Annotated in this window: 49 protein-coding genes and 1 pseudogene (1 of these 50 only partly in view); 23 read left to right on the top strand and 27 right to left on the bottom strand. The window is 41.7% G+C overall.

From position 1 onward, the window contains the following. The first annotated feature begins 272 nt into the window (after positions 1 to 272). From EHS15_RS17870 to EHS15_RS17850, 5 genes are all read left to right on the top strand, one after another. The gene (locus EHS15_RS17870) at positions 273 to 701 is read left to right on the top strand and encodes a VOC family protein (RefSeq protein ID WP_135761954.1); all 429 of its coding nucleotides are present in this window, start codon (positions 273 to 275) and stop codon (positions 699 to 701) included. Between the two features lie 39 nt (positions 702 to 740). Next, positions 741 to 1751: a zinc-dependent alcohol dehydrogenase family protein gene (locus tag EHS15_RS17865; RefSeq protein WP_135761953.1), complete on the top strand. Its 1011-nt coding sequence runs from the start codon at positions 741 to 743 to the stop codon at positions 1749 to 1751. Positions 1752 to 1905: 154 nt separating this feature from the next. Further along, the gene (locus tag EHS15_RS17860) at positions 1906 to 2871 is read left to right on the top strand and encodes a c-type cytochrome (RefSeq protein ID WP_246052288.1); all 966 of its coding nucleotides are present in this window, start codon (positions 1906 to 1908) and stop codon (positions 2869 to 2871) included. Positions 2872 to 2926: 55 nt separating this feature from the next. Beyond that, positions 2927 to 3688, top strand: a complete 762-nt coding sequence (locus EHS15_RS17855; protein WP_135761952.1) for a rhomboid family intramembrane serine protease — start codon at positions 2927 to 2929, stop codon at positions 3686 to 3688. Positions 3689 to 3823: 135 nt separating this feature from the next. Then, on the top strand, positions 3824 to 4684 hold the full coding sequence (locus EHS15_RS17850) for an ankyrin repeat domain-containing protein (RefSeq protein WP_135761951.1): 861 nt from the start codon (positions 3824 to 3826) through the stop codon (positions 4682 to 4684). 184 nt (positions 4685 to 4868) lie between these two features. Here EHS15_RS17850 and EHS15_RS17845 read toward each other — a convergent pair whose 3' ends face one another. Next, positions 4869 to 5090 (bottom strand): DUF1858 domain-containing protein, encoded by a 222-nt coding sequence (locus EHS15_RS17845; RefSeq protein WP_135761950.1) that lies wholly within the window; start codon positions 5088 to 5090, stop codon positions 4869 to 4871. A gap of 65 nt (positions 5091 to 5155) precedes the next feature. On the opposite strand from EHS15_RS17845, the gene EHS15_RS17840 reads away from it, so the two are divergent. The 3 genes from EHS15_RS17840 (at position 5156) to EHS15_RS17830 (ending at position 11336) form a co-directional block, all read left to right on the top strand. Continuing rightward, positions 5156 to 5578 (top strand): 6-carboxytetrahydropterin synthase, encoded by a 423-nt coding sequence (locus EHS15_RS17840; RefSeq protein ID WP_135761949.1) that lies wholly within the window; start codon positions 5156 to 5158, stop codon positions 5576 to 5578. 569 nt (positions 5579 to 6147) lie between these two features. Further along, positions 6148 to 7935: a PAS domain S-box protein gene (locus EHS15_RS17835; protein ID WP_135761948.1), complete on the top strand. Its 1788-nt coding sequence runs from the start codon at positions 6148 to 6150 to the stop codon at positions 7933 to 7935. A 194-nt stretch (positions 7936 to 8129) separates the two neighbouring features. Further along, entirely contained in the window at positions 8130 to 11336 is a 3207-nt protein-coding gene (locus tag EHS15_RS17830) for a bifunctional cytochrome P450/NADPH--P450 reductase (RefSeq protein ID WP_135761947.1), read from the top strand. Between the two features lie 35 nt (positions 11337 to 11371). Here EHS15_RS17830 and EHS15_RS17825 read toward each other — a convergent pair whose 3' ends face one another. From EHS15_RS17825 to fabR, 3 genes are all read right to left on the bottom strand, one after another. Continuing rightward, positions 11372 to 11839 carry a carboxymuconolactone decarboxylase family protein gene (locus EHS15_RS17825; RefSeq protein WP_135761946.1) on the bottom strand — a complete coding sequence of 156 codons (468 nt, stop codon included), beginning with the start codon at positions 11837 to 11839 and terminating at the stop codon, positions 11372 to 11374. Positions 11840 to 11874: 35 nt separating this feature from the next. Beyond that, a complete protein-coding gene (locus tag EHS15_RS17820; protein WP_342775532.1) occupies positions 11875 to 13041 on the bottom strand; it encodes a chloride channel protein in 1167 nt (388 codons plus the stop codon). A 101-nt stretch (positions 13042 to 13142) separates the two neighbouring features. After that, entirely contained in the window at positions 13143 to 13778 is a 636-nt protein-coding gene (fabR, locus tag EHS15_RS17815) for an HTH-type transcriptional repressor FabR (protein WP_135761944.1), read from the bottom strand. Positions 13779 to 13908: 130 nt separating this feature from the next. On the opposite strand from fabR, the gene EHS15_RS17810 reads away from it, so the two are divergent. From EHS15_RS17810 to EHS15_RS17795, 4 genes and pseudogenes are all read left to right on the top strand, one after another. Beyond that, positions 13909 to 14994: a ferredoxin reductase gene (locus EHS15_RS17810; RefSeq protein WP_135761943.1), complete on the top strand. Its 1086-nt coding sequence runs from the start codon at positions 13909 to 13911 to the stop codon at positions 14992 to 14994. 35 nt (positions 14995 to 15029) lie between these two features. Continuing rightward, positions 15030 to 16196 carry a fatty acid desaturase family protein gene (locus EHS15_RS17805; RefSeq protein ID WP_135761942.1) on the top strand — a complete coding sequence of 389 codons (1167 nt, stop codon included), beginning with the start codon at positions 15030 to 15032 and terminating at the stop codon, positions 16194 to 16196. Positions 16197 to 16369: 173 nt separating this feature from the next. Next, positions 16370 to 16543: pseudogene (locus EHS15_RS17800) on the top strand (ChpI protein); the annotation flags it as partial. Then, positions 16516 to 16809: a type II toxin-antitoxin system PemK/MazF family toxin gene (locus tag EHS15_RS17795; protein WP_135761940.1), complete on the top strand. Its 294-nt coding sequence runs from the start codon at positions 16516 to 16518 to the stop codon at positions 16807 to 16809. The pseudogene EHS15_RS17800 and the gene EHS15_RS17795, both read left to right, overlap by 28 nt. Before the next feature lie 59 nt (positions 16810 to 16868). On the opposite strand, the gene EHS15_RS17790 is transcribed toward EHS15_RS17795, so the two are convergent. The 4 genes from EHS15_RS17790 to EHS15_RS17775 all read right to left on the bottom strand — a co-directional run bounded on the left by EHS15_RS17790 (position 16869) and on the right by EHS15_RS17775 (position 21397). Beyond that, positions 16869 to 17366 (bottom strand): MepB family protein, encoded by a 498-nt coding sequence (locus tag EHS15_RS17790; protein WP_135761939.1) that lies wholly within the window; start codon positions 17364 to 17366, stop codon positions 16869 to 16871. Next, complete coding sequence (locus tag EHS15_RS17785; protein ID WP_135761938.1) at positions 17356 to 19080, bottom strand: acyl-CoA dehydrogenase family protein; 1725 nt, start codon at positions 19078 to 19080, stop codon at positions 17356 to 17358. Before EHS15_RS17785 ends, EHS15_RS17790 begins: the two co-directional genes overlap by 11 nt. Before the next feature lie 86 nt (positions 19081 to 19166). Continuing rightward, positions 19167 to 21116, bottom strand: coding sequence for a SpoIIE family protein phosphatase (locus EHS15_RS17780; protein ID WP_135761937.1), 1950 nt, complete (start codon positions 21114 to 21116; stop codon positions 19167 to 19169). A 62-nt stretch (positions 21117 to 21178) separates the two neighbouring features. Continuing rightward, on the bottom strand, positions 21179 to 21397 hold the full coding sequence (locus tag EHS15_RS17775; protein ID WP_135761936.1) for a hypothetical protein: 219 nt from the start codon (positions 21395 to 21397) through the stop codon (positions 21179 to 21181). Between the two features lie 220 nt (positions 21398 to 21617). Here EHS15_RS17775 and EHS15_RS17770 point away from each other — a divergent pair, with 220 nt between their 5' ends. The 3 genes from EHS15_RS17770 to EHS15_RS17760 all read left to right on the top strand — a co-directional run bounded on the left by EHS15_RS17770 (position 21618) and on the right by EHS15_RS17760 (position 24242). Further along, the gene (locus tag EHS15_RS17770) at positions 21618 to 22607 is read left to right on the top strand and encodes a radical SAM protein (protein WP_167884282.1); all 990 of its coding nucleotides are present in this window, start codon (positions 21618 to 21620) and stop codon (positions 22605 to 22607) included. After that, entirely contained in the window at positions 22588 to 23343 is a 756-nt protein-coding gene (locus EHS15_RS17765; protein ID WP_135761934.1) for a hypothetical protein, read from the top strand. Before EHS15_RS17770 ends, EHS15_RS17765 begins: the two co-directional genes overlap by 20 nt. Positions 23344 to 23432: 89 nt before the next feature. Further along, positions 23433 to 24242, top strand: coding sequence for a dienelactone hydrolase family protein (locus EHS15_RS17760; RefSeq protein ID WP_135761933.1), 810 nt, complete (start codon positions 23433 to 23435; stop codon positions 24240 to 24242). Here EHS15_RS17760 and EHS15_RS17755 read toward each other — a convergent pair. Genes EHS15_RS17755 through EHS15_RS17730 form a run of 6 tightly spaced genes read right to left on the bottom strand, consistent with a single transcriptional unit; the run spans position 24191 to position 32744 of the window. Next, entirely contained in the window at positions 24191 to 27301 is a 3111-nt protein-coding gene (locus EHS15_RS17755) for an efflux RND transporter permease subunit (RefSeq protein WP_135761932.1), read from the bottom strand. The genes EHS15_RS17760 and EHS15_RS17755 overlap by 52 nt on opposite strands. 1 nt (position 27302) lies before the next feature. Continuing rightward, positions 27303 to 28448 (bottom strand): efflux RND transporter periplasmic adaptor subunit, encoded by a 1146-nt coding sequence (locus EHS15_RS17750; RefSeq protein ID WP_135761931.1) that lies wholly within the window; start codon positions 28446 to 28448, stop codon positions 27303 to 27305. Next, positions 28445 to 29761, bottom strand: a complete 1317-nt coding sequence (locus EHS15_RS17745; RefSeq protein ID WP_135761930.1) for a TolC family protein — start codon at positions 29759 to 29761, stop codon at positions 28445 to 28447. The genes EHS15_RS17750 and EHS15_RS17745 overlap by 4 nt, the downstream gene beginning before the upstream one ends. A gap of 39 nt (positions 29762 to 29800) precedes the next feature. Further along, complete coding sequence (locus EHS15_RS17740) at positions 29801 to 30163, bottom strand: hypothetical protein (RefSeq protein WP_135761929.1); 363 nt, start codon at positions 30161 to 30163, stop codon at positions 29801 to 29803. Between the two features lie 25 nt (positions 30164 to 30188). Further along, entirely contained in the window at positions 30189 to 31349 is a 1161-nt protein-coding gene (locus EHS15_RS17735; protein ID WP_135761928.1) for a DUF1574 family protein, read from the bottom strand. A gap of 12 nt (positions 31350 to 31361) precedes the next feature. Then, on the bottom strand, positions 31362 to 32744 hold the full coding sequence (locus EHS15_RS17730) for an MBOAT family O-acyltransferase (RefSeq protein WP_135761927.1): 1383 nt from the start codon (positions 32742 to 32744) through the stop codon (positions 31362 to 31364). A gap of 125 nt (positions 32745 to 32869) precedes the next feature. On the opposite strand from EHS15_RS17730, the gene EHS15_RS17725 reads away from it, so the two are divergent. Then, positions 32870 to 34834: an acetoacetate--CoA ligase gene (locus EHS15_RS17725; protein WP_135761926.1), complete on the top strand. Its 1965-nt coding sequence runs from the start codon at positions 32870 to 32872 to the stop codon at positions 34832 to 34834. Here EHS15_RS17725 and EHS15_RS17720 read toward each other — a convergent pair. Then, positions 34831 to 35544: an alpha/beta fold hydrolase gene (locus tag EHS15_RS17720; RefSeq protein WP_135761925.1), complete on the bottom strand. Its 714-nt coding sequence runs from the start codon at positions 35542 to 35544 to the stop codon at positions 34831 to 34833. The two genes, EHS15_RS17725 and EHS15_RS17720, sit on opposite strands and share 4 nt — an antisense overlap. Positions 35545 to 35596: 52 nt before the next feature. Between EHS15_RS17720 and EHS15_RS17715 the strand changes: the two genes are divergently transcribed. Further along, the gene (locus EHS15_RS17715) at positions 35597 to 35827 is read left to right on the top strand and encodes a TetR family transcriptional regulator C-terminal domain-containing protein (RefSeq protein ID WP_210416373.1); all 231 of its coding nucleotides are present in this window, start codon (positions 35597 to 35599) and stop codon (positions 35825 to 35827) included. A gap of 49 nt (positions 35828 to 35876) precedes the next feature. Here EHS15_RS17715 and EHS15_RS17710 read toward each other — a convergent pair whose 3' ends face one another. The 4 genes from EHS15_RS17710 to EHS15_RS17695 form a co-directional block, all read right to left on the bottom strand. After that, on the bottom strand, positions 35877 to 36764 hold the full coding sequence (locus tag EHS15_RS17710; protein WP_135761924.1) for an alpha/beta fold hydrolase: 888 nt from the start codon (positions 36762 to 36764) through the stop codon (positions 35877 to 35879). 69 nt (positions 36765 to 36833) lie between these two features. Then, a complete protein-coding gene (locus EHS15_RS17705; protein WP_135761923.1) occupies positions 36834 to 38744 on the bottom strand; it encodes a sensor histidine kinase in 1911 nt (636 codons plus the stop codon). 15 nt (positions 38745 to 38759) lie between these two features. Beyond that, on the bottom strand, positions 38760 to 39545 hold the full coding sequence (locus tag EHS15_RS17700; protein WP_135761922.1) for a sterol desaturase family protein: 786 nt from the start codon (positions 39543 to 39545) through the stop codon (positions 38760 to 38762). Further along, a complete protein-coding gene (locus EHS15_RS17695; RefSeq protein WP_135761921.1) occupies positions 39542 to 40516 on the bottom strand; it encodes a cysteine synthase A in 975 nt (324 codons plus the stop codon). Before EHS15_RS17695 ends, EHS15_RS17700 begins: the two co-directional genes overlap by 4 nt. A gap of 47 nt (positions 40517 to 40563) precedes the next feature. Between EHS15_RS17695 and EHS15_RS17690 the strand changes: the two genes are divergently transcribed. The 4 genes from EHS15_RS17690 to EHS15_RS17675 all read left to right on the top strand — a co-directional run bounded on the left by EHS15_RS17690 (position 40564) and on the right by EHS15_RS17675 (position 44867). Beyond that, entirely contained in the window at positions 40564 to 41901 is a 1338-nt protein-coding gene (locus EHS15_RS17690) for an MFS transporter (RefSeq protein WP_135761920.1), read from the top strand. Between the two features lie 320 nt (positions 41902 to 42221). Next, the gene (locus EHS15_RS17685) at positions 42222 to 42575 is read left to right on the top strand and encodes a hypothetical protein (RefSeq protein ID WP_135761919.1); all 354 of its coding nucleotides are present in this window, start codon (positions 42222 to 42224) and stop codon (positions 42573 to 42575) included. A 337-nt stretch (positions 42576 to 42912) separates the two neighbouring features. After that, on the top strand, positions 42913 to 44001 hold the full coding sequence (locus EHS15_RS17680; RefSeq protein ID WP_135761918.1) for a family 43 glycosylhydrolase: 1089 nt from the start codon (positions 42913 to 42915) through the stop codon (positions 43999 to 44001). Then, positions 43998 to 44867 carry a pirin family protein gene (locus EHS15_RS17675; RefSeq protein WP_135761917.1) on the top strand — a complete coding sequence of 290 codons (870 nt, stop codon included), beginning with the start codon at positions 43998 to 44000 and terminating at the stop codon, positions 44865 to 44867. Before EHS15_RS17680 ends, EHS15_RS17675 begins: the two co-directional genes overlap by 4 nt. On the opposite strand, the gene EHS15_RS17670 is transcribed toward EHS15_RS17675, so the two are convergent. From EHS15_RS17670 to EHS15_RS17655, 4 genes are all read right to left on the bottom strand, one after another. Further along, positions 44868 to 45836 carry an SDR family NAD(P)-dependent oxidoreductase gene (locus tag EHS15_RS17670; protein WP_135761916.1) on the bottom strand — a complete coding sequence of 323 codons (969 nt, stop codon included), beginning with the start codon at positions 45834 to 45836 and terminating at the stop codon, positions 44868 to 44870. Between the two features lie 78 nt (positions 45837 to 45914). Beyond that, complete coding sequence (locus EHS15_RS17665; protein ID WP_210416376.1) at positions 45915 to 46922, bottom strand: type I phosphomannose isomerase catalytic subunit; 1008 nt, start codon at positions 46920 to 46922, stop codon at positions 45915 to 45917. A gap of 33 nt (positions 46923 to 46955) precedes the next feature. Then, positions 46956 to 47651, bottom strand: a complete 696-nt coding sequence (locus EHS15_RS17660; protein ID WP_135761914.1) for a J domain-containing protein — start codon at positions 47649 to 47651, stop codon at positions 46956 to 46958. Positions 47652 to 47666: 15 nt separating this feature from the next. Further along, positions 47667 to 48392, bottom strand: coding sequence for an LIC_12936 family protein (locus EHS15_RS17655; RefSeq protein WP_135761913.1), 726 nt, complete (start codon positions 48390 to 48392; stop codon positions 47667 to 47669). Positions 48393 to 48514: 122 nt separating this feature from the next. On the opposite strand from EHS15_RS17655, the gene EHS15_RS17650 reads away from it, so the two are divergent. After that, the gene (locus tag EHS15_RS17650; RefSeq protein ID WP_135761912.1) at positions 48515 to 48859 is read left to right on the top strand and encodes an STAS domain-containing protein; all 345 of its coding nucleotides are present in this window, start codon (positions 48515 to 48517) and stop codon (positions 48857 to 48859) included. Here EHS15_RS17650 and EHS15_RS17645 read toward each other — a convergent pair whose 3' ends face one another. Then, complete coding sequence (locus EHS15_RS17645; protein ID WP_246052285.1) at positions 48860 to 49429, bottom strand: LIC10729 family protein; 570 nt, start codon at positions 49427 to 49429, stop codon at positions 48860 to 48862. A gap of 36 nt (positions 49430 to 49465) precedes the next feature. Between EHS15_RS17645 and EHS15_RS17640 the strand changes: the two genes are divergently transcribed. Continuing rightward, positions 49466 to 50392 (top strand): bifunctional riboflavin kinase/FAD synthetase, encoded by a 927-nt coding sequence (locus tag EHS15_RS17640; RefSeq protein WP_135761910.1) that lies wholly within the window; start codon positions 49466 to 49468, stop codon positions 50390 to 50392. Positions 50393 to 50396: 4 nt separating this feature from the next. On the opposite strand, the gene EHS15_RS17635 is transcribed toward EHS15_RS17640, so the two are convergent. The 3 genes in view from EHS15_RS17635 to mrdA are tightly spaced (at most 5 nt apart) and all read right to left on the bottom strand, a layout consistent with a single transcriptional unit that may run on beyond the window. Beyond that, complete coding sequence (locus EHS15_RS17635) at positions 50397 to 51182, bottom strand: hypothetical protein (protein ID WP_135761909.1); 786 nt, start codon at positions 51180 to 51182, stop codon at positions 50397 to 50399. 5 nt (positions 51183 to 51187) lie between these two features. Then, entirely contained in the window at positions 51188 to 52702 is a 1515-nt protein-coding gene (rodA, locus tag EHS15_RS17630) for a rod shape-determining protein RodA (protein WP_135761908.1), read from the bottom strand. A 1-nt stretch (position 52703) separates the two neighbouring features. Next, positions 52704 to 53000: the 3' end of a penicillin-binding protein 2 gene (gene mrdA / locus EHS15_RS17625; RefSeq protein ID WP_135761907.1), read on the bottom strand. The gene runs 1644 nt beyond the window's last position; only the last 297 of its 1941 coding nucleotides appear in the window; the start codon falls outside the window, past its right edge — the gene reads right to left on this strand; its stop codon occupies positions 52704 to 52706.

Below are 53000 nucleotides of genomic sequence, written 5' to 3'. Positions count from 1 at the left end.
ATAATATTTGATTTTCTTCGACATTTTTGTCTCCTAAAAAGGAGCTTTTTAATGTCCGTTTTTTGGTAGGAACTCCATAGACCCGCCACCCAATGCGTTCCATATATCTCATGTAAGTTGTTTTCGATATTCATTTTCCATTTTCGCAAATTTTTTTAAAAATGTTTTCACCTTTTTGCCCTTTCCTTTCGGGGAGCTGCGGTAGGTACCACAAATAGGCCGCCTCTTTTTACTTTACCTAATTTTATTTTCCTCAAGAATTAGATTTCATTATGAAACAAAAACTCAACCTAATCACTCTAGGAGTTTCCGATCTTTCCCGTTCTCTCCAATTTTACGAGAAAGGTTTAGGTTGGAAAAAATCAAGCGCCAGCCAAGAAACAGTCGCCTTTTTTCAGTTAAATGGCCTTGTCCTTTCTCTTTTTAACAGAAAGTCTTTGGCCGAGGATGCTGAGGTGGATGAAAAAGGAAGCGGATTTCCCGGAATCACACTCGCTTATAATGCGGAGAGCGAACAGGAAGTGGATGAGGTGATTGAAAAAGTTCGTTCTCTCGGCGCTAAGATTCTCAAGACGCCTCAAAAGGTTTTTTGGGGAGGATACAGCGCTTATTTCGAAGATCCGGATGGACATCTTTTTGAGGTTGCTCACAATCCTTTTTTTCCTTTGAATGCAAAAGGCGAAGTAGTTCTTCCCGACTGAAATCGGAAGCACTCTAAAAATATAAACATATAAAATCGAATGAAACAAATTCAACTCTCCTCTTTTGGAATTCAAAATCTTTCTTTAGCAGACGCCCCCGAACCGGGAAAACCGAAAGCCGGCCAAGTATTGGTTCGTATGCGAGCCGCATCTCTGAACTTCAGGGACAACCTAGTCATTGCGGGCAAATACAATCCTAAGTTTCCGACTCCTATGGTTCCTTGTAGCGACGGAGCGGGAGAAGTAGTTGAGATAGGAGAAGGTGTCACTGAATGGAAAGTAGGAGACAAGGTGCTTGCCACATTCGCTCCTAACTGGATCGCAGATCACGCTACTCATCAAGAAATGAGACACACATTAGGTGGTCCTTTGGACGGAACCTTACGGGAATACATTCTTTTTCCCGAAACCGGTTTGGTGGCCATGCCTAAACATTTGAGTTTTGAAGAGGGTGCGACTCTTCCTTGCGCAGCGCTCACAGCCTGGTCCAGTTTTCATGTATTCAGTAAATTACTTCCGGGTCATACTGTCGTTGTACAGGGAACAGGTGGTGTTTCTTTGTTTGCATTGCAGTTTGCCAAACAAGCAGGGGCGAAAGTATTTTTGACTTCTTCCAGCGAGGAAAAATTATCCAAAGGAAAATCTTTGGGAGCCGACTTTCTGATCAATTACAAAGAAGTTCCCGAATGGGGAAAACAGATCCGCAGCCTAACGGAAAAAATCGGAGCCGATCATATCGTGGAAGTAGGAGGAGCGGGAACTTTGGAGCAGTCGATTATCGCTTGCAAACCTTTCGGAGTGATTCATTTGATCGGAATTTTGGCAGGACGTTCCGGTGAACTGAACCTTCTTCCTGTTGTCATGAACAATATCAAGGTGCAGGGAATTGTCGTGGGAGGAAGAAAGGCGTTTCAGGCTATGAATGCCGCCATAGAAGCGAGTGGACTCAAACCTGTGATCGACCGAATTTTCCCTCTATCTGAAACGAAAGAAGCTCTCGATTATTTGAAATCTGGTTCTCATTTCGGAAAGATAGTGATTCAAATATAGATAGGTTCATTCGTTTCGTTAAACTTCGTTTATATTTGATTTTCATTCTCAAATAGAATTCATAAATTCTAATATAGTTTTGAGTTTCTAGTTGCGTTGTGCAAAGATTCTTGTTACTTCTATTTCACTTTTAGAACAAGAATTAGGTTGCTTCGTGAAAAAAATATTAATTTCCACCTTCTCCGTTTTGGCAGCGATCGCTGCCTGTTTCTTCTTATATATCATGTTTGCTTTTCCAAAACAGGAAAAGCCGGAATCGATTACAATCGAACGCACTTCTGCTCGATGGGAACGAGGTCGTTATCTTGCGAATGCGGTTGCCGCTTGTATGGATTGCCATTCGCAAAGGGATTGGAATTTATATGCAGGTCCAATTGTCCCGGGAAGTTTGGGTGCGGGTGGGGAAGAGTTCAATCAGAAGCTCGGTTTTCCAGGAAAGTATTTCGCTCCCAACATCACTCCAGATTCCTTAGGTGACTGGACGGACGGAGAAATCAAAAGAGCCATCACTACTGGAGTCAGTAAAAACGGTCGTCCTCTGTTTCCTGTGATGCCCTATCTGAATTATGGAAAGATGGATTCGGAAGATATCGATTCCATCATCGTTTATTTGCGAAGCCTGGAACCAATTAAAAAAGAAATCCCTCAATCCGAATCCGATTTTCCTATGAATCTAATCATTCGCACCATTCCTACGAAAGCTAATTTCACACAGATCCCGAAACCTTCCGATCGTTTGGAATATGGTAAGTATCTATTTACTGCTGCGAGTTGTGCGGACTGCCATACGAAACAAGAAAAAGGAAAACCGATAGAAGGAATGGAACTCGCTGGCGGTTTTGAATTTCCTATGGGAGACGGCAGTGTGGTTCGTTCTTCCAATATCACACCCGATCGGGAAACAGGAATCGGAAATTGGTCGGAAGATCGATTCGTAAATCTGTTTAAAAGTTTCGATTCCAAAACGTACAAACCTCATGTTGTCGAAAAAGAAGGTTATAACACGATTATGCCTTGGGGAATGTATGGGAATATGACCAAGGAAGATTTATCCGCAATATTCGCATACTTGCAAACTGTGAAACCCATTCGAAACGAAGTGATACGATTCAGTAAATAAATATTCCTTGCTGAAAATCAACTTTAGTTTAAGTTAGGTGCTATGGCGATGATTTATGTTTATTATTGAAAAAGCAAATCATCGTTCCATCACTCCCTTCGTTACCTTTTTCCTAATATTGATTTGGATTTTCGTATTTTTTACGAACGTGTTTCGGTTGGATTTGTTTCAAGCTTCTAAAGAAGTGGATTTACACTCCCTTGTAACGAACATCTTTTTCCATAAAAGCTTTTGGGAAATTCTAATCAATTGTATCTACTTTTACATGTATGGGGACAATATTGAGGATGTATTAGGCCATTTCCTTTTTATTATAGTATTGGTCTTTCTTTCTATTTTTGTAAATTTATCTTATGTTCTTTTGAATTGGAATTCTACCTTACCTATATTAGGTGCTTCCGGTGTAGTCTCCGGAATTTTGGGAATGTATATTGTGTTTTTTCCGAAAGTAAAAACGACTCTCATTACCAAAAAATTCATGTTTTCGGATCTTCCCGTAGTAACAAGCCTTATATTTTGGGTTCCCTATCAATTTATTGTTATGTTCTGGGAAATGCAGGCGAATGAAACCGCTTATGTATTTTATTCGCATGTCGTCGGTTTTATGTTAGGATTTTCGCTTGCTCATTGTTTTCTTTTTTTCGGATGGAGAGATCGTCATAAGGAATCGATTCGATTTTCTACAGGGAATTTAAAAACAGTGCTTTGTCCTAGCTGCAGTGCTCCTAAAGTCATTCCGAGTTACGGGCGTTATAAATGTTCCTCTTGTGAAAGCGAATATTACTTCGATAGAAAAGGATCTCGCATTTTATTTTAAATTACCAAGAGGGAGTGGATAGTTTTTCGGTCAAGGCGAGTTGTGCTTAGTTTAACAATTTGTATGGTAGAATATTTGAAAAATTTTATATACTTTGTGAATTTTCTTTCAAAGATGGGGAACGGAGTGATTTAAATGAACCAAAGAATTTTTACATTGCTGATCGTAGCTGCGCTTTTTACCTCAAATTGTAAAACGCCTCTACCTCGTATAATTGGAGAAGGTAAAACAGAGGAAGCCAAACAACGTTTATTGGATGGAGGAGATCCGAACGATATAGATTGCGAATCGTCACTTTATATGGCCGCAAGAATCGGAGACATTGATTTGGTAAAACTTTTACTCGAAAAGGGTGCCGATCCGAATTTAAGATCACGAGAATGCGTTTATGGCTCCGGTTTCTTAAGGTATCGTGCTGGGAATCGTTCTCCTTTAGAAAAGGCAAAAACATTAGAAATTGCGAAATTGTTAGTGAATAAAGGTGCGAATCCTAATTTCGGCGGATTTAGGGAAGCTTTTGGTGCTGCTCATGATGAAACACCTTTGCTCGTACAAATTGAACTGGAACAATACGATATCGCCGAATTTTTAGTGAAGTCCGGTGCGAGTGTGAACATTTATGTTACAAGTACAGGCAAGAATATATTCTTACAAAAGTTAGATAGGAAAGAGGTTGCAGGAAAAGCCGGCGCACAAAAGTTAAAGGCTTTGTTGGTATCGAAAGGTGCCAAGGATCTGGATCTTTCTAAATCAGCTTCCCTCTCCTTAACACCGGTAGCATCTTACACTCATTTGACGAACGGAGAAAGCACTCTTATGCCTTCCAATATTGCAAATGCATTGTTCCAAGACCCTAGCAAATTCGTTCCACTTACGATGGATGCAAAAGATCGAAGATACTATCACTATTCGGAATTTGTAATCAATGAAACACAGATGAACCTTCACGAATGGCTGATCCATCGAAAAAATCAATTGGGACAGATTAAGAAATAGCAAGAGGGATGCGGCGGGTTCTAAGTCCGACGAAAATGAAAATAAGGATCTCTAGAAAAGAAGAGAAACGAACTCAGTATAAAAAGGGAGTGGGAGGACCGAAGCGTAAGCGGAGCCCGAAGCAGCCCGACCCGGAGTTTGTGAAACAAAATCCGGGGCTTGCCCTTAGGACAGTGAAGGAAGATTAATCTTCTGCGAAAAGATTGTTGAGGGAGTCGATGAGAGTCTCTACTTCTACTCCGTATCCCATACAAACTTGTTCGATGGTCTCTACTTCGTTGATGGAGCAGTGAGAGCATCCACCTAAATGGTAGCTGGAGAAAACAAGTCCAGCTTCCGGGTGAATGGCAATGGCTTCTCCCACTGTCATTTCTTTATAAAAACGGGCTTTTGTTGACTCAGTCATGCCGGAATACCTCAAAAAGGAAATTAACTATACAAATAATAGACTGTCGTCTATTCGTCAATGGAATGTTTACCTCGGAATTTGGGAAATTTTATGTGCGCATTGAGGGTAGGTTTGAATCCGCTCACTTCCTTTACGATTATTTTCCGGATGGCTCGGATGAACCCATCCACGGCCATTCCTGGAAGGTAGAGGTGTTTTTGTCAGGAAATGAGAACATTCGCCCGGATGGAATCAGTTATGACTTCCTGACGGCCCGCAATCGCCTCCAAGAGCTTGTACACAGCATCGATCATATTTTGATCAACGACCATCCTGATTTTAAGGGTGTGAACCCTACTTCGGAAAATGTGGCTCGTTGGTTTTTTTCCGGATTAAAAGACGAAGTTGCGAAAACGAAAGGCCAAATCAAAAGGATCGTGATCCACGAAGGCCCCGAGAATTTGGCTTTTTTTGAACCTGATCCGTCCGGATCGGAATCTAAGTAAGAGCAAGGGGTGGGTGCTGTTACCTTCCTCTTCGAAAGAATGATCTGTTTTTGCTCACATAACTCGGGCTGCTTTTTCCCTTTTTACAAAAACCACCGAACAGGAGTTTGATTTTTTGACTCACAAAACGCTCCTATATGTCCAACGTCTAACTTTTGCAAAGTTAAACGTTGGACATGAAAGTTCTAATCACAAAACTAGTCCACGTATTTTGTATTTTGGCTTATTCGAATTTTTTAAAGTAAAACTGATTTTTTTGTTGATCGTAGTGCAATAAAAATCCCTTTTTAGGAAATTGAGAGGCGATTCTATGAAAGGTCGTTGATTTGACCTCTGTTATGTGTAGGAACTGGGAATTTTCCTTCTTACTGAACAGGTAGACATAATTGTCGCAAATGTAAAAATTTTTGTTAGCTTTTACCTTTATTTGTAAAAAAATCAGTGTCGCTTCGGCCGAATCTTTCTGGTTCAAATTTTAAAATTATATGTTAAAATGGATTTTTCCCTCTCAATTTACAATTTTTCCAATCTAATTTGTTCTTAAAATAGGGTGAGGGGAGGATGCAGCGATGAGTAATGAAAAAGATAAAAAAACTCTTCTGTTAGTTGAAGACGATGTTATCATCGGTATGGCAGAGTCACAATCTTTACGATTTGCTGGTTATAATGTAATATCCGCTACTTCAGGGGAAAAGGCGATCGAAACCGTCAAAAAACAGAAAGGAATCGATTTGATTCTGATGGATATCGATTTGGGCTCAGGGATCGACGGAACCCAAACCTCCAAAGTGATCTTGGAAATCCAAGAAGTCCCCATCGTATTTCTCACCTCTCATTCGGAAAAGGAGATGGTGGAAAGGGTAAAAGGAATCACTCGTTACGGATATGTGATCAAAAACTCCGGCGATTTTGTTTTACAGTCTTCCATTGAAATGGCTTTCGAACTCTTCGAAGCCAATCAGAGAACCAAGAAGAAAGAAGAAAAACTAAGAGTCACCTTAAATTCGATAGGTGATGCTGTGATCGCTACGGACAACCACGGTGCGATCACAAAAATGAATCCTATTGCGGAAAAACTGACCGGTTGGAGTTACCACGATGCGCTCGGTCATACGATCTCTGATGTTTTTAAGATCGTAAACGCAAAGTCCAGAAAACCGGTGGAAAATCCTGTGGATAAGGTTCTGCAGACGGGAAAAATCGTGGGTCTTGCCAATCATACCGCCTTACTTTCTAAAGATGGCAAAGAATATCAAATTTCAGACAGCGGCGCTCCCATTCTGAATGAAAACGGAGAGACGTTAGGCGTCGTTCTTGTCTTTCGGGATGTGACGGAGGAATATAAAATTCAAGAGAATTTAAAGGCGAGCGAAATTCGATTTTCCACCATTTTCAAAACCAGCCCTTTGGGGATGTCTTTGTCCCGTTACAAGGACGGTGTTTATGTGGATGTAAATGACGAGTTTTTGAAGATGTTTAGGTTGAGCCGTTCCGAAGTGATCGGTAGAACCTCCGCCGAACTGGAGTTTTGGGTCAATCCGAACAGTTTGGATTGGATGATGTCCATTCTGAAGGAGACTGGAAAGGTGGAGGGAATCGAACTCGAATTTCTTCGCAAAACAGGAGAAACCGGTGTGCTTCAGATTTTCGTCGAACAGATCGAAATCAACGGTGAACATTATCTACTCAGCATCAATAACGATATCACTCAAATCAAACAGACAGAAAAAGAACTACAAAAATCCATCGCAGAAAAAGAGATCCTTTTGAAAGAGCTGCAGCATCGTGTGAAAAACAGTTTGAATGTAGTTTCCAGCCTATTGAGTTTTGAATTTCACAATTTAAAGGATGAAGATTCGAAACGGATTTTTTTAAACGCTCAATCCAGAATTCATTCCATGTCTAAAATCTATGAAGGTTTATATCGTTCTTCCGATATCGATAAACTGGATCTTCATACCTACATTCAGGATTTGATTCATTCCTTTTCGGAAATGTATGTCATCGATCCGGAGAAGGTTCTGTTTTCCGTGAAGTTGGATCCTGTGAAGATCGATTTGAAACGAGCTTTACCGATGGGTTTGATTTTGAACGAACTCATCACCAACTCTTTGAAATATGCCTATCCTTCCGGTCAGAAAGGAGAGATTCGAATCCATCTGAACAAAATCAACAACCATGTGAATTTAGTGGTGTCTGATGATGGGGAAGGTCTTCCCGGAATGATCAATCCTAAGACAGGGAACCATTTGGGATTTATGTTGGTGCGGAATCTGACAGAACAGTTGGAAGGTGTGATCAGCACCATTTCCCAACCGGGAGAAGGTCTTACCGTCATCCTGAGTTTGAAGCTTTAAGGATTGTCCATTTTCGGTTCCTTGCGGTAGCTCTCTATTTTGGGATGAAAGGCAAAACAGTTCAGAACAAAGTGAAGGATAGTTCAGAAATTATTTGACAAAGAGGAAAATATTTTCTGTAAAAAAGAACTATGTTCTTTTTTGTGTGAGTCTATAGGATCAGTGATTCTTTCACTGAAATCGGTAGGTACCACATGCACATCGTAAAAGACTCTCCCATCCCCGGCCCAAAACCGGACCCCATCCTAGGCAATGTGAAGGACATTGATCCGAACGCTCCCGTTCAATCCTTAATGAAATTGGCCAAGGCCTATGGATCTATTTTCAAGTTGAGTCTTCCCGGTGCGGAAACTCTTTTCATCAGTTCGAGAGAACTCGCTGATGAACTTTGCGACGAATCCAGGTTCGATAAAAAGGTGAGCGCTCCTTTGGAGAAAATCCGTTCTTTTTCCAAAGACGGTCTTTTCACTGCTTACACCCATGAACCTAACTGGGAAAAGGCGCATCGTATTTTGGTTCCTGCCTTCGGCCCTGCATCGATCAAAAACATGTTCGATCCTATGTATGATATCGCCGAACAATTGGTTCTTAAATGGGAACGGTTAGGTGAGAATGTTCCCATTGAAGTTTCCGAAAATATGACTCAGCTTACTTTGGATACGATCGCACTTTGTGCGTTTGACTTTCGTTTTAACAGTTTTTATCAGAATGAAATGCATCCTTTCGTGCATGCTATGGTAAGAGCGCTGAAGGAATCTGGTGCTAGAACCAGAAGACTTTCCATTCAGACACAATTGATGCTTCTCACCAAAAGGCAGTATGATGCTGACATTCGTTATTTGCATAAGGTGTCCGACGATTTGATTGCGGAAAGAAAAGCGCATCCTACGGACAAAAAAGATCTTCTCAATTTAATGCTTCAAGGAAGAGATCCTGTTACGGGAGAAGGGCTTAGCGATGAAAATATTCGTTATCAGATGGTGACTTTTTTAATCGCTGGTCACGAAACCACCAGTGGACTTTTGTCTCTTGCTATTTACGAACTTTTGAAGAACCCAAAAGCACTTCAAAAAATCAGAGAAGAAGTGGATTCCGTTTTAGGCAATGACATTCCTAGATATGAACATTTGGCGAGACTGAAATATGTGGATCAAGTTTTGAAAGAAACCCTTCGAATTTGGCCTACGGCACCGGCCATTTCTTTCCGTCCTTACGAAGATACTGTGATCGGAGGAAAATATCCTGTCAAAACGACCGACACTGCTTTCATTTTAATTCCCAGCCTTCATCGTGATACTACTGTTTGGGGAGAAGATGTGGAATCGTTCCGTCCGGAAAGATTCGAACAAGAAGCTTATGACAAACTTCCTCCCAATTCTTGGAAACCTTTCGGAAACGGACAAAGAGCCTGTATCGGAAGACCTTTCGCTATGCAGGAAGCACAGCTTGTTTTAGCGATGATTTTGCAAAGATTTGATCTATTGGAAAACGATCCTTCGTATCAATTGAAAATCAAAGAGACTTTAACTTTGAAGCCGGATCAGTTTTTTATCCGAGTGAGAAAAAGAAAACCTTCTTTAAGAACAGCTTCTTCCGTTTCCGCAAAAAACACTTCCTACGAGGAAACTTCCTTTTCCTATTTATCTCAAAAAACTTCAAACCAGACTGCAGGATCTGACGCAGCCAAAACCCCTCTTCTAGTTTTATATGGATCTAATAGCGGTTCTGCGGAATCGTTTGCGGAAAAAATCGTTTCGAATGCATCTTATCAAGGTTATTCTGCAGTGATCGGAACTATGGATGAGTATGCGGGAAGACTTCCTAAAGAAGGCGCAGTAGTAGTAGTCACCGCTTCTTACGAAGGACAACCTACCGACAATGGAAAACAATTCGTACATTGGCTGGAAGGTTTGTCTCCGGGAGATTTAAACGGAGTTAGGTTCTGTGTATTCGGTTGTGGAAACAGGGATTGGGCTCGTACGTATCAGGCAATTCCTAAAAAAGTGGACGAAAAACTGGCGTTTGCCGGTGCGGAAAGGATTTTAGAAAGAGGAGAAGCCGATGCAAGAGGGGATTTCTTTGGAGATTTCGATTCTTGGTATGAAACTTTTTGGACAGGTATTTCCGGTCATTTCGGAAAACAGACAAAGGCGGCAGCTTCCGAACCTAGCTTAAAAGTGGAAGTGATCGGGGAAGTTCGTTCTTCTCTTTTGAAACAATCCGACTTGGGTTTGGCAACCATCTTGGAAAACAGGGAACTTGTGGATATGAGTTCTCCTATGGGTCGTTCCAAAAGACATATCCGCATGGCGCTTCCCCAAGGAATGAGATACAGAGCGGGAGATTACCTGACCGTTCTTCCTTCCAATCCGGTTGTGAATGTGGAACGCGCATTGAAACGATTCGGACTGCATTCAGAAACTCAAATCGTAATTAGAACTTCCGAAGAGGGACAAACGCATCTGCCTACAGGTTATCCCGTGAAAATCAGCGAAGTGTTGTTACATTATCCGGAATTGTCTCAACCTGCTACGAAGAAACAAGTAGAGATTCTGGGAAATTCAAGTCCTTGTCCTCCTGAGAAAAACCAGCTCCTTGCTCTTGCAAAAGAGGATTCTTACGGCAAAGAAATTTTGGAGAAAAGAGTCAGTGTTTTGGATCTTTTGGAAAGATACGCATCCTGTATGATTTCTTTCGGGGATTTTTTGGAGATGCTGCCTCCTTTGAAGGCAAGGCAATATTCCATCTCTTCTTCTCCTTTGGGAAAAGAGGATGAGCTCAGTTTGACCGTTGCCATTGTGGATGCTCCCGCTTGGTCTGGCCAGGGTAGGTTCCAAGGAGTTGCTTCACATCATCTAAGTCAGGCGGAAGTAGGTTCTCAAATTTCAGTTTCCGTTCGTCCTTCGCAAGCGGCATTCCATCTTCCTGAAGATTTGGAAACTCCCGTCATTATGGTTTGTGCGGGAACAGGCCTTGCTCCTTTCCGAGGATTCATCGAAGAAAGAGGGATTCAGGCAAAGAACGAAAGAAAATTAGGAGAGGCCGTTTTGTTTTTCGGATGCGATCATCCTGATGTGGACTTTCTCTACAAAGAAGAGATGAAGGTATGGGAATCTCTCGGAGCCGTGACCGTAAAACCTGCGTTTACTTTTGCGGAAGAGGACGGAGTGCAATTCGTTCAACATAGATTGTGGAAGGAAAGAGAGTCCGTGATGGATCTGATCGACAGAAACGCTAAGATCTATGTCTGCGGGGACGGAAGAAGAATGGCCCCCGCGGTGAGAGAAACATTTTTGAAGATCTATCGGGAAAACAAAAACGTTTCCGAAGAGGAAGCCGAAATATGGATGGAAACTTTGGAGAAAACAAGCAGTCGTTACGTGACAGACGTTTTCGGCTGATCCGTCGCATTCCCACCGGCCGTTTCACGGCCGGTTTATTCTTTCCTTAAATTCAATTCTTCCATCGTTGTCTTTCGATTCAATTGATAGTCTTCCGTTAGGTGAAAAATTCTTCCTATCTTTTGAGAAGCGGAAGTGAAAGAAATGAAGGCACAGAGTTCCGCAATTTCTTTATCGCTGAATTCCTCTTTTAAAATTTGAAAATGGGATTGAGAAATGGAAAGATGATCTTTGACGAACAAGTCCGCAAATGCTGCTGCCAGTCCCGTTCTTTTGTCTTCCGGTGAAATCTCCGCTCTTCCAGCTTTTACCATACAATATTCGCATTTGTTTTCAAATGCCATTGTTCTTCGAACTTGTTCCAAAAGATCGGCTCCTAGTTCGGTCTCTTGGAATAAGGATTCTTCCAATGCGTTCCATCTGTCCGTGACTTTGGGATTATGACCCAAGATTTTTTGAAAACCTGTATTTCCGTATTCTGATAGTTCGATTCTAATCGGCATAAGTTTCGGTTTATAAATATCCTAAATCGGGATATTTATAAACCCTCCTGAGTTTTTTGCGTTGAGATGAAAGGATCGTTCGGAGAGAAAAAATAACCGGTCAAACTGGCAAAGGTGATCGGTACGAAATAATGGAAACCTGTCATGGAAGAGAGTAAAATCGCAGTGCTTAAAGGAGTACGTGTGACGCATGCATTCAAAGCCGCCATACAACTGATTGTTGCTAAACTGAGATTGATCTCCGGAAATAGATGGTGCAGTAGAGAGCCTAAGACCGTTCCCACTAGAAACAAGGGAATGATAAATCCTCCTCTCCAGCCGGATGTCACAGTGATGAGAATGGAGAAGATTTTAAAAATAAGAAGAAGCACCAAAAAGGAAATCGTATATTCTCCCGTAAGGATCGTATTGATTTCCTCATGACCGAAGTACCGAGTGAGAGGAAGATAATAGGCGATGATTCCCAAGATGAGTCCCCCCAGAAACATCTTTGCATAGATAGGAAGTTTCGTTTTTTTCCAAAAGAATTGCAAAGACTTGGCAAGATAAATAAAACACCATCCCACTACGACGGCGACAAGAGCGAATAACACAGCATAAAGAAAATCGAACATCGATTCCAAATGGTAATAAGGAAAGTTCCAAACAGGTCCGAATCCCAAATGAACGATCAATGCGAACACAACGTAACTGGCACTACTTGCAACGAGTGCTGGCAGGATGGCTTCGTAGTATTCCACTACATGTTTGTGATGAAGTATCTCCAGAGAAAATAAACTCCCTCCCAAGGGAGCTCCGAATAGTGCGGTGAATCCGGAAGCCATACCCGCAATCGTAAGTGAACGAAAGTTTTCTCCTTTAAGGCGAAGTATTTTTCCCAGAAGAGAACCCGTTGAACCTGTGATTTGCACAAGAGGAGCTTCCGGCCCTAAACTCCCTCCCGAGGAAATACAAAGTAAGGAAGATAAAAACATGGAAGGATTGTTTTTAGGTTCGAGCCTTCCCCGATTGAAACGTATATTATTGACGATGAGTTTGAGTTCTCCCGGATCTCCTATGAAATGGATGATGAGTCCCGCAACAAGTCCGGAGATTGCCATCAGAGGAATCACAAACCAACCTTGGAATTGAGCCATAAAATGAGTTAGGTGTTCCAGTAGAATCCAATATCCTCCTGCGATGCTTCCTCCCAATAAACCCATAAAAATCCAGAGCAGTACAGGTTTACCGAATACAAACGGTTGATAGTTGGATCTTTTTTTGATTTTTTCTACATTGTGGATCAGTTTTCTTTTATGAATTGTCATGACAAAGTTCTGCTTCTTCTTGCTTTTCTGCCTTTGATCGCTCCCGTGAAGATCAATCTAAGCTGTTTTACTGTTTTGGTTTTGATTCTTTTTTCATTCAAGTTGTCTTTCGGATCCGAATCCAGATATTCTCCCGCCATGTGGAATGCGTTGGTGACGATCATCTCGGAGATGAATTCTATATCGGAAAAAGGGACGAACTTAGGAAGTCGCATATCAGATGCTAACTCAGAGGCGATGAAAGACATTTCATTTCGAATGGACTGCCGGATGCGTTTGCTTCCTCCCGTTCGTTCTCTTGAGATGGCGCGAAAGAGAAGCCGGTTCGACTTCACATATTCGAAAAACAATGCGATGGATTCTTGTAGAGCCGTTTTGTAAGCTCCCTTTTTGCGGGCCTCCCGCAGGATGGTGCGTAGTTTTCCTCCCAAATCATCCACAAGGGCCAAGCCCAGCTCTTCCATATTCTTAAAATGCCTGTAAAATGCGGCGGGAACAATCCCTGCTTCTCCTGCGACTTCTCTGAGACTGAGCTCTCCCAAACTCTTTTCTTCTCCCATCAGCTTCAGAGCGGCTTGGATGAGTGTGGATCTGGTGCGTAGTTTCTGTTGGTAACGTTGGTTGAGCTTCATAAATGAATCTTGGTAAACGATTGTTCACTTTTTTTTTCGAGCAAGGAGAAAAAATACAGATTCCGGATTGACATATCTAACAGTGTATGGTAACTCTGTGAACAGTTGTTTACCAAAAAAGAGGCGAAAAATGAAAGCGTTCCCGTTTGTTTACCATAATCCCAAAGAGTATTGGGAGTATTTTCAGCCAAAAAACTGGCTAGAGTTCCTTTTAGAGGAAATTAACCCTACTTTTTCCCTTTCTACTGTGAAAGCGAAAGTGATGGAAATCCGTTCCGAATCCTCAGATTCGAAAACAATCGTTCTCCGAACAAACCGCCATTGGAAGGGATTTGTCGCAGGACAGCACCTTCCCGTGACTGTGGAAATCGCAGGAAGAAGGGTCACACGGTTTTATTCCTTATCTTCCTCTCCTTCCGAAAAATACCCCACCATCACTGTGAAAAAACAGAAAGGGGGACTCGTTTCCAATTTCATCAACGAAAGATTGAAAGTAGGGGATGTGGTCGAATTGGGAACGGCAAGCGGAGACTTCGTTTTGGAAAAAGAAGTTCCGAACAAACTGCTTTTCATTGCGGGAGGAAGCGGAATCACTCCCATTCATTCCATTTTAAAAACCTTACAAGAATCAAATTATAAAGGTCAGGCGAAACTTCTTTATTTCTCCCGTTTTAAGGAAGACATCATTTTATTCTCTTCCTTCTGCGAATTGGAAAGTAAATGTCCTTGGTTGGAAATCAAACATGTTCTTACGGATGTTCCTGCGGAAGGTTTTGATTCCGGTTTTTTAACCAAAGAAATGTTAAATGCATTTGTTCCCGATCTTTCGGAACGTCCCGTATATCTTTGCGGGCCTGCTCCTTTGCAAAATTCCGCAAAGGAATTATTGAAGGGAAACAAAGTGATTTCCGAGTTATTTCTCCTTCCGAATCAGATCCAAACCAATTTTGAAAGCACTGGTCCTAAAGAAGTGGTTTTACTTCAATCCCACAAAACGGTTCTTCTCAAAGGGGAAAAATCGATCTTAGAGGAATTAGAAGATCAGGGGATCTACCCGCCTAGCGGTTGTAGAATGGGAATCTGTCATACATGTTCGTGTAAAAAAGTAAGCGGTTCCGTCACAAATATGCAAAATCAAAGCATATCCGACGGCGGCGAAGAGAACATACAACTTTGTCTCTCTCGTGCGGATGAAAAACTAGAGTTGGATCTTTAAGAATAAATTCGGGGAAATGTTAAGAGGATACGTATATGAAAACAATAAGTAAAAAACTTTCTAAAGAAGAAACAGAAGCTTTCGGAGCTGAGTTGGAAGCGATCAGAACCGATGTGATGGCGAAGATCGGTCAGGAAGATGCGGATCATATCCGAAGAGTGCATCGTGCCTATCGTTATACGGAAATTTTAGGAAGGGGATTGATTCATTTCAGTTTCGAACCGATCACTTTCACGGTAGGAACCTTACTGCTTGCAGGTTCTAAAATTCTGAACAATATGGAAATCGGTCACAACGTAATGCACGGCCAATACGACTGGATGAACGATCCTAGATTCAACTCAAGAACCTTCGAGTGGGACATTGTGTCCGATTCGAAGCAATGGAAATTTTATCATAACTATATGCACCACACGTTTACGAATGTGGTCGGAAAAGATCACGACTACGGTTACCACTTCACGAGATTATCCGAAGAACAAAAATGGAAGCCGGCACATATTTTCCAATCCATCGCAAATGTGTTTCTCGCTTTTAACTTTCAATGGGGAGTGGGCGGTCACGGTTACAAAGTGGAATATATGGAGATTCCTAAAAAACAAAGAAAGAAAAAAAGTCTTAAGGAATACAGAGATGTTTTCTTCAAAAAAGCGGAACTTCAATTGGTGAAAGATTATCTTTTCTTTCCTCTGCTTGCAGGACTCAACTTTCCTAAAGTGTTTTTAGGAAACTTTATTGCGAATATGATTCGTAACCTTTGGACCTATTCCATCATCTTCTGCGGTCACTTCACCGAGAATGCGGAAACTTTCACTCCGGAACAAATCGAAGGGGAAACGAAAGGAGAATGGTACATTCGTCAGTTGAAAGGTTCTTCGAATCTCAGCGGAGGGAACTTCTTTTATCTGATGACCGGTCACCTCAGCCATCAAATAGAACATCATATGTATCCTGATGTTCCTGCAAAAAGATACCGTGAGATCGCTCCCAAATTGCAAGAGTTATGTGAGAAATACGGACAACACTACAATACCGGTGGGTTCATCAAACAGTTCGCATCCGTTTGGAAGAGAATTTTCGCATATTCATTCCCGGATCGAATCGCAAGAAAGATTATGGGAACTGCCGAAGGAATTCAACTTTCTGCGAAACCGCAAATCACCATAGTGGAAGCGAAATCGGAAGAATTGGTTTCCGTTTAAATTCCAATCCTTACGTCACATTTCGAAGCCAGAGAATTTCTCTGGCTTTTTTTGTTAGGACCTGCATCGGATTTTCATTTATTGAAATGTTTCTATCATGTGCTTGAGTCACATTTAGAAATATGGCTACTAAAAATGCTTGATTTTGGTTATACCCGAGTTATACCATTGGTATGAAAACGGCAATTTCCATTCCCGATGATCTATTTATTTTGGCTGAGAAAACTGCTAAAAAGCTCGGGATTCCTAGAAGCCAATTATTCGCAAAAGCACTGGAAGAATTCATCCAAAACCATTCAAAAGATTACATCACTGCTAGATTGAATCAGGTTTTAAAAGACCTGTCATTATAATTCAAGATGATGCTTTTAATGATAGCAGCATCAATACTGTTATAGTCGTTCCATTGACTACCAACATAAATCTCGCTGACGCTCCTGGAAACGTTTCACTCAGTAAAAAAGAGACTCATCTTTCTAAAGACTCTGTCGCAAATATTTCTCAAATCGTTACTCTTGATAGAGAAAGATTTTTGAACAAAGTTTCTAATCTAAAACATAGAAGTTTGATGCAAATTGACGAAGGGATTAAGTTAGTTCTTTCTCTTTCGTAGATGAACTCCACATAACTTTATCTTAATCTTTTTGCCAAATCAGTAGAATATTCGATTATTTAAAGATGTAACAAATATTTAACTCTTTTTATATCCACGGATTTATTCATAGGACTTTCTACGAAGTAGTGCAATTGCCAATCTTGCGTTTTCTTTGCTTGTTTGTTCCCTGCTAAGTCCCAAGGAGGATAGATTCTAAATCCCAACTTCCCCGGTTTTTCTCCGGAGAGAATTCCTTTTTCGTATAGAACTTGTTTCGGAAAAATAAACTGTCCGAATCGATTTTCATCTTTAGCGCTGATGATAAAGTAATCCGTTTTGTCATTGCGATGAAAAGGAACGATCGGGCCTTCCTTACTTCGTTTCCATAAGGTTACGAATTGACCGGTTTTTGTGGGAGTTTTTTTGGAAATGCGGAATCTGATTTTTAGACCGTCTAACTCGAAAGTGCAGGCGCCATACTCCGCACTTTCAAGCTCCGGTTGTACCTGACTGACTCGATTGCCACAGGGATCAAAAACGTATTCCCGAATGTCTTTTAAGACATCAAACTGCATTCTGCAACTGAATCAAATTAGCAGAAAGAATTGCTAGAGAATCGGTATGGAATTTTCGGTTCCAAGATTTTCTCTTTTCCTTTTTTTCTCCTATCGATTTCAGATGCGCTCTTTCCTGTAAAATTCCCACCACAAGTCTGGCTGCGGATTCCACAACTTCGAAAGCATATTCTTCTCTGACGGAAGCTTCTGAAATTTTTTTCCAAGTTTCTACGATCTCTTCGAATCGAGAGCGAACTTGGGAAAGAAGAGGAACATCTTTGATTTCAGAAGAACGCAAATCCAGGTATTGGCGGAAAATTCCCGTAGAAGACATACCGGAAGTGATTCCTCCTATGGCTGCGTTGACTTGGATTTGGGTGGTTCCATCGTATATGTTGGTAATGCGGGCATCTCTGTAGAGTCTGGATAGATCGTAATCTTCCGTGTATCCCGCTCCACCGAATACCTGAAGAGCATCATAAACAAGATCGTTGCACATTTCCGAATTATAATATTTAGAAATAGGAGTGAGAGTGTTGGCTACCTTTTCCCAGAATTTTGCATCTTTGACGATTTTACTTTCAGGGTCGAGGCCTTTTAAGTCTTCCGTCCAATAGTATTTGTCTACGGAGTAGGCGGCTTCCACCATCAGGCAGCGCATTCCTGCGATTTCCCTTTCCATTCGATCTAACATTCGTTTTACTGCGGGGATCGTGATGATCGGTTTGCCGAATTGGATTCTTTCTTCTGCATACTTTTTCGCTTCTTCGTAAGCAGTCGTGGCGATTCCTGTTCCTTGGGAAGAAACGCTGAGTCGTGCTCCGTTCAGCATCCCCATCACGTATTTTACCAGTCCGAAACCTTCTTTTCCTACGAGATACCCTTTGCTATTTTCAAATACCACCTCACAAGTGGCAGATGCTTTGATTCCCAGCTTTTTTTCTATTCCTGAAACTTCGTAGTCTTTGTTTTCCACTATGAAGAAAGAAAGACCTCTGGCACCGCTTTCTTGCGTTCCTGTTCTTGCCAAAGTCAGAGTCATTCCCGGTTCTCCGTTGATTCCGCAGGCAACCGTTTGAAATCGTTTTGTACCTGTTAGGTACCAATCGTCCCCTTTTTTGACCGCTTTGGTGGTAATGTTAGGAAGATCGGAACCGAAGTCCGGTTCTGAAAGTCCCATAGTGACCGTATAACGGTTGGATATGAGTTTGGGAATCCATTCTTCCTTCATTTCTTCGGAAGCACATCGTTCTAAAATGCTGGCAAGTCCCATACTTCCCACTGCGATCGTAATAGAGCTGTCCGATCTGTACATCAATTCTGCGATCATCGCTTTGACTACGTTGGGAACACCTAACCCGCCGTATTTGCGCTTGAAACCTGCCGGGCCGAGTCCCGCATCATGGTATTTATGAATGACATCCACCATCGCTTGAGGATGAGTGACTGTTCCGTTTTCGTATTTGAGTCCCTCGTGGTCTACATCCTGCGCTACTTGAGAAACGTAAACTCCTGAGATTTCTCCGCAAGAATTCAAAACTTCTTCATAATAAGCTAGAGCTTCTTCCGTGGAGGAGGGAGCCATCTCCAAACGGGGATGATTCGTTTGTGCGTAAGTTTTCGCATCTTCGAAATCGTGTTCGTAAACGGGAACGATTTCCTCCCAATCGATTAGAGAATGGAAGTGTTCTTTTAAATCTTCGTTAGTTTGGAAATAATTGCCCTGGATCATGGAGTCCCCTGTATGGATAAATTCTAACAGGGAAGGATTTTGATTAAACCATAAATTTGGAACCGCTTCCGAATTCTAAATTCTTTTTAGAATGAAAAATCGAATACGAGCAGAGTTTTATCGTCCCGTATGCGGATGGATTGTTCCGGAAGTTCGGAGAGTTTTTTGAAAACTGCCTGCACCAGTTTTTCGGAACCTAAAGATTTGTTTTGTTGAAGGAATTTAGGAAATTCTTCATCACCAAACATAGAGTAATGATCGAATTTGGCTTCCGTGATTCCGTCCGTATAAACGACAACCTTGTCTCCCTTCTTCAACTGCGATTCCGCAACATGGAATTCCTTTTTCAATAGATCCGAAATGGCGGAACCTTTGGGACGGATTCGTTCCAATACTCCCGATTTACGAATGAGAATGGTTTCCGGATGGCCCGCATTGGCTGTGATCATTCTTCCCGAATCCAGATAGATGGTGGAGATGGCGGCGGTAATGAAATTTCCATGCAGATTTCCTTTCAGATGCTGCACAATATTGTTCATCATGTCTTTCGGGGAATCGATGTAATCGACCCAGTTATGGAGTGCGATTTTTGTCATCGAAGCGAGAAGCGCCGCAGGGATTCCGTGACCGGACACATCGCACATAAAGATCCCTAATTTTTTTTGCGAAGGATCATAATAAATGTCCAGAAAATCCCCTCCGATTTCCATACAAGGTACGTAATCGAACGCGATGGATTTATTTAAATCGGAATGAGTGATTTTAGGAAGGAGAGAACTTTGTATGGTACGGCCGATTCTTAATTCTCTGTCTAAAATTTCTTTTTGATCGTGAATTTGTTTGGTCCTTATGACCACTTCTTCTTCCAGATTGTGGTTCAGATCATCCAATCCTTTTCTAGTGACTTCCAATGCGGTATAGGTCTCCGAAAAATGGATGGCAAGTATGACGGAAAATAAAATTACGAAGGCAACGAAACTTTCCAAAATCAAAGGACTCCAAGGAAGATATCCTAGGAAAACGAACGCACTCTCGATATAGAATACGAGTATAAATAAAAAACCGATAAGCTGCAATCCGCCATATTGTCGATGTTTTTTTGTTAGACGGTAACAAAGAAAGGTCATGTAGATGATAAATAGGAAATTACATTGGATGAAAGGAACGAATAGATAAGTGTAATAATTTCGTATCGAACCGATGAGAAGTATCTCCAAAAAGGATGCTGCAAAAAACAGAAAATAAATCCCGAAAGCAACCGTATCGATTACATTGAACTTTTGTTTGTTGAAACTTCTGAAGAAACAAAGCATCAGCATGGGAATGACGGTCGCTCCCGAAAAAGTGATCATTTCCAAAAGAGAGATAGGGATGGGAAGATAGTAGAGGAGAGAAGAATATCCTCCTCCCCATAAGGCGACGATTAGGCTGATCAAAGAAAAATAGATAAGATACACCTCTTCCTTTCGAATCAAAAAATAGATGCAGAAATAAGCGGCGATGAACATACAAATGGCGATTTGGCTGGAGAAACGAGTGAACCAAAGCAGCCATTTCTGATGGATCGTTTGGAAATGTCCGATGGCGATAGGGCGAAAAGAACCGTTCAATCGGGGATAACCCAGTTTCATCCGAATCGTATTTTGTTCCGCTAGAACTCCCTGAGGGATCGGTTTGACATTGGGAAAAGAATAAATGGATTTTCTGTTCTCTAAACTGGAAAAGTCGGATGGATATCCGATCCTGGTTCCGTTGAGAAACACTTCGATTCCCCCGGAATAAAAAGGAAGCAGCATTGCATAGTTTGCTTGGGGATGGAATTCGTCGAAGGTGAATTTTTTCTCCAGTAAAATGCCGCTTTTAGGAGAGGAGCCAAGCCAGCCTTTGTTACAGTCGATTTCTTTGTGCGGAAAATCGGTTTCCACATCTTCAAAACCGTCGCATAGATAGAGGAACTGGTCTTTGTCCGTAATATGGAAGAAAAAATACAGGCTGAGAAAAAGGGAAATCGCAATGACGAGGAGTGTCTTGTTCAAGGGATTGTCTCACTTACGTAATGCACCAACCAAACAATGCAAAACGTAAGCTGAAATGGAAATTAATAATTTGTATCGAGAAGGTTTCCGACCGCTTTTTTGGTGAGTTTGTCTTTGCCTCCGACTAGTTTGCTCGCATCGGAATCGGACAGTTCATACCCCTTGGAATGGAACCATTCGGTTACTTTTTCCTTTTTTCCCTCTTCCAGCAGCACTACAAGATCTTTGGCCAAATTTACATCTTTCGATGCATCCAAGACGAAATCTAAAAAACTTTTCATAGAATCTCCATTTTGTTTTCAAGACATAACACTGAATTATGTGGTTGCCCTGAGAATTCTGACAAGTATCGATGATTGTAAAATGCAAATCTAGTAAATTTTTCAGACGCTTATAAAAATATTTCCGGTTAGTTGGTACCACAAAACCGCATGATAAACGTTGTCTTTCGATTGAAATAAGGTTTGCTTCCTGTTTTCTTACTCTTTTCACTGCTCTATTGTGGCAGAATCGTTATCCACTCTTTCCTTGGAAGTAACTACAGTTTGCGATTTGAAATGTAAACACTGTTTTGCTTTGTCTCCTCCCGTTTCCAAGGCAAGACTTTCCTGGGAATCCGCAAAGGAAATCATTCATCTCGGTTGGGAATCAGGATTTAGAGTGCTTCATATGACAGGAGGAGAGCCCACTCTTTGGAAACATTTATTCGATGCGGTTCGACTTGCGCAAAATATAGGTTATACTGCTGCCTATTTCAATACCCATGGCGGTTTTTTGACGGAAAAATTCTGCAACGAATGGAAGGAGGTTTCCGATTTTGTTTTTTGCACTTTGAGTTTGGACGGCAAGGAAGAGACACACGATTCATTTCGAGGGAAAGGAACTTGGCAAAGAGCAGTGGAAGGATTGAAACAAGCGGAACGGGCGGGTCTTTCCGTGGATGTTTTTTTTACGGTTCGGAAATCGAATTGGGAAGAGATTCCAGAATTCACAAGCTGGCTTTATACACATTTTAAAAACATTAGACGTATAACATTAGTTCAATTTCATTTGTCCGAAGATGAAAAACATTCCTTTCCGGAAGAACTTTTATCTGAGGAGGAATTCGTAAGCGTAGTCAGGATGGCCTCTTTACTTTGTTTAGCCGGTTATGAATTTTATTTTTTGGACAACCCTTTGACGAATGTCACTTCCGAGAAAATCGGTTTTATTCTGCCGTCACCTTCTCCTTCTTCCAGAAGAAAGTCCCATGCATTTTTTTTCCAAGATCAGACTTGGGGGTACGCTCATTCGCTTCGCGAATTCAAACAAAAAATAAGTTTGGGAGAGTTCATCGAAACGAAAATCGAACAGCCGGATGTTTGCATTTCTTGCCCTCACGAAAAAGACTGCGAAACTCACGGAGTTCTTCCTCCTGTGGAAGGTTTTTTCGGAAAGGAAACAATTCCTTTTTGCAGAAGAGTATTGGATTATGTGGAAACAAACGTTTAACGAAGAAGTAAACTCTTCTATAAGAGAACTTCCCAAACAATTACAATCAAATGTTTTGTTTTCTTTCTTTCAAAAAACATCTTTGGGATTGGGGGAGGAACTTTCTTGGATTTCTTTATTTCCCTCTCCTGCACATTCTTTTTTGGACTGTTTTCCTTCCTTGCCTCAAGATCGATTGTTCCAGCTAACAAAAGCTCATGTAATGTCTCTGTTCATTCATTATCTGGACGATCAGATCATTGATGAAACTTCCGACTCCGTAGTAAACTTTTCCCTCATTCATTTCCGAACCATTGTTTGGCAAAGACTAATGAATTATGTAAACGGATGGAAGGATTGGATCGGAGAGAGAGGGATCCAAAACTTTCATTCTGCGGCTTCGGATTATCTGGCATCCGTAGAAACAAAAAACCATCACTTCCGCACGGACCTTTCTTTTTCCGAGGATCTATTTTTGGAACAAGTAGCGATTACAATCCGGCTTCCTTTTGAAGTCGCCAGACAGTCCATGGGACAGAAAGATGCTGAGATTCTTTGGGAATTGATGAAAGGTTTCGGGTTCGCTTGGAGGCTTTTTGATGATTTTTTTGATGAAAAAGACGAAAATTTTCCCGATAGAGACAAATATTTGTTAGATGAAAAAGGAAAAATAGCATCTCGACTTCCTATACCGGAACAAACATCCCCTTTGTTTTCCTATTACAAGGATGTTCTGGGATTTCTAAAACAGGTTTGATTTACTTTCCAGGGTAAGTCAGATTTGGTATGACTCGGGGCGGTTTTCTCCGCTTCCAATTCTCACAGTCGAACATTTCAGGAGATCGTATGTTCCAACGAATTTTGATCCTTTCGTGCCTCTTCGTATTGGGGTATTGTTCCTCGGTTCCCAGTGCGGAACTGCCGGTAAAATCGTCCGTAGAAGGGACTCCCTTCGAATACAAGTTAGACGGAAAAACCTACGAAGGTTATTTCGCAGTCGATAAATCCGTTTCGGGAAAACGTCCGGGAGTTTTGGTGATTCATGAATGGTGGGGACTTTCCGATTATACGAAACAAAGAGCGAAACAACTTGCCGATTTAGGTTACGTTGCGTTTGCAATGGATGTTTACGGTAAGGGAGTTGTCACTACAGATCACAATGAAGCTGGAAAACTTTCCGGTGCCAACGGAGATCCTAAGGCGTTCTTGAAAAAAATCAAAAAGGCTTTGGAAATTCTAAAAGCAGATCCGAACGTAGATCCTACTAAAATCGGCGCGATCGGATATTGTTTCGGAGGAAAAGGAATCGTTGAATTAGCATTAGACGGTACGGAGTTAAAAGGCGGAGTTGTTTCCTTCCACGGAATGTTGTCCAGCCCGAACCTAACATCCGGTTCTAAAAAAATCAAAACCAAGATTCTAGTGCACCACGGTGCGGATGACCCTTTCATTCCTAAGGAAGCGGTGGAAACATTCGTGAAGACCTTGACGGAAGCGAAAGCTCCTTTGACTTTCATCTCCCATCCAGGTGCGGTTCACGGTTTCACTCGACCAGGTGCCGAAAAACACGGATTACCCGGTCTTGCTTATAACAAAAAAGCCGACTACGCTTCCTTTGAAAGCATGAAAGCTTTCTTCGCGGAGAACTTTAAATAGACGAGAGGCAATACAAATAAAGTCAGAATACTCGCCGAAACGATTCCGCCGATCACCACGGTAGCAAGAGGTCTTTGCACCTCAGCTCCGGGAGACGTGCTGATAGCCATGGGTAAAAAACCTATGGAAGCAAGTAGTGCTGTTGTGAGAACAGGCCGTAATCTTTGTTTTGCGGCCTGAATGACTGCATTCTTTTTACTTTCCCCTTTTTCTTCCATTTCCTTGGTGAAGGAAATCAATACTAAACCGTTTAGGATTGCGACTCCGAAGAGAGCTATAAATCCGATTCCTGCGGAAATACTAAAAGGCATTTGTCTGAGAAATAGAGCAATGATTCCTCCTGTGACTGCAAAAGGGACATTTAAGAAAATGATCAGAACGGGATTCCAATTTCGGAACGCCAAATATAAAATCAGAAGGATGATTCCCAAAGTGATCGGAACCACAATCATTAAGGTATTTGCTGCGGATTTATATTTCTGGAATTCTCCTCCGAGAACGTAACTATAACTAGGCGGAAAAAGAATGCCGGATTGGATTTTTTTATCTACCGCTTCCACAGTGCTCACCAAATCCCTGCCTCTTACGTTGAATTGAATGAGCGCATATCTATTTTGATTTTCATGATTGATTTGCACAGGACCGTCTTCGTATTGTATGTCGGTCAACTCGGACAAAGGAATGAAAGTGTTTTGAGAGGTTTCTACGGGAAGTTGTCCGATGGAATTCACATCTTCTCTCCAATCTGATTTGATTACGATATCGAATCTTTTTTTACCTTCATATAGGATTCCCACGGGGTGACCTGCGGATAAAGAGGCGACTACTTGTCCCACATTGGCGACGGATTCTCCGTATCTTGCCAACTTGTCTCTGTTCGGTGTGATTCTGAGATACTGCAACCCTGATAATTGTTCGATGCGAAGATCTACCACTCCCTTTTCTTTTTCGATTTCTTTGGCGATCTGTTCCGCCAGTCTTTTTAAGGTGGGAATGTCTTCCCCGTAGATTTTGATTCCTACATCCGCACGAATTCCCGCCATGATTTCGTTGTTTCTCATTTCGATCGGTTGCGAGATTCCTACGGCCACTTCAGGAACATGTTGGGAGATCAGTTCCGAAATTTTTTCCTCCAAATCTTCCTGAGAAAGAGACCATTCCTTTTTCGGTTTTAAGTTTAGATAAACATCCGTTTTCTCCAATCCCATCGGCTCGATGGAGAGTTCGGGAGAACCTGTTCTGGAAACGACTCCTGTGATTTCTGGAATTTCTTTCAACAGCAGCTTTTCGATTTTATCGGACGTTTCGTTCGATTGTGTGAGAGAAGAAGAGGGGAGCCTTGTTATTTCCAATAATAGATTTCCTTCGTCTAACTTAGGCAAAAATTCTCCTCCTAAAAACATAAATAAAACTAGCGAACAAACAAAGGCCCCTACTGTGCCGTAAATGGTTCTTTCTGGGAATTGAAATATCCTTTCGAAGTAATAGTTGTACTTCGTTTGTATCTTATGAAACAAAGGAGTTTCTTCCTGATCCGTTTCTTTAGGATCCAAAATCATCGAGGCAAGTACAGGAATGATCGTCAGTGTTAGAAAGAAGGCGCCGAGTAGTGCGAATAAAACGGTGAGCGCCATAGGAATAAACATTTTTCCTTCTGTTCCTTGTAAGGTGAGGATAGGAAGATAAACGATGGCTATGATGATCTCTCCGTAAATGGTGGCCTTCCTTACTTCGATCGTCGCATTGAGTATGGTTTCTCTTTTTTCTTCTTCCGTCAGTTTTCGTTTCAGCTCGTTTCTTTTTTCGAACAATCTTCGGTAAGAGTTCTCGATCAAAATGACGGCACCGTCTACTATAAGTCCGAAATCGACCGCTCCCATAGACATAAGGTTTGCGGGAAGATCCCTCAAATACATCATCCCAATGGCAAATAACATCGCCAAGGGGATTGTGGCTGCAATGACAAGCCCGGAACGAAGGTTTCCCATCATCAAAAACAATACAACTACTACAAGTAAGGCCCCTTCCGTCAGGTTCCAGATCACCGTACTGATCGTATTTTTTACCATCACGGATCTGTCGTAGTAAGGAACGATCTTCATTCCTACGGGGAGTGTCTTTTCAATTTGAACGATTTTTTCTTTTACGTTTTTTGTTGCGTTGAGAGAATTTTCACCTAATAACATCAATGTGATCGCCCCTACGGTTTCTCCTTTTCCGTTGGCGGTGGATGCTCCTTTTCTTAGCTTATAACCTTCTTCGATGCGAGCCACCGAACTTAAATATACAGGAAATCCGTCGGGGGTTCTTCCCACTTGGATCTTTCGAAAGTCATCTACGGATTTAAGAAGTCCGTCGCTTCCTAAAATCAATTGTTCTTTGTTTTTTTCCACATATCCGCTTCCCGATTGGGAATTGTTTTGTGCGATCGCTTCTGCGATTTGTTTTAAAGAAACTCCGAGTGAAATCATCGCCTGGGGGTTCACAATGACTTGGTATTGTTTTTGCCTTCCTCCGAAGCCGTTCACTTCCACGATTCCGGGAACCGTTTTCAAAACAGGGTTGATTTCCCAGTTGAGGTATGTGGTTAGATCCATTTGGTTGTGATGATCGCTTTCCAATGTAAATTGAAATACTTCCCCCAAACCAGTGGTGATAGGAGCGATTTTCGGTGATCCAAAGTTAGGTGGAATCTCGGAGGAAGCCTCCACCAGTTTTTCACTTACTAGCTGTCTTGCTAAATACAGATCCGCATTGTCTTCGAAAATAGCTGTGACGAGAGAGAATCCGTAGCGGGATATAGAGCGCACTTCTTTCAGTTTGGGAATCCCTGCGAGAGACCTTTCCACCGGAAAAGTTACGTATTGTTCTATTTCCAAACTGGATAGGGAAGGGGATGAAGTTACGATTTGTACTTGTACGTTCGTGATGTCCGGAATCGCATCCACTTTGATTCTGCTTGCTGCAAAGATCCCGAAAAGAATGAGGAAGAGTGTTCCCGCAAGAACGAACATTCTGTGGGATAGGGACCATTGTACGATTCTGGTAAGAAATTCCATATCAATCCTCCTCCCCGAAACTTGCTTTGAAAAAGATCGATTTTAATTCGAAAGATCCTTGAGAAACTACTTCCTCATTTTCATTTAATCCTTGTTTGATCTCTATCTTTCCGTCGGTTTTTTGTCCTATCTCTACTTCCGTCCAACGAAACTTGTCTTCACTCACTTTCACGAATACGTAGTTTTTGTTTTGATAATTGAGAATCGCACCGGAATTCATTCGAATTCCTTCTCTGGGTTTTGTTTGAACGAAAGCTTTTCCGAAAAGACCTATCTTTCCTTTTTTCTCTTTGTTTTTAAATACGATTCTTGCGTGGATGGTGCGGGAGATCGGATCCACCTTTTCTCCGATATGATCCAGTTTCCCTTCGAAACCCAGATCAGGATAGGCATTTAACACGATTTTGACGGAATTGCCTTCGCTTAAATATTGAAGGTCTCCTTCGAAAATTTTAGCCTGGAACCATAAGCTGCTTAGGTCTGCAATCGTAGTTAGGTTTTGATCGGAGGGAATCAATGAACCTGGAATCGCATTTCTGGAAATGGCAAGACCCGTTTTAGGAGAATACAATTTATAAATTCCGGAAACCTCATCGTTTACTGCAAGTCCGTTCGCTCTCAGGTTTTCTTCCGCAGCGATTCTTTCGGAGCGAATCAATTTTAAATTGGCTTCCGCATCTACTAATTCTTGTTTTGCTGCCAGATTCATCTGGATTAAAGATCGAATTCTTTGTATATTTTGTTCGGAAGCATTGTACTTCGCTTTGGCGCTTTGATAAACCGATCTTAATTTTGCGAGTTCGGGGGAATCGATTTTTGCAAGCAGTTGCCCTTTTTGGATTTTATCTCCTTCGATGAAATGAACGGATGTGATCCTTCCTGCGACTCTGGCCGGAATGTCGATGACGGCGTCCGGGATCGCTTCCGTTTCTCCGATCAATTCTATTTCCGTGGAATATTCGGAGAGGATGACTCTTTCCGTCTTTAGGTCCAGGTTCTTTATTTTTTCCTCGGAAAGGTTTAGATAAGAGGATTCTTCTTTTTCACTCTCCTCATTTCCCTTTTTCTCTCCCTTCGATTGAAAGTAGAAAACAGCGGAAAGACAGATTGTGAGGATCGCAAGAAAGGATAAGATTTTCGTTTTCATAATTTGCCACCTAATGTAAGTGTGGTTTCTTCAAGCCCTAAAACACGGACCAGTTCGATCTGAGAGAGAGCAAAATCTGCTCCCGTTTGTGAATGATTCAATTTGGTTTGGTATAGAACTCTTTGGCTGTTTAAGGCATCGATGACTTTGATTTGTCCCAACCGCAAAGCTTCTTTCAAAAACTGTAGGTCCGTATCCGTCTGCTTCAAAATATCTTTACTAAAGAGCGAGTATTCTTCCTTTAAAGTTAAATAATTTGAAACTGCGTTGATGACTTCTTGTTTGATGATTCTTTCTACGGATTCTTTGGTTTCCAAAGATTGTTCTTGTTTCGATTTTGCGACTAAGGTTTCCCCTTCATAATCTCTCCAAAGAGTGAGCGGCATACTAACCTGACCACCAATCACTCGTTCGTTGAATCCGTCGTTTTGTACGAAAGCACCGAAACTTAAATTGGGAATCTTTTGCAGTTTGACTTCTTCCAATCTCAGCATCGCCAATTGGATTTCTTTTTCGGATAAGGAAATTTCCGGACGATTGCGAAGCGCAATCTCTATGATTTTTTCCTTCTCCCCCGGGAGTCCGTTTTCGAAATGGAAACTTCCTTCCCAAACGAAATTTTTTTCAGTAGGAAGGCCCAGCAAAATGGAAATCTCTCCGTGGCTTTGTTCCGTCTTTCGTTTGCTTTGCTGCCACAACTTAGCCATTCTTAGTTCTTCCGAAAGAGCAAGGGTTTCGTCCATGGCAGGAGCTAATCCTTCTTTCACTCTTGCTTGTGCGAGTCTGGTGATTTCTTTCGTTAAGTCGTAAAGCCCTCTTGTGACTTCCTCTTCTTTTTTATAATTTGTGTATCTTGCCAGTAGGGAAAGAGTTCTGAAATACAAATTTCGCCGAACAGACTCCAGACGAAAAGCTTGCGTTTTGAATTCTTCGTCCGCAATCCGAATGGAGGTTTCCCTTTTCCCTCCTACGTAAATTTCCTGAGAGACCATAACTTGGAAGTTGTTCGCGTGATTGGAATTAACCGGAATGAGTTCGGAAGCCGCCGATCTTTTGGATACGTAGCCGGATACGTTGGGGTTGCTAGGGAAAAAGTAGGAGGATATTTTTTTCCTGCCTTGGATTTCCTTCAACCGCAAGACTTCCATTTTAAACTCGGGGTGATGTTTCACTCCGCAGTCTGCGATTTTATCCAAATCCCAGGGAGGAACACAAAATGAAGTCTCTTTTTCCCCGAATAAAGGAAAACAGGCGAAAAAGATTAGAATACAATAAACCGATGTTAGTTTTCGGTGAAAATAATATAAGGACATACCTTCTCCTTGCAGAGCGAGAGCTCCGCTTATTTGCGATTAGGAGAGGTGGTGGCGGGGTGGGCGGAAATAACCTTTGGTGCTAGGGAGTTCTTTGTGAACAGGTTCGCTGAATGTAAGGTAAACAGTATTTAGGTGGATGTAGATTCGATCGAGATTCAAATCCCAGGAAACGGAAAGTTGAAGATTGCAAGGACAAGAAAAGCAGACGTGATCGGGATGATCTCCTTCTTCGGATAAATCGTGATCCAGTTCCGTATGGGTTCCATGGTCTAAAAACGCATAAGGACAAGTGCCTTCCGGGGAGCCGATGACTCCACAGTTTGCCTCGTTGTCTACGATCTTCTGTAATGCAAAATTGGAACAGAAGATCAGTATGAATGCGAATTTTAGAAACTTCATGACCTTTCTATTAGACTCTGGAAATTTATTTTCCGGCGGCTTTTAGGATCTCCTTCGCTAATTCAGTGTAACATCTGGAGGAATAATGAGCCGCATCTTGGTAATAATTGCATTTTAAAGGCAACTTACTTGCATCTATATAGGTTGCCCCTTTTTCGGTGATTTTTGGAATGATCACTTCCGAATATAGTTTCTGAGTGAACTCGTTGTTTTCCAAAGGATCCAAAACGGAATGGAATTTAGGTTTCCAAAATATAAAGGGGATGTTGCGTTCATTCAGTACATCTATGATTCTGGAAACATATTCCAATTGCTCATAGTCCATAATGAAATCACTGTAAATGGTTCTTTGTAATTCGTTCACCATCCACATGTATTTGATCGCATACAAGTTTGTGCTCGGATTAGGATCGAAATCGTCGTCGAAATGAGCTTTCCCATCGGCAGAAAGATATTGATCAATTGTATCTCTCACTCCTGAATTGCGATTCAACTCGTTGGGATCGATGTTCATATCCTTCAAAGCTTTTTCCAAGAGAGGGGCTTTCCCTTCCTTGCCTTGTAAGAAGTCGAAAAACTTCGTAAAATTAAATTGATATCTGTAGGATAAAAAAGTGCGAGTTACGAAAAGTCGGGCAATTGTTTCTGTCTCAAAACGATTGTAATGCGAAAGAGCATAAGGAATGGACAGACCTTCCTGTTTGGAATAGATATTGATCAAACTGTTTCGGTTGAAGCTTCCCGGAGAAATTTCTATAAAAACGAAATCCGGTTTGTATCCTCTTTCCAGAAGTTGATAGAATCTTGTGTAAAAGTTTAAGAAAGATCCGCCAGGAAATGAAATCGCTTTCCCTTTCCATTCTCCCATCTTTTTCTTTTCCTCTTCCGTCAGGAAAGGATCCATTTTGGAATAAGCCGGATCAGGAAACGCATTGAATGCTTTGGATCTGGAAGTTCCCAAAGCCCAAACTTGTTTGGTTCCGTCTTTTTCCTTTTCATAATCCACCGGATCGCCGTTGGAAGAAACTTCAGCTAACGTAAGATCGACGGATTTATAATTTGTGACTCTGTTTCTCAAATAAGGAATAGTAAGAAGTCTGTCAAATGCGAGAAACAGTACGAAAACCGCAATCGGTTTCCACCAAATCCATTGTTTCCATACTTTGTTTGTTGATTTCGAGTTCATAGATCCAGCTTCTTAAAATTGAAAATAAATAAAGGTTCTGACTTCGGATACGCTTCCCGCAATCCAAAAGGAAAAAAATACGATGAGAGAAGGCAAAAGAGCCCATTCCCATTTTCTTACTTTCTCCTTTTTGAGGAGAGATGGGTAGTATTCGATCACATGAAGCAGAATGAATAAAAATACCAAATAACCGATTCCATTCGGAAGAGTGATCCTTGCTCCTTCGTTTGCGATAAAACCTTTGAAATAAAGCCAGGATGTTTTGATGGAATCCGCGCGGAAAAAAATCAAACTCATGATAGAGACGTGAAAGATGATAGGGACTTTGATCCATCTCGGCCAAGGTTTGCTGTCTTTGTTCTTGATCGTGAACCAGAAACGCTCTCCGCATAACAAAGCACCCATCCATACTCCCCACATGATGAAAGTATAGTTTGCTCCGTGCCAAAGACCGCCTAGAACCATCGTTATGAAGAGGTTCACATAAGACATGAGAACTCCTTTTCTGCTTCCGCCTAATGCGAAGTAAAGGTAGTCTCTCAGCCAGCTGGAAAGAGTGATGTGCCATCTTCTCCAAAATTCCTGGAACGAGGAAGAAAGAAAAGGTCCGGTAAAGTTAGGAGGGAGTTTGTATCCTAATAATGCGGAACATCCTCTTGCGATGTCCGTATAACCTGCGAAGTCGCAGTAGATCTGCATTGCGAAAAAATAAATTCCTATGAGCAGGGAAAGAAAATCGTAACCGGAAGGATTAGCGAAAATCTGATCGGGGATTGCTGAGATTTGATCGGCGATCAAAACCTTTTTGATGAGTCCCACTAGAATCCATCCCATTCCCGTTTCGAACATCAATCGGTTCGGCTTTTTAGGAATGGGGATCTTGGCTAAGAAGTCGCGGGCTCTAAGAATGGGGCCTGCGATCAACTGAGGGAAGAATAGGATGAAAAGAACGAAATCGGCAAGTCCTACCTTTTCTTTAAAATCTCCTCTGTGCACATCCATTTGGAAGGCGATGAGCTGGAAGGTGTAAAAGCTGATGGCAAGGGGAAGGATCCAATGGGTGGCCCAAGATTCTGCGGTAGGTACCACAGCTCCCAAATCGAGAAGGATTTGGTAGAAGAAGTTCCAGTATTTGAAGGAAAATAAATTGATCGCATTGAAAAGCAAAATCCAAAACAGACGGGTTTTGTCTCCCTGCCTTTCAAAGTAATAGTAGTAAGCATAATTGATGAGAACGATCCCCACAAAATGCAGAAGAAAGATAAAGTCCCAAGCTCCGTAAAAAACCAAGGAGGCAACGATAAGGATTCCCTTACGAAATTTATGGGGGGAGAGCCAATAAATAAGATAAGTGAGGGAGAAAAATAAAATAAAGACGGAACTATTAAAAAGCAAGCGAACCTCTAGTTAATTTATACAGGCTAGGCCGGAATTGAAAAAAAAACCAGAAGAAAATTTGCCTAGGGATTGGGATATGAATGAGCTTGCCAATTCCATAATATGATACTAGTTTTGCCTGCATGGCATTTTCAAACCCTTTGTGGTCCCCTTCTTCTTCCTCAAGTAATTTAGAAACGTTTCGTAAAAAGCTGGAAGAGAAGACTTCTCGAAAACTGCCTGACTACCCATCTCTTTGGAAATGGTCCGTAGACAACCATTCCGATTTTTGGAAGTTTTGGATGGAAGAATCCAAGTTCATTTTGCACACTCCTCCTACAGAAGTGATCCGCACAGCTTCTTCTTTTTGGGATTCTGTTTGGTTTCCTGGAGCCAGTTTTAATTTCGCTGAGAATCTATTGAACGGAGGTAAAGAAGAAGATCTTGCCATTCTTTTTCTGGGAGAGGATGGTAGTAAACAGTCTCTCACCTATCTTCAGTTAAAGAAAGAAGTCGCTAGGTTCCAAAAACACTTGCGTTCGTTAGGCGTATCTAAAGGGGACCGAGTCTGCGGTTTGGTTCCGAACGCTCCCATCTCCACCATCGGAATGCTTGCCGCAACTTCTTTGGGAGCGATCTGGTCCAGTGCTTCTCCCGATTTCGGAACTAAGGGAGTTTTGGATCGTTTCGAACAGATCCAGCCTAAGATACTTTTGACCGTGGATGCATATCTGTTTAAAGGTAAAAAAATATCCATTCTGGACAAGGTGAAGGAAGTTTCAGGGAAACTTGCTTCGGGAGAGAATGCGAAAAACTTCTGCGGAACCATCATACATCCGTTTATCGATTCCGATTTTTCTTTGGACGGAATCTCCCTTCCCATTCGTGCTTCCGAGATTTCTGAAGTTCCCGTTTCCGAAATCAAATACGAATCCATTCATTTCCAAGATCCTGTGTACATTATGTTCTCTTCCGGAACTACAGGCCTTCCTAAATGCATCGTACAGGGAGCAGGCGTTTTATTGAATCATACCAAGGAACTTTCTCTGCATGCGAATCTATCCGCAGGCGAAAAAATATTCTATTATACCACTTGCGGATGGATGATGTGGAATTGGACGCAAAGTGCTTTGGCACTAGGAGCCACGATATGTCAGTTTGATGGGAATCCTTTGTATCCCGGCTGGGAAGTTTTATGGAAATGGGCGGATGAAGATCAAATCCCAGTCTTCGGCACAAGTGCGAAATATATTTCCGTATTGGAATCGGAACAGGCAAAGCCGAAGGATCTGTTTTCTCTGAAGAACCTGAAAGTGATTCTTTCGACGGGAAGTCCTTTGTTTCCTTCCGGCTTTCGTTATGTTTATGAAAACATCAAATCGGATGTTCAGCTTTCTTCCATTTCCGGAGGAACGGACTTGAACGGATGTTTTGCGTTAGGAAATCCTACTTTGCCGGTTTATGAAGGAGAACTTCAATCCAGAGGATTGGGAATGAACGTGAAAGTCTACAACGAAGAGGGGAAACCGGTGGAGCAAGAAAAAGGAGAATTGGTTTGCGAATCTCCTTTCCCTTCTATGCCTCTTTTCTTTTGGAACGACCCGGATAAATCGAAATATATTTCCGCTTATTTCTCTCGTTTTACGAACATTTGGTGTCACGGGGATTTTGCGGAGATCACTAAAAATGACGGAATGATCATCTATGGACGTTCCGACGCCACATTGAATCCGGGAGGAGTCCGCATCGGAACCTCGGATATTTATTCCGTGGTGGAAACTTTTCCGGAAGTCGCCGATTCGGTGATCATCGGTCAGGAATGGAAAGAAGATGTTCGTATTGTGTTATTCGTAAAAATGAAAGAAGGTGTTTCTTTAACAGACGAATTGCGCTCTTCTCTTAAAGAAAAAATCAAAAACCAAACTTCCCCTCGCCATGTTCCTTCTTTAGTTCTTTCTGTACCTGACATCCCTTATACGGTGAACGGAAAAAAAGTGGAAATTGCTGTGAAACAAACAGTGCAAGGAGAGACCGTGAAGAATCAAAACGCTCTTGCCAATCCGGAAGCTTTGGAAGCGTTTCGTAATTTTTCAGAGCTAAAGGGTTAGGGGAATAGGATTGATATAAAATCACCGACTTCTTTTAGGACACTTGCCGCATTTTCTTTGTGAGGTGAGTGTTTGGTTTTAGGAATCATTTTCTTAATAGATTTTCCTGAAACTTTTTTTACGATCGCATCTACTTGATTTTCACTGCCATATTCATCTTCTTCCCCTTGAATGATTAAGGTAGGACTTTGAATGGAAGGCAATAGATGTTCAATATTCCAATTACGGAATCTATAGGAAAGCCATGTATCCACCCATGCATTGAAAATATTCTCCGTTTTATCTCCATGGTATTTCTCCAAAACTTGCTTTAGCTTTGTGGTTTGGAAGGATACAACCGCTTCTTTAATTCCATTGATGGTGATATCTTCGACAAAAACATGTGCGCCTTCGGTGATCACCCCTACAACATATTTTGGAAACTTAGCGGCTGTTATAAGTGCAATAGAGCCTCCATCACTATGCCCAAAAAGAATCGTTTTTTCGATATTCAACTTTTCTAAGATTTTAACAAGAAAATCTGCTTCCGTTTCCAAATACGAATTATTTCTAGTTGTAGAGAAAAAAGGATCCGATTTCCCGTACCCGATTCTATCATACATAAGTAGATTGAAATTCACTAACTCTGCCATTCGAATGGGAAAATCCTTCCAGAGAGAAATACATCCCAATGAATCATGTAAAAAAACGAAATAAGGTCGATCTGGAATCGGATTTTCATATCAACTTTCTGCAGATGATCAGGAGATTTTTGTGCCGAGAATGCAGGAAATTGTGAATCAATGGCTTCTTTTCTTAACTGATTTTATCATTGATTTACAAAAAAATGGAAAAGTTCGAAAGGATGTAAAAGCGAAGGATATCGCATCCGATATGTTGGCAATATACCAAGGATATATAACTTTATGGAAACTCACTAAAGAGAATCGCCATATAGATTTGATGGAAAAGAAATTTATGGAATTAGCAAAAACAGTAGAGATCAGTCATTAAAATTGTAAAATCTCTTCGGCTTTAGTTTATCTTCTATCTTTAGAGCCTTCTATTTTTCCTTTTTATTGAGAAACTTTTCGATCATCGGGACAACAAGGTCAGTTTCCTGAAAGTCAGGTCGGATCGTTGTGATCTCTCCCATATATTCCCCATGTACCCCGGGGATGATCGCTAGTTCTGAATTTGCAATTTGTCTATGCAGTTCAATCGCATGTTCCGGTGTGATTACGTCTTTATCGCCGATGATGATGAGCGTAGGTGTTTGAATCGATTTGATTTGTTCCTCCGGGATGTCTTTGAAATGAACCATTCTTTTTGCGTCTCTGTCGTGCATCACTTGTAAGCCGTTCGGATCCGCCGCTACTTTTCTATATCCTACTTTCAATAGTTCCGGCATATTTTCCAACTTAGCTTGTTTCATAAAACCCCAGAACCAATCGGGAACTCCATTGCGTTTGGCAAGAGGAGAGCCTAAGATGATCTTATTTACTATCTTAGGGTGGCGGATCGTGATTTGCAAAGTAGTTGTTCCTCCATTGCTAAAACCGAAAAAGTCCGCCTTATCAATGTTTAAGTTTTTAAGAAATGCTGCCACATCATCTGCATCTTGTTCGAAAGAAAGATCTTTGCCTCTATCGTTGGTTCTTCCGTGAGCTTGTAGCTCGACAGCAATTACCTTTCTGTTTTTCGCCAACAAGGGAATGATTTTTTCAAAACTGGTCTGAATCGTCGACCCTCCTCCGTGAATCAAAACAAGCGGTTGTCCTTGTCCGTAAATTTCGTAATACATTTTGAGTCCGTTTACTTCGGAGTAACCGCTATTAAATGCAATTCCATCGTTCGTTGTTGTCATATTTGGATCCGTTTTTTCTGTTTTGTTGCCGCAGGAAGTGAATGTAAAAATTGCTATTGCTAAATAAATGAGGATCTGTTTCATAATTTCCACTGTGTTCCTTGGTTTTTTTCGATGCGATTTTCATATAAGATCATATAGCGTATGTTTGTTTTATCTCGGGAGACTCTTGTTCGATTCGTTTCGGATCAGAAAATAGAACTCTGAGCCTTTTTCTAGTTCGGTTTTTACTTTTAGTTCCGAATTCATCAGAACCAAAAGCCCTCTGCAGATAGAAAGTCCCAATCCTGTGCCACCGAACTTCTTGTAGATGGAACGGTTCGCCTGGGAGAATTGAGAGAATAGAATCGCCATCTCATCTTCTTTAATTCCTAAACCGGAATCGATGACGGAAAATTGAACGTATTCGCCCACCAAAGAAACGGATAAAGTTACAGTGCCTTCTTTTGTGAATTTAACCGCATTGGAAAGGAGATTGGTCAACACTTGATGGATATGAAAGGAATCTCCGTAAAGAGTTTTCGGTAAATCGGGAGATAAGTTCACTACAAAGGAAAGATTCTTTTGAGCAGCGATCGCCTTCACTTCCCCGGATATATCGTCGATCAAATCGGATAGATGAAAATTCTCCTTATGAATTTCTATCTTTCCCGCTTCCAGACGACTCTGGTCTAGAATGTCAGAAACTAATTTCACGACATGTTCCGCAGATCTTTGTAAATACTTCAGTTCTTCCTGGCTTTGTCGGCCCGTTTCTTTTTCTGAAAGAATTTCTATATAAGCCATAATCGAATGGATCGGGCTTCTGATCTCATGGCTTAGATAGGATAAAATCTCCGTTTTGGATTTCGCCAATTTCAATGCGGTTTCTTTTTCTACATTCGTGGTCAAAGCGAATTGTTGGATCAGATTGTACTGGCTTCCCGTGGCTAAAGCGAAACAAAGGATTTCCAAAAACTGAGAGATCTTTAATGCGTGTATAATGATGAAAGCATTCGGAAGAATGGAATTCAATCTAAGGATGGAAACTAAGATGGCAAAGAAAACAATTAAGATTCCTCTTCTGACCCACAACTCGGACTGATTCAAATTTTTTCTTTGGAATAATGTAACTAAAAAGAAAAACATCATTCCGACACTGAACATAGGGATGAAACGGGAGAGATAGGAGTATCTCAAAATAAAAACACAAGGTATCAGCAGAATAACACAAGTTGCCGCTGAGTATTTTATAATTTTATAAAATTTAGACTCAGAAAGAAAAGGAAAAAAACTATAGATAAAGATCATTCCGGTCGTACAGACAAAAATGCTGGAAAGTTGGATGATATAGTTGTTCCAATCCGTTCTATCCGGATAGAAGTATTGCTGTAAATGTCCAGTCTGCGACCCTATAAATATTGTTAAGCTGATGCTATAGACAGCGAACGTAAGAAAGGTGGTTTTCTTGGAGTAAAAATAAGAAATCAAATGATAGATTCCTATAAAAAGGATGCTACCGAAAAACAAGCCGTAGCTGATCTCTGCCCTGGCTTCTCTGGAAATCAGCCAATCTCCTCTGCACATGGCCAAAGGAACTCTGATGGAACCTTCTGATTGAACTCTAACAAACATTCCCGTGCGGTAGGAAGGTTCCGTGAGTCTTAGTGCGAAAGGACGAATCGGAAGGATGCGATTCATATAAGGCCTGTGATCTCCCATTTCCCAAGTCTTCCAGAAATTTTCTTTTTCTTCGAGAGAGAGATCTACGAAATCAAGAAGAGGATTTTCGATTACGAGCCAGTAACGATTTCCTTCCGCAGGGAATTGAGGAATATAATAAAACCAATGTGCGGATTTAGAGTAACCAATGTTATATTTACTGTCTTTTATTTTTTGGAATTTGCCGGAAGAAAAGGCTTCTTTTGCGGAATTCAGACCGGCGGACAAGGAAGGATCTTCCCAGTAGTACGAGTCCGCTAAAACATCGGTGCATTCATAGTATTTGTCAGAACAATTTCCCAGACAAAGAGACAAAAAGAAGATGCTCGTTAGATTGGTGAAAGTTCTGAGTCCTATGGGCATTGGGATAGCTTTGATTTATTTTATAAATAGCGGTCTCTCCGTGATCTCGTCAAACTGCTTTTGATAGTCTTTGTGATTGGTGCCAAATATTTTATCCCACCAATTGAAGTAGAGGCCGTAGTTGCAATGAAACCATTTATGGTGCATGTTGTGATGGGTGGTAGTGTTGTGCCATCCGGTCCATTTGGATCCGACAAAACCTTTGGGGAAAAGTTCGAAAGCCAGATGGCCTAGTACGTTCAAAAAAGTCATATAGACCAGGAAAAGAACGATCGTCAGATTATGAACCGGTACGAAGAGAATGAAAATAGGTACGACTCCCGCTTCGATCACCGCCTCATAAGGATGAAAGGCGAAAGCTGCCCAAGGAGAAGGATTGGTCGATTTATGATGTACCAAATGTACATGTTTGAAAATCGGCTTCCAATGCATGAATCTATGGGTGCAGTAGAAATAAAAATCGTGGAAAAGAATGAGGGCAAGCAGGCTGAAGAATAAGTAGGGAATTCCCTTTTCGGAAATGTCGTCGTAAATCTTCGCATAACCGTTTTTCTTTGCCCAAAAAATGAGCACTCCTACCAGGCCGAACACAACCATCGTGGATAGAGAGTATAAAACTTCATGTTTGATTTTTTGGAATTCTGGCAGTTTGCCTTGGATGAGTCTATGGGCTAGTCGATCTTTCCCTTTTTTCCAAACCAAATAGTAGGCGGCACCCGCAAAGGCAATGTATCTGATCGTGGTGATTACGGTCGCTAGAACGAATACGATTAAAAAGGGAAGACCGTCGATCCACTTCATACCAAACCTTTCGACCTCAAAAATTCCTCATTGTAAATCTTGGACTGGTATCTTGCTCCACCGTCACATAACACAGTAACAATGGTATGTCCCGGTCCCAAATCTTTTGCGATTTTATAAGCCGCTCCCAGATTGATTCCTACGGAACCACCCATAAACAATCCGTCCTTTTTCAGGATTTGATTTAGGATGCGGAGACATTCCTTATCGTCGATACGGATGGAATTGTCTGCAGGCATTCCTTCCATATTTTTAGTGATTCTTCCTTGTCCGATTCCTTCCGTGATGGAAGAACCTTCTACGGAGATCTCTCCTGTTTTGATGAAAGAATAAATTCCTGAACCGTAAGGATCTGCAGCGATGCATTTGATGTTTTGATTTTTGGATTTAAAGAAGAGAGCGGTTCCTGCGAAAGTTCCTCCCGTGCCTAGAGAAGCTACCCAAACATCCACCTTGCCTCCTGTTTGTTCCCAAATCTCAGGACCGGTGGTTTCAAAGTGAGCTTTTCTGTTGGCAAGATTGTCGAACTGATTGGCCCAGATCGCATTCGGAGTTTCTTTGGCGATCCTTTCCGAAACTCGAACATAGTTTTCCGGATTGGAGTAGGGAACAGCGGGGACTAATTTTACATCTGCACCTAGCGTTCGTAAGGTTTCAATTTTTTCTTGGGATTGGGTTTCCGGAATGATGATGACTGCTTTGTAACCTTTCGCATTGCAGATATGAGTGATTCCGATTCCGGTGTTTCCTGCGGTGCCTTCTACAACGGTTCCTCCGGGACGTAAGGCTCCCGATTTTTCCGCTTCTTCGATGATGTACAATGCGGCTCTATCTTTTACGGAACCACCCGGGTTCATGAACTCCGCTTTTCCTAAGATCTCGCAACCTGTTTCTTCACTGAGAGAGTGGATGCGGATGAGAGGAGTGTTCCCCACTGCTTGAACGAATCCTTTTTTGATATCCATAGGCATTAGAATCGGCTTGACTCTACCTCTTTTTAGTTCATCTTACCAGGACAATGTTGCAAGCCATTTCGAATTGGTTCCGTCCTGCTCCACCTATTCCGATGAAATCCAAGGAAGAGATTCAGAAACAATATCCATCCTATAGATGGAGAATTCTAGAATCCACATTTCTCGGTTATACTACCTACTATCTTGTTAGAAATAATTTTGCACCCGTATCGAAAGAGATCGGAGAAGCGTTGAGTTATTCCAGACAAGATATCGCAGATATACTTACTGTCACAGCCATCTCTTATGGAATCGGAAAATTCCTGATGGGCGCTCTTTCGGATCGATCGAATCCGAAAAAGTTTATGGCAGTAGGACTTGCACTCACTGCCATTTTGAATTTTGCATTCGGCTTTGCGAATCATTATTGGGTACATCTCATTCTTTGGGGACTGAACGGACTCGTGCAAGGGATGGGATGGCCGCCTTGTGGTCGTTCCTTGGGTCATTGGTATTCCGTAAGTGAAAGAGGTCGTACGTTCGCATTTTGGAATATTGCACATAATATTGGAGGAGGCATTGTCGGGGTGCTTGCCGCCAGATCCGCCTACTACTTCGGTTGGCAGTATGCGTTCTTTATTCCCGGAGTCATTGCACTCATAGGAGCCGTCTATCTTTATCTTCGTTTGGTGGACACTCCTCAATCCGAAGGTCTTCCTCCCGTTGAGGAATATAACAGAGATTATCCTCCCAAAGATCCGGAAGATGAATCTTCTTCAGAAGATCATGAAAAAGAATTGAGCATGAAACAGCTCATAGTCGAAAACGTTCTGTTGAACAAATACATCTGGTTGTTTGCCATCATCAACTTTTTCGTTTATATCATCCGTTATAGCCTTATCGATCTCGGCCCCACTTATTTGAAAGAGGCGAAAGGAGCCGATTTAAAAGAAGGAGGGGATTCAACTCTCATTTTGGAATTTGCTGCGATCGGTTCTACCATACTGATGGGTTGGGTCTCCGATAAAGTGGGAGGGCGCAGAGGAATGGTGAGTCTTCTTTGTATCGTTCCTATTTTTTTCGCATTTTTAGGAATCATCTATAATCCTCCCGGAAGACTTTGGCTCGACTTTCTTCTTTTCGGAGTCATAGGATTGTTTATCTATCCGCCTGTTATGTTGTTAGGTGTTGCTGGACTCGATTTTACTTCCAAAAAAGCTGTAGGGACAGCGGCAGGTTTCATTGGATTTATCGGATACTTAGGAAGGGCCGCTTCCGCCAAAGGATTGAGTTGGATCGTCGATCATCATTCCTGGAACATGGCGCTGTTTGCCATTGCAATCGCAACGATTTTGGCGATCTTCTTATTGGCTTTCACTTGGAAGATGAAGCCGAAGGGTTAATGGAAGTTTGTTGTCGGGGCACTTCCCTACGGGATCGGGCTTTCCGTTCCAATCTTTGCGGGACTTCCCGCAAAGGATTTCCACTTCAATCCCTAGTGCCAGGCAGAAAACTAGCGAAATTGAGACTTCTCAACTATTGTTGACAGATATGATTTTTAATGATAAAATACGTTAAAGTCTTCTACAAGTGAGTCAAAATTTTAACTATGAACAATATCGAATGGGGTTCTATTTACCAGTTCGGAAAGACTACTCGTCATTTCGTAAATAGAGCTTTCAAAATTCATTTTTTTACATATAAGTCGGAATCTCCTGATGGATTGTCCGGTTATCAATCTGTCGCACTTGAGTTCGGATTTTTCGCATATGGTGAGACCCCTGAAAAATCTGAGCAAAATTTATTTAGTCAAGTTGATGAATTCGCAAAGTCGGTGAAAACAAATGCGGAATTTATTGCTGCTATTGAAAATCTTAATCTAGAAAACTTTTGGGATACTTATCGAAAAATAACTTTTCTTGTCGGGGATCCAGAACGATTGCATTATGAGAAAATTGAAGAAGAAAATAAAGAATTAAAACAATCTAATATTGATAAAGAAGAAGAAATATTTTCGTTAAAAATCGATTTAGATACATTGAATAAAAAATTTAATGAAATTAAAATACCATCCTAGCTGGCTAGACTACAAGAAAGTACAAGATAAACTTACTAGTAAATACTTAGGTATAAAATTTTCTGTAGATTATGAATTATTAACGGGCGTTAAAGGGGAGTATCTCACGATTTCTCTTTTAATACCTGATAGGTCTTATCCAATTCCTGTTTCGGTTTATTTTCCACATAAAGTCATTGATCGAAATCGTTTTGTGTGTATATGCAACCAATTGGATCTCAATATCAAAGAATTTGATATTGAATGTGCATATGTACCTCCAAAACTATAGTAATATAATTAAATTTAAGTCTCATCAAAGTAGACCTTTCATTAATCGATAGGTTGCCATTTCCCCATGCCTAAAACTCAATCCCCTAAAACGAATCTTTATTGGAAACTCTACCAAGACGACCCTATTCTCAAACCCGGTCTTTCTTCCCCGATTTTATCCGACCCCAGTTTTCTTTTTCCGGAAAACACCATCGATCATAAATGGCATCTGTTCGCTCACAATCTCTTCGGCATCCTGCATTATACTTCCGAAAACGGAATCGAATGGTCCAAACCCAAATCGATTTTGAAACATGCGATGCGACCGTTTATCTATCAAGAATTGGGAACCTATTATCTCTATTACGAAAAATATAAGCCGTTTCACCTATTGTTTGCTTGGTGGAAGAAATCCAAATGGGAATCGGAAATTCAAGTTCGTACAAGTAAAGATCTGAAAACTTGGTCCGAACCGAAAACCGTTTTGAAACCTTCTGCGGAATTTCATAAAAACCAGGAATGGGGTTCTTCCGTTAGTAATCCTTGTTTGGTGAAAATGGGATCAAAATACAGACTATATTATTCTTCCTCTTTGGAATATGTAAAAGACTGCGGTTTCTGCGAACCTAAATACATCAGCGTAGCGGAAAGCAGTTCCCCTACAGGGCCGTTTCATATTTTTTCCCAGCCGATTTTTGCTCCTAATGCTCAGGATCCTTTTTGTAATTTGGCTGCAGGATCCATCAAAGTCGTTCCTTGGAGGGATCGTTTTCTAGGATTTCAAACGGGAATCTTTTGGAATCAGGTTCGTAAGGAATCCTGTTCTGCGGTTTTATTTTTGCAGAGTGAAGACGGGCTTCGTTGGGATCGGATCAATGATACTCCTATCTTAGGTCCTACTGCGAAAGGCTGGAAGGCAAGTCATGTATATTCCTGCGATGTGAAATATTCCGAATCCGAAAAAGTGTTCATATTGTACTTTAACGCACGTAGTGCGGCGCATTGGAGCAAAGGAAGGGAAGCGATCGGCCTTTTTGTAGGAAAGGTGGAAGAAGAAACATTGCCTGCTCCGAAAACAAAAGCGGTAAAAGGGAAAACTCCTTCTAAAAAAAGCAAATCCAAGTTAGTTTCTCGTAAAACAAAACCTGTAGGAAAGGGGTCTAAGAAGAAATGACAATCATCTTAAAAGGCCATGTAAAAGATCTAGGCGACAATTTCACAGTCCGACGCATTTTACCTGCGATGGAAAAACGGTTCGTTGGCCCTTTCGTGTTTTTCGACCACTTCGGACCTGTTCCTGTCGTAACAGGGAAAGAACTTTCCGTTCGACCCCACCCTCATATCGGGCTTTCAACGATCACATTTTTATACGACGGAGTCATCAATCATAAGGACAGTTTGGGAGTAGAACAACCCATTCGACCTTTTGAAACGAATTGGATGACTGCAGGCTCCGGAATCGTTCACAGTGAACGTTCTTTACTAGATCCTGAATATAAAATCATAGAAGGTTTGCAGACTTGGGTAGCACTTCCTAAGGATAAGGAAGAAATCGATCCTTCTTTCCAACATCTTTCTCAAGCGGAAATACCTATTTATGAACAAGAGGGAATTATCTTTCGTTTATTAGGCGGTGAGTTTTTAGGATTAAAATCCAAAGCACATGTTCACTCTCCTTTGTTTTATGCGGATATAGAAGCGAAACCTTCCGCAGGAGAAGTGGTTTGGGATCTTTCCGAAAAACAAGAAGCGGGGCTTTATGTAGCGAGAGGTTCCGTTCGTGTCGCAGGAGAAGATCTGGATGTGGGAAAGATGGCGATCTTCCCTAAGGGAGAAAAAGTCCGCTTTCAAGCGACACAAAACTCTCGTTTGATGCTTTTGGGAGGAGAACCTCTCGAAGAAAAAAGAAATCTTTGGTGGAATTTCGTTTCTACGAGCCAAGAGAGAATCGAAAAAGCGAAATCAGATTGGGAAAATGATCTGTTCGCAAAGGTTCCGGGAGAAACGGAAAGGATTCCTCTTCCCCCTCCCCCTCACTAGTCACTCAGGAAACAAATTTTTTATGGTTAGGGAGACCGCTTCTTTCGTAGGAAGCGGCTTCCAACCTAACTCCGTTTTGGCTTTGTCCGCAACGGGTATTGCCTGCCATTGCATAAAATGAAGTTGTCCTTTCGGGAGAAGGGGAGGTTTTCCGATCACAAATGAAACCGCTTCTCCTACGATGGAAACCGTTTTGGCCAATCCAAGAGGCATTACCTTCGGAATTTTTTTCAAAGGCCTGATCTCAGAAACTAACTTTGCAAAGTCGGAAAGAGAAAGATATGTATCGCTCAATATATATCTGGCGCCTGTTTTCGCTTTTTTTGCTGCGAGTATATGTCCGTCAGCACAGTCTTCGGAAAATACTACCGGGAACCCTCCCGGTAATAACATGGGAATTTTTCCCAAAATCAAATCCTTGATAAACCCGTTCGTGCCGGGGGAAGAGGAAGGCCCCGTTCCGAAAACACCGGAAGGATGAGTGAACACTATGTCCAATCCTTTGTTCAGATATTCTACCGCAATCCGATCCGCTTCTTGTTTGGATCTTTCATAGTAGGTTCCTTTGGGATTGGGATCTAAAATGGATTCGTCGTATTTCTGACCTGCTTCTGCTTGGAATACGTCGATCGTGCTGGTATAAACGACTCTTTTTACACCGGAACGCAGACTTACATCTAAAACGTTTCTGGTTCCGTCTACGTTTGTTTTGGTGAAGATGGAAGGATCACGAAACCACTGTTCGGGTAATCCTGCTGCATGATACACAATGTCTTTGCCTTTGACGGCTTGTTCCAAACTGTCTTTGTCCGTAACATCTCCTTTTCGGATGTCCAGAGTTTCTGTGAATAGTGTTTTCGCTTTTTCGGGAGAACGGGCAAGGATTGTAACTTCTTCCCCAGCTAACGCCAGCTTTTTGGCAATGGCAGCTCCTACCATTCCCGTTGCACCTGTAATGAGTATCTTCATGGCAAATTCCTCGATTCTGCCAAAATAAAATGACTCTCAGTCAGTATGCAAGATAAATAAATGAACTAAGTCAGTTATTTATTTCCATTTCACCCAATCCGTACCCGGACCCATAAAAGCCAGTTCCGTATCGGGAGAAACCAGAATTTCGGTATCGTTTTGAAACCCGGAAGCGGTCACTAAAAAGCTGTCCCCTTTTTTAAAGACGAGCCTGTCTTGCGCATAAACGACTTCTCCCTGGATGACATGAATCATTCCGAAGGAATTCGGTTCCGAAAGAGAAGAGAGGCGAATGTATTGCGCTTGTTTCAAAATCCAGGATTCCAACCTGAATTTATCATTGGAGGTATGAAGATAACGAGGGAAGGGAAAATAGGAGATGAGTTCCTTTTGTTGCAACTCACTTCCGTTAGATGCTTTGAAATTCAAAACGGCAAGGGCTTTTTCCAAATGAAGATCTCTCGGTTTTCCGTCGTCGCCCAATCTTCCGTAGTCGTAAACTCTATAGGTGGAATCGGAAGACTGTTGGACTTCCAAAAGTAAAACTCCCGCTCCTATGGCATGGATGGTTCCGGGATTCAATAGAAATACATCCCCCGGTTTCACTTTCCATTTTTTTAAAACCGTCTCCGCTTGGTTCGAATTCACCAAATGTTTGTAAGTTTCCTTGTCGCAGTCTTTTTCGAAACCCACTACTAATTCCGCACCGGGTTCGGCGGATACCACCAGCCAACATTCCTTTTTTCCTGCAGAGCTAGGATCGTATTTTTCCGCATAGGAATCGTCAGGATGAACCTGGACGGAAAGTTTTTCAGAAGCATCTATGACTTTTACAAGAAGAGGAAAGGGTTGGTTTGAAAAAGCGGCTCCTAAAATTTCAGGAGTGTGTTTATTGTAAATTTCTCTGAAAGATAATTGATTATAATCGACGTTAGATGTTTGGGAGACGTCTTGTCCGTAGTCTGAAATTTCCCAGGATTCTCCGATATTCCCTTCCGGGATTTCCCTGCCCAGAACCGTTTTTAATTTTCTCCCTCCCCAGATTTTTTCCTTATAGATGGGCTGAAAAGAAAGAAGAGGAGGGATGGATGTCATACCTACTTCCTTATCTCTCCCCCTTCAAACCGCAAGGGTTATTTTTTTCTCTATTTGGAGCTTCACCTTCAGCAGTTTCTTTTTGAAATGAGTGAACGAATCGGGTCTGAACTTGGAAAGATCGAATTCGAACAGTCTGTTGTTTTGAAGGGTGCTAGGCGGGAATTCCACCTTTAGATTGCGGGAACTTTTATAACTTCCCGCACCGTTGCAAGCAGGGCAGTGAGGATTTCCTCCCATACAATCCCTGCAAACGATTCGAACCGTTAAGGGGATTGTGGCGATGATTCTCCGGAATGTTTCTCTCTCTTTGATGCGGATGATAATGTCGTAATTGATTCCGGTTACCTTTCTTCTGTCTTTCGTCCGAAATCCTTTTCTCATCAAACCTCGTTTCGCAAGATCTAAAATCCCCGTAGAAAAACTAACGCGAGAAGGCGGAAGTATGATGGGAGAAGAGAGACTGACTTGTTCCTTTAAAAAACGAGCAGCTTGGATTTTTTTATAAATTTCATCGTAAACGGAACGTTTGCCCGTACTTAATACTTGATAGGCGGATAAAATTTTAAGGAAAGATTCCTCCGAACCTGTTTCAGTATTGTCCGGATGGAATATTTTGGCCAACTTGCGGAAGTTCGATTTGATCGCTTCCGCAGTCGCGCCGTAAGGAAGTTCTAATGCTTCGTAATAGTCAATAAAAGGTGGAATGCGTTTTTTCATACCACCTTGCCTTTTTTACGGTTCTTGAAAGTCTCCGCCGATGCTGACTTCCAAAATGGATTCGCCTATTTCCGTAGCTTCCAATTTTCCTTTCGCCATAATGTAGCGGTCGATGGTTCTCAAAACTTCGATCAATCTGTCTCTGTATGCGCTTGCTAAACGAAGTCTTTCCCAAGGAGAGGCGATCTTTTCCAATTCATAAGTGTTGGTATTGTCATCCGCAATCGTTACAGTCCGTACGGAAAGTACCAATCCTTTCACTCCTCCTCCTGCAACAGAGTTTTTCAAGTCGCGGTAAGTAGTGACAGGCTCCTTATTTTTGGAAGTAAGGGATTTTCTGGTCCAGAAGCTGATTTCGTCCAAAGAGAATCCTCCTCCTTCCGCACCGCCGCCGCCTTTCAGTTTCATAACGTAGCGGCTGTGTTGAACATAGTTAGGTTCATAAGGAAGTTTGATTTCTCTCGCATAACCGACTTGTCCGTAACGGGAATCTTTTACCTTTTTTTCATAGTTAAGAAATTTCAATTTTTCATTGATTTGCGCATGGTATCCGTCGACTTCTTTGGCGAGTTTATCCATACGTTCTTGTTGTTTTGCATTGTAGGGAATGAGGGCAATGCTTCCGTCCGGATTCAATTTGAATGCGTCAGATTGGCTGACGTTCTTTTGATTGTTTTCATCGGCGGCGAAAAGCCCCATTGTGCCGACGAGTAAAATGATGATTGCGTATAGAATGCGCATACGAACTCCCGAGTTTCTAGTCTCTATATCTATTTTCGACTTTTGAAATGAAATCATTAATTTGTTCAAAAATAAGGTTGAATAAAAATCACCAACCAAAACCTTGTAGGGAGAGCCCCCACATGGAAATCAATTTGAAGAAAAATGCAGATGCCCACGTTATCAGCATTGCTGGAAGTTTGGATATTTACACTTCCCTGGACTTTAAGAACTTTCTCGAAGCCAATATTCCTCAAATCCAAACGGAAAATCTGCATGTGGTGGTGAATTTGGAAAAACTCAACTACATCGATTCTTCCGGAATCGGAATGCTGATCAAACAACTGAATTATGTCCAGGAGTTGAAAGGTCGCTTCTCTATTGCCAATATGAAGCCTGCGATCGAGAAAGTGTTTAAAGTTGCCGGGTTAACTAGTTATTTCCAAACCATCAGTGAAGACGAATACCGCGAAAAATACGCAGTTTAATCATCTCAACCGATTCTCCAAAATAAACGCATCCCAGATTCCCCAAAATCTTCCCGACTCATTTTTGCTAGGAGTGAGTTCTACATAGATTTTCCCATCCGGAAATTCGAACGGTTCTAAAGAAATCTCCACAGGGTTCTTAAAATTTCTATTTTTGCTGATGTAAACTTCCGTTTTCATCCTTCCATTCACTTTGATTTCCAGCTTTCTCGATTTGAATCTGGCTTCTTTTCTTGGGACATAACGAGTGAGATCCAGATAAAGAAACACAGTGGATGAGTTTTTAGGATTCTTCTCTAATAGAAAACGCAAACCGGTTTCTGGAATCATTCTACAAATATAATCTTGGATTCCTAAGTCCGCCCCATCCGGTTCCAATTCATAAAACTGATAGATGGCCCAGGTTTTGAGTTCAGGGAAACTGGCACTGTCTTCCGGAAGAAGCCCTTCTTCAATGGTGAACTCTTTCACTGGAATGTTCGGGGCTTCCGTTGAAATTTCCATCCAAGGAAAGAGAAATGAGAAAAAGATTGCCGTAAGAAGAATGGACTTTAGTTTCAATTGCAGCACCTTATTTTTCTATCGGAAAAGTATTCCCATCATACCTTGAAAATAATTAATTCCACAAGCTCATTCCATGAAACCTTTCCGTCCGGTTCTTCTTTAACCTTGGGGAATTTCGATGGGATTCATTTGGGACATAGAACCCTCTTGGATCGTACGGTAGAGGTCGCCAAACAAAAAGGCATCCCTTCCGTGGTGGTAACCTATTTTCCCAATCCTTCCGTAGTGCTTGGAAAAAAACAAAACTTCAAATACCTAACGACTCAGGTAGAGAAACAAAAGTTAATCGAAGAATTCGGAATCGACTATCTCATCGTTTTAGAGTTCACGGAAGCATTGTCCAGAATGAGTGCGGAAGATTTTCTGGAAAAAATCATTATACAAGGGTTAAATGCCAAACACATCGTTATAGGTTATAATCATTTTTTCGGAGCGGGGAGAAGGGGAGACTTTCAACTTCTGCAGGATAACTCCTCAAAATTCGGATACGATGTGGAACAAAAGGATGCAGTCTCCGAAGGAGAAGAAAAAATTTCCAGCTCCCAGATTCGTAAGTTTTTGGAATCGGGAGAAATCGACAGAGCCAACCGTCTTTTGGGAAGATTGTATCATTTGGAAGGTGTAGTGACCGACGGAGCGAAAAGAGGAAGAACCATCGGTTTCCCTACCGCCAATTTATCGATCCCTGAAGAAAGGCTTCTTCCTGCTATCGGTGTTTATTCTTGTTATACGATTGTAGGTTCTCGTAAATTTAAGTCGATGGTGAATGTTGGAAAAAATCCTACCTTCGACGGAGAGAAACTTCATGTGGAAGTGAACTTATTCGATTTTTCGGAAGATTTATACGGTCAAACCGTTCAAATTCAGTTGGTGCAGAAAATCAGGGATGAAGTGAAGTTCGATGGAATCGAGTCTTTGAAAAAACAACTGGAGCAGGATAAAAAAACAAGTTTAGGGATTTTGAATTAAGAATTTATTTGCCGCCAACGCGAATTAGGTGGTAATGGATCCCTTTCCTTCTGATTTTACCCATAATTTTTCCGTTCGTCTTTTCTTCCTTGAGAAGGGATAGAATGGATTCTTTGGAAATCGCCCAATCTTCTTCCAGACGATCGAAATAAAATCCTTCTTCTCTTGTAGAATCCAATTTTAAAACCAAAACTTTCTTTTTGTTTTCTTTCGGACTGTCTTCAGAAAGAACGAACCCAGGTCCGGGAAACAAAGGCACCACTTTCTTTTTGATCATCATTTTGGATTTGAATGCGGGAATGTTTTTCAGAATGCGGTGAGGAAGTTTAGGAACTAAGAAGTGAGTGCCTTCTAACACAAACGAGGTGAAAACGTCTTTACCGGAAAGATCTTCCTGTTTGGACCTGGAAGGTTTGTCTTCGGAAACGGAAAGGGTTCTTGCTACTTTTGCGATTCTGTTTTTAAGAGCGGAATCTAAGAATTCGATTTTATCTTCGTTTACGATCTTATTCAATACATGGTAGATCGGATCGAAATCTTCTTTGTTGTACCCTTTGTGGTGGCGTAGAGTATGAAAGGCAACATGGAGTTTTTTGACTCTTTGTAAAAAGTAAACGGTTTGGTTCTCTTCGGAGAGAGCCAACATCTTCTGTAAGCTCTCTTCTATATTTACTAGATGTTCGTTCGCTTCTAATATCTTTTTCTCAAAATCGATAAATTCGGCTTCCAGTCTGACTTTTTCCGTGAAGAAGTCGTCGCTTGCGAGAATCTTTTTCGATTTGATACTCATTCGAATTAGTTGGCGAACTTACGTTTTTTGATAGAAAGAATGATCCCTACTGCCGTCATCGCCATCACCAAGTGGGAACCTCCGTAACTCATAAAAGTAAGTGGAACACCTGTTACTGGGAGAAGCCCGATAACGATCCCTACATTGATGGCAATGTGAAAGAAAATCATGGCTACGATCCCTGCAGCGAGAAGGGAGCCGAACCTATCCTTACTTTCAAAACTGATCTGTAGTCCTCTGAGAGGAATGGACATGAGAAAGAATAGAAGAAGGACACTTCCGAAAAAACCTGTTTGTTCCGCCCAAGAGGCGAAGATAAAGTCCGTTCCCGCTTCAGGTACGTGAGGAACTCTTCCTTCCGTCATCTCTCCGTGGAAAAAACCTTTTCCGAATATTTTACCGGAACCTACCGCAGGTTTGGAAGCACGCAATTGATAGCCCGCTCCTTGTTTGAATTGATCCGGATTTAGAAACGCTGTTAGACGAATGACCTGGTTTTCTCGGAAGGGAATGGATTTATGAACTGCCACTGCGGACAAGATGGAAAGACCTAAGATTCCGATCGTAATATAATAATTTCTGAGGTGTTTGGAACCTCTTGCGATTCGAACGAAGATCATCCCCAAACTGATGAGGGACAACATCACTCCGAATCCGATCATGAAAGCTTCGTTGGATAAAATTTTAAATCCTATGCTGCCGAATTCGTCTCTTACTACATCGGCTGCTTCTTTGATCATCTGTATGTTTTTGGGATTGCTGAATCCTGCCAGCTCCGAACCTGGAATTTTTTTCCCGTCCAAGATCGGCCAAATTTTTCCCTGCACTTGAGTGACTAAGGAAGCAAGTTCCAACTTGTTTTCCTTGCGGAGAAGGTCGATCATAGGTTGAACTAATGTTAAACGAGAATATGCCAGATACATCGGAACCATCAGGGAAATTCCCCCGAAAGTTAAAAGGGAGCCTACGTGCAGAATATCCGCTCCTCCCAAAAAGAGCATGGTGAAAAGCATTGGAAGAAAGGATACCGCTGTTCCGAAGTCGGGCTGCAGTATGATGAAAAGCATCGGAACCAAACAAATGATAAACGGAACGATGAGAACCGTGATCTTGTGCATTTCCTTTTCCCGAAGAACCAAGTATTGTCCCAAAAGAATCACTGTGGCCAATTTGGAAAATTCGGAAGCTTGTAAGGTGATCGGACCCAGTTTCAACCAGGATCTAGCTCCCCTTCCGGAGGGAAGGTATCCGATTCCAGGGATCAGAGTTAAGATCAACAGAAGGATGGAAAACAAATAGATAAAAAGTGCATAGGAACCGATCAACTGATAGTTGATTCTGGACATGAACCACATTCCTATCAATCCGATAAATACGAATGCGAACTGTTTGTACCATCTTCCCAATGCATCCGCTGCGTTAGCTTCCTGGGTATAGAGTGTAAGTACTCCCGCCAATGCCACGATGAAAACCGAGAAAACTAAAAAATAATCGAGCCTTTCCGTATTACGTTCTGCCATATTAAAATGCTTCCTCCTCAACAGGAGCTTCTTCTTCCATCATCGTCTTCGCTCTCGTTCTATCCGTTCTAGGATAAGAACCGGGAGGGAATGCTGCTTTAAATATTTCTCTGGCGGCAGGGGCGGCTGATGCGGCACCACCTACACCATATTCTACGAAAGCGGCCACCAGAATCTGTTTTTCCGGAGGTGCGTTGAACGGTGCATAACCGATAAACCAAGCGTGGTTGGAGGAGGAGGCTCCTCTTCTTCTTGTTTGCGCTGTTCCCGTTTTTCCTGCAATCTCGGGGAGGCTGGA

The sequence above is a fragment of the Leptospira idonii genome (assembly GCF_004770995.1).
Lineage (GTDB): Bacteria > Spirochaetota > Leptospiria > Leptospirales > Leptospiraceae > Leptospira_A > Leptospira_A idonii.
The sequence above is the reverse complement of the archived record's forward strand: the minus strand, read 5'-3'. Positions and strand labels throughout refer to the sequence as shown.

What these genes read in the sequence shown, in the direction of transcription:
- EHS15_RS17845 (WP_135761950.1), bottom strand. Translation starts at nt 5,090, where the DNA reads ATGACTGAGTCAACAAAAGCCCGTTTTTATAAAGAAATGACAGTGGGA.
- EHS15_RS17690 (WP_135761920.1), top strand. Translation starts at nt 40,564, where the DNA reads ATGTTGCAAGCCATTTCGAATTGGTTCCGTCCTGCTCCACCTATTCCG.
- EHS15_RS17675 (WP_135761917.1), top strand. Translation starts at nt 43,998, where the DNA reads ATGACAATCATCTTAAAAGGCCATGTAAAAGATCTAGGCGACAATTTC.
- rodA (WP_135761908.1), bottom strand. Translation starts at nt 52,702, where the DNA reads ATGGCAGAACGTAATACGGAAAGGCTCGATTATTTTTTAGTTTTCTCG.
- EHS15_RS17760 (WP_135761933.1), top strand. Translation starts at nt 23,433, where the DNA reads ATGTTCCAACGAATTTTGATCCTTTCGTGCCTCTTCGTATTGGGGTAT.
- EHS15_RS17735 (WP_135761928.1), bottom strand. Translation starts at nt 31,349, where the DNA reads ATGAACTCGAAATCAACAAACAAAGTATGGAAACAATGGATTTGGTGG.
- EHS15_RS17830 (WP_135761947.1), top strand. Translation starts at nt 8,130, where the DNA reads ATGCACATCGTAAAAGACTCTCCCATCCCCGGCCCAAAACCGGACCCC.
- EHS15_RS17870 (WP_135761954.1), top strand. Translation starts at nt 273, where the DNA reads ATGAAACAAAAACTCAACCTAATCACTCTAGGAGTTTCCGATCTTTCC.
- EHS15_RS17635 (WP_135761909.1), bottom strand. Translation starts at nt 51,182, where the DNA reads ATGAGTATCAAATCGAAAAAGATTCTCGCAAGCGACGACTTCTTCACG.
- fabR (WP_135761944.1), bottom strand. Translation starts at nt 13,778, where the DNA reads ATGAAGCTCAACCAACGTTACCAACAGAAACTACGCACCAGATCCACA.
- EHS15_RS17670 (WP_135761916.1), bottom strand. Translation starts at nt 45,836, where the DNA reads ATGAAGATACTCATTACAGGTGCAACGGGAATGGTAGGAGCTGCCATT.
- EHS15_RS17790 (WP_135761939.1), bottom strand. Translation starts at nt 17,366, where the DNA reads ATGCAGTTTGATGTCTTAAAAGACATTCGGGAATACGTTTTTGATCCC.
- EHS15_RS17865 (WP_135761953.1), top strand. Translation starts at nt 741, where the DNA reads ATGAAACAAATTCAACTCTCCTCTTTTGGAATTCAAAATCTTTCTTTA.
- EHS15_RS17825 (WP_135761946.1), bottom strand. Translation starts at nt 11,839, where the DNA reads ATGCCGATTAGAATCGAACTATCAGAATACGGAAATACAGGTTTTCAA.
- EHS15_RS17710 (WP_135761924.1), bottom strand. Translation starts at nt 36,764, where the DNA reads ATGAAACAGATCCTCATTTATTTAGCAATAGCAATTTTTACATTCACT.
- EHS15_RS17855 (WP_135761952.1), top strand. Translation starts at nt 2,927, where the DNA reads ATGTTTATTATTGAAAAAGCAAATCATCGTTCCATCACTCCCTTCGTT.
- EHS15_RS17835 (WP_135761948.1), top strand. Translation starts at nt 6,148, where the DNA reads ATGAGTAATGAAAAAGATAAAAAAACTCTTCTGTTAGTTGAAGACGAT.
- EHS15_RS17840 (WP_135761949.1), top strand. Translation starts at nt 5,156, where the DNA reads ATGTTTACCTCGGAATTTGGGAAATTTTATGTGCGCATTGAGGGTAGG.
- EHS15_RS17740 (WP_135761929.1), bottom strand. Translation starts at nt 30,163, where the DNA reads ATGAAGTTTCTAAAATTCGCATTCATACTGATCTTCTGTTCCAATTTT.
- EHS15_RS17650 (WP_135761912.1), top strand. Translation starts at nt 48,515, where the DNA reads ATGGAAATCAATTTGAAGAAAAATGCAGATGCCCACGTTATCAGCATT.
- EHS15_RS17775 (WP_135761936.1), bottom strand. Translation starts at nt 21,397, where the DNA reads ATGAAAAGTTTTTTAGATTTCGTCTTGGATGCATCGAAAGATGTAAAT.
- EHS15_RS17785 (WP_135761938.1), bottom strand. Translation starts at nt 19,080, where the DNA reads ATGATCCAGGGCAATTATTTCCAAACTAACGAAGATTTAAAAGAACAC.
- EHS15_RS17705 (WP_135761923.1), bottom strand. Translation starts at nt 38,744, where the DNA reads ATGCCCATAGGACTCAGAACTTTCACCAATCTAACGAGCATCTTCTTT.
- EHS15_RS17680 (WP_135761918.1), top strand. Translation starts at nt 42,913, where the DNA reads ATGCCTAAAACTCAATCCCCTAAAACGAATCTTTATTGGAAACTCTAC.
- EHS15_RS17750 (WP_135761931.1), bottom strand. Translation starts at nt 28,448, where the DNA reads ATGAAAACGAAAATCTTATCCTTTCTTGCGATCCTCACAATCTGTCTT.
- EHS15_RS17660 (WP_135761914.1), bottom strand. Translation starts at nt 47,651, where the DNA reads ATGAAAAAACGCATTCCACCTTTTATTGACTATTACGAAGCATTAGAA.
- EHS15_RS17695 (WP_135761921.1), bottom strand. Translation starts at nt 40,516, where the DNA reads ATGCCTATGGATATCAAAAAAGGATTCGTTCAAGCAGTGGGGAACACT.
- EHS15_RS17715 (WP_210416373.1), top strand. Translation starts at nt 35,597, where the DNA reads ATGCAGGAAATTGTGAATCAATGGCTTCTTTTCTTAACTGATTTTATC.
- EHS15_RS17850 (WP_135761951.1), top strand. Translation starts at nt 3,824, where the DNA reads ATGAACCAAAGAATTTTTACATTGCTGATCGTAGCTGCGCTTTTTACC.
- EHS15_RS17745 (WP_135761930.1), bottom strand. Translation starts at nt 29,761, where the DNA reads ATGTCCTTATATTATTTTCACCGAAAACTAACATCGGTTTATTGTATT.
- EHS15_RS17765 (WP_135761934.1), top strand. Translation starts at nt 22,588, where the DNA reads ATGTGGAAACAAACGTTTAACGAAGAAGTAAACTCTTCTATAAGAGAA.
- EHS15_RS17820 (WP_342775532.1), bottom strand. Translation starts at nt 13,041, where the DNA reads ATGGGTTTATTGGGAGGAAGCATCGCAGGAGGATATTGGATTCTACTG.
- EHS15_RS17755 (WP_135761932.1), bottom strand. Translation starts at nt 27,301, where the DNA reads ATGGAATTTCTTACCAGAATCGTACAATGGTCCCTATCCCACAGAATG.
- EHS15_RS17805 (WP_135761942.1), top strand. Translation starts at nt 15,030, where the DNA reads ATGAAAACAATAAGTAAAAAACTTTCTAAAGAAGAAACAGAAGCTTTC.
- EHS15_RS17655 (WP_135761913.1), bottom strand. Translation starts at nt 48,392, where the DNA reads ATGCGCATTCTATACGCAATCATCATTTTACTCGTCGGCACAATGGGG.
- EHS15_RS17725 (WP_135761926.1), top strand. Translation starts at nt 32,870, where the DNA reads ATGGCATTTTCAAACCCTTTGTGGTCCCCTTCTTCTTCCTCAAGTAAT.
- EHS15_RS17810 (WP_135761943.1), top strand. Translation starts at nt 13,909, where the DNA reads ATGAAAGCGTTCCCGTTTGTTTACCATAATCCCAAAGAGTATTGGGAG.
- EHS15_RS17700 (WP_135761922.1), bottom strand. Translation starts at nt 39,545, where the DNA reads ATGAAGTGGATCGACGGTCTTCCCTTTTTAATCGTATTCGTTCTAGCG.